This is a genomic window from Pseudomonas brassicacearum subsp. brassicacearum (assembly GCF_008801605.1).
Classification (GTDB): domain Bacteria; phylum Pseudomonadota; class Gammaproteobacteria; order Pseudomonadales; family Pseudomonadaceae; genus Aquipseudomonas; species Aquipseudomonas brassicacearum.
In genome coordinates, this window is the sequence record NZ_VZPJ01000002.1 from 1 (window position 1) to 54,956 (window position 54,956).

Here is a 54,956-nt window from a genome sequence, read left to right on the forward strand (position 1 = left end):
AAGTTTCCTTTGCAACTTCAACCACTTGCGCTTCCGATCTCTCGTTAGCGGGAGGCGAATTCTACAGCGTTACTCGCTGCTGTCAACACCTCTTTTTCACCGCTTTCGACCGAGAAGATCGAACCGCTGATAGAGCCAAACAACACCGCTCTATCTGCTCCTTCCGGGCTTCGATGAACTGAAGCCCAGCACCTTCGAAACCTACTTAACTCATTGAATCTCAAGGAGTTTTCCGTTTCGACTGCGCCGGAAGTGGGGCGAATTATAGACTTCCAGAATCTGCCGTCAACCCTTAATTTCGCTTTTCTATCAATAAGTTGCGCAACACGGGCAAACCCGCTGCTTTTGTCCTTAAGAACCTCCCTCTATATAGAAGAGAAGACTCAAAGAACCCCCGCCTCTCTGAACGCCGTCACCGCTGCTTGGTCCAGCCCCAACACTCGCTGCAGGACCTCCAGCGTATGCTCCCCTAATAAAGGGGGCGCATTGCGATATTCCACCGGCGTCTCGGAGAGTCGAATCGGACTCGCCACCTGAGGCACGCTACCAGCCAGTACGTGAGGCAATTCCATCGCCAATCCACGTGCCTGCACCTGAGGATCGGCAAACACCTGGGCAAGATCGTTGATTGGCCCACACGGCACACCCGCCTGCTCCAACTGAACCACCCACTCGGCTGTAGTCTTGAACACCGTCGCCTGACGAATCAACGGAATCAACACCGCCCGATTTGCCACCCGCAGCTTGTTTGTGGCAAAACGCGGGTCATCAGCCCACTGCGGTTGACCGGCAACCTCAGCGAATTTTCGGAACTGGCCGTCGTTACCCACCGTAAGGATGAAATCGCCATCGGCCGTAGGAAAATCCTGATAAGGCACGATGTTCGGATGTGCATTGCCCAGCCGTTTCGGCGCGTTGCCCGTGGTCAGGTAGTTCATCGCCTGATTGGCCAGGCAAGCCACTTGAACATCCAGCAAGGCCATATCGATGTGCTGCCCGCCGCCGGCATGATCACGATGCGCCAGCGCCGCCAAAATAGCAGCAGTCGAATACAGCCCCGTGAGGATATCCGTCAGCGCGACCCCCACCTTCACCGGCCCCGCACCCTCATCGCCCTCAGGGCGACCGGTCAGGCTCATCAAGCCCCCCAGCCCCTGAATCATGAAGTCATACCCGGCACGCTTGGCATAAGGGCCGGTCTGGCCAAACCCAGTGATTGAGCAGTAGATCAATTGCGGATTGATCGCCTTTAGCGACTCATAGTCCAGACCATAAGCCGCCAGCCCGCCAACCTTGAAGTTTTCGATCAGGATGTCGGACTTGGCCGCCAGCTCTCGCACCAGCCGCTGCCCCTCCGGACGCGTGAAATCGATGGTCACCGACTGCTTGTTGCGATTGGCCGACAGATAATAAGCAGCCTCGGTCGTGTTCTCGCCTCGGGCATCCTTCAGGAAAGGCGGCCCCCAGGCGCGGGTGTCGTCACCATTGCCGGGACGCTCGACCTTGATGACATCAGCCCCCAGGTCCGCCAGGATCTGTCCGGCCCACGGCCCGGCCAGGACCCTCGATAAATCCAATACCCGCAGATGCGAAAGCGCGCCCATGGACGTTCCCCTATTAATAGAACGCCTGGATACCGGTTTGCGCACGCCCCAGGATCAGCGCATGAACATCGTGGGTGCCTTCGTAGGTGTTTACGACTTCCAGGTTCACGAGATGACGAGCGACGCCAAACTCATCGGAAATACCGTTGCCACCCAGCATGTCCCTCGCCATGCGAGCGATATCCAGGGATTTGCCGCAGGAGTTGCGCTTCATGATCGAGGTGATCTCGACCGCCGCCGTGCCCTCATCTTTCATACGTCCAAGACGTAGGCATCCCTGCAGGGCCAGCGTGATTTCGGTCTGCATGTCGGCCAGCTTCTTCTGAATCAACTGATTGGCAGCCAGCGGACGCCCAAACTGTTGGCGGTCCAGCGTGTACTGGCGAGCGGTATGCCAGCAGAACTCAGCGGCCCCCAAGGCGCCCCAGGAGATGCCGTAGCGCGCCGAGTTCAGGCAAGTAAAAGGGCCCTTCAGGCCACGGACATCCGGGAAGATGTTCTCTTCTGGAACGAATACGTTGTCCATCACGATTTCGCCAGTGATCGAGGCGCGCAACCCGACCTTGCCGTGAATGGCCGGCGCACTCAGGCCCTTCCAGCCCTTCTCGAGCACGAAGCCGCGGATATCGCCGGCGTCGTCCTTACCCCAGACGACAAAGACGTCGGCGATCGGACTGTTGGTGATCCACATTTTGCTACCCGTCAGGCTGTAGCCGCCCTCCACTTTGCGCGCCCGGGTAATCATCGCGCCCGGGTCGGAACCATGGTTCGGCTCGGTCAGCCCAAAGCAACCGATCCATTCACCAGACGCCAGCTTCGGCAGATACTTCTGTTTTTGCGCCTCGGTACCGAATTCATTGATCGGCACCATGACCAGCGAGGACTGCACGCTCATCATCGAGCGATAACCGGAATCGACGCGCTCGACTTCACGAGCGATCAGGCCATAGCTGACGTAGTTCAGCCCACTGCCACCGTACTGCTCAGGAATGGTTGCCCCCAGCAGGCCGATCTCACCCATCTCGCGGAAAATCGCCGGGTCGGTCTTCTCATGACGAAACGCTTCCAGCACCCGCGGCGCGAGCTTCTGCTGGGCGAACTGCTCAGCAGTGTCGCGGATCATGCGTTCTTCTTCGGTGAGCTGCTGATCCAGCAACAATGGATCGATCCAGTTGAAGCTCGCTTTACCGGCCATGAAAGAGTCCTCGCCAATTAAATGAAAATCGTGGATTGATCCTAGGCGCGCTTTCCTACAAGGGCAAACGAGGATTGCGCACTATCTTGTGCTAATTTCTCACTCCGTAAACGCCATAAACCCCGTTTATGTCGATATTGAGTGAGGCTTGCGTACATGCGCCGTAAAATCCCCAGCACCACCGCCCTGATCAGTTTCGAGGCTGCCGCACGTCATGAGAGCTTCACCAAGGCTGCGCACGAGCTTTCTCTTACGCAGGGCGCGATCTGCCGACAAATCGCCAGCCTGGAAGACTTCCTCAGCGTGGAGCTTTTCCGACGCTCGCGTCGAGGCGTCAAACTGACCGAAGCCGGCCTTTCCTACAGCCGTCGAGTCGCCACCCAACTGGACGCCGTCGAGCGCGACGCTCTTTCAGTGATGGGACACACCGGTGCGAACGTGATCGAACTGGCCGTGGTTCCAACCTTCGGTACTCAATGGCTGCTACCACGCCTCAAGGATTTCCAGCAGCAGCATCCGGAAGTCACCGTCAACCTGACCAACCGCACAAGGCCCTTTCTCTTTGCGGACACAGAGTTTGACGCCGCCATCTATTTTGGTGATGCGGACTGGTCCGGTACCGAATCCCACAAACTGATGGGCGAAAATCCGATGCCGGTATGCAGCCCTACCTTACTGGGAGATCGGACGAGCCTGACACCAGAGGCCATCGCCGAATTGCCCTTGCTCCAACAGACCACTCGCCCGTATGCATGGCGCCAGTGGTTCAATGCCCAGAACCTGAACATTGCACGAGACCTGACAGGCCCGCGTTATGAACTATTCTCCATGCTTGCCCAAGCGGCCATGCACGACATGGGCATTGCGCTGATTCCACCCTTCTTGATCCAGCGCGAGCTGGCAGAGAAACGACTGGTCGTGGCCAACCGTAGCGCGCTATCGAGCATCAAGGCCTACTACCTGATGATTCCAGAGCGAAAGGTCGAATCCGCCTCTCTTCGAGCTTTTCGCGATTGGCTCGTGAAGCAGGCCACTAGCTATCTCCTTGATTAAAAAGAAAAAGCCTAAGACTTACTTAGGTAGTCAACTAACAAAGGTCGCTACAGATATAAGTTTATGTCGCATTCAGTCAATCTGTTATGAAGCCCGTGCAGTAGTCTCCAAAGCGTTTAAATACATGGCTTTGAGCCATATTGTGCAGCGCATCAGGGCCTATTCACCTGGCCGATGGGAAAAGTTGTCAATTTGAACCTGAATCCTTGGAAAGCACGGCCTACAAGGGATGCCGATCGATAATTGCGACATTCGGTCACAGGGTGACTTGTAGTTAATTTTCCGTCACCCGTCATAATCCCTTGAAGGGCTGAATTTTCGCCTGCAAAATGCCGCGCCCCGCCTGGTTTGGCGGGATCGTGCTGATCGGCCGCCCCAGCCGCACCATCCGAAGTGCCTGGGTTTACTCAATAAGATCACGCAGGAGATTTGACGTGCACATTGGTGTTCCCCTCGAAACCCAAACGGGTGAAACACGGGTTGCTGCTACCCCGGAAACCATCAAGAAGCTGATTGGCCAAGGCCATAAAGTCACTGTTCAAAGCGGCGCCGGCATCAAGGCCAGCGTTATCGACAGTGCCTATGAGGCGGCGGGCGCAACCATTGGCAGTGCCAGTGATGCATTCGGGGCCGAGCTGATTCTCAAGGTGGTTGCCCCCAGCGACAGCGAACTGACGCTGATCAAGAGCGGCACCGTTCTGGTGGGCATGCTCAATCCGTTCAACAACGAAACCATCGCCAAGCTGGCCGAATGCGGCATCACCGCTTTCGCCCTTGAGGCCGCGCCACGTACCTCCCGCGCCCAAAGCCTGGATGTGCTGTCGTCTCAAGCGAACATTGCCGGCTATAAAGCCGTACTGTTGGCCGCCCACCACTACCCGCGCTTCATGCCGATGCTGATGACCGCCGCAGGCACCGTGAAAGCGGCGCGCGTGCTGATTCTCGGCGCGGGCGTGGCCGGGTTGCAGGCGATTGCCACGGCCAAGCGTCTGGGCGCGGTGATCGAAGCCTCGGATGTGCGTCCGGCGGTCAAGGAACAAATCGAATCCCTCGGCGCCAAGTTCGTCGACGTGCCTTACGAAACCGACGAAGAACGTGAATGCGCCGTCGGCGTCGGTGGTTACGCCCGGCCGATGCCGGCCAGCTGGATGCAGCGCCAGGCCCAAGCGGTGCACGAGCGCGCCAAGCAGGCGGACATCGTCATCACCACCGCATTGATTCCGGGCCGCAAGGCACCGACGCTGCTGAGCGCCGAAACCGTCGCGCAGATGAAACCCGGCTCGGTGGTCATCGATCTCGCGGCAGCCCAGGGCGGTAACTGCCCGCTGACCGTGGCCGATCAGGTGGTTGTCGAGAATGGCGTGACCATTTGCGGTCCGACCAACCTGGCCGGTGAAGTCGCGGCTGACGCTTCGGCGCTGTACGCCCGCAACCTGCTGGACTTCCTGAAGCTGGTCTTCACCAAGGAAGGTCAGTTCGACGTGAACCTGGAAGACGACATCGTTGCCGCGTGCCTGATGTGCCGCGACGGCCAAGTCATCCGCAAAAACGCCTAAGCAGGGATTCAGACAATGGAAGAGCTTATCTCCCCCGGTATCTACAACCTGATCATCTTCGTGCTGGCGATTTATGTCGGTTATCACGTGGTCTGGAACGTAACACCCGCGCTGCACACGCCGTTGATGGCGGTAACCAACGCCATTTCGGCGATCGTGATCGTCGGCGCCATGCTCGCTGCCGCGCTGACCGTAACGCCTCTGGGCAAGACCATGGGCACCCTCGCCGTGGCCCTGGCCGCGGTCAACGTATTCGGTGGCTTCCTGGTGACGCGCCGCATGCTTGAGATGTTCAAGAAAAAAGCCCCGAAAGCCGCAAAAGAAGAGGCGCCCAAGTAATGAGCATGAACCTGGTAACGACGCTCTACCTGATCGCGTCGATCTGCTTCATCCAGGCCCTCAAAGGCCTGTCGCACCCCACCACGTCACGCCGAGGCAACCTGTTCGGCATGCTCGGCATGGCGCTGGCGGTGCTTACCACTGTGGGCCTCATCTATAAGCTGGGCGCTGAGCTAGCGACAGCCGGCATCGGCTACGTCATCGTCGGCCTGCTGATCGGCGGCACCGCTGGCTCGATCATGGCCAAGCGCGTCGAGATGACCAAGATGCCGGAGCTGGTGGCGTTCATGCACAGCATGATCGGCCTGGCGGCGGTGTTCATTGCTGTCGCAGCGGTCGTCGAGCCGCAATCCCTGGGCATCGTCAAGCAACTGGGTGATTCGATTCCGGCGGGTAACCGCCTGGAGCTGTTCCTCGGCGCAGCCATTGGTGCAATTACCTTCTCCGGTTCGGTGATCGCGTTCGGCAAGCTCTCGGGCAAGTACAAGTTCCGTCTGTTCCAGGGCGCACCGGTACAGTTTGGTGGTCAGCACAAGCTCAACCTGATCCTGGGCCTGGCAACGCTGGGCCTGGGCCTGACCTTTATGTTCACCGGTAACCTCGGCGCGTTCGCCTTGATGCTGGCCCTGGCGTTTGTCCTGGGCGTGCTGATCATCATCCCGATCGGCGGCGCGGACATGCCGGTGGTGGTCTCGATGCTCAACAGTTATTCCGGTTGGGCCGCAGCAGGTATCGGTTTCTCGCTGAATAACTCGATGCTGATCATTGCCGGTTCGTTGGTGGGTTCGAGCGGTGCGATCCTCTCGTACATCATGTGCAAGGCGATGAACCGTTCGTTCTTCAACGTGTTGCTCGGCGGTTTCGGCAACACAGCAGATGCTGCTGGCCCGGCCGGTTCGAAAGAAGCCCGCCCGGTGAAATCCGGTTCGGCTGACGACGCGACCTTCCTGCTGACCAACGCCGACACGGTGATCATCGTGCCGGGCTATGGCTTGGCGGTGGCACGAGCGCAGCACGCGCTGAAAGAGCTGACCGAGAAGCTGACCCACCACGGCGTGACCGTCAAATACGCGATCCACCCGGTGGCCGGTCGCATGCCCGGGCACATGAACGTCCTGCTGGCCGAGGCCGAAGTGCCTTACGACCAGGTGTTCGAGATGGAAGACATCAACTCCGAGTTCGGCCAGGCCGACGTGGTGCTGGTACTGGGCGCCAACGACGTGGTCAACCCGGCGGCGAAGAACGATCCGAAGTCGCCGATTGCCGGCATGCCGATCCTCGAGGCCTTCAAGGCCAAGACCATCATCGTCAACAAGCGCTCGATGGCCAGCGGCTATGCCGGCCTGGACAACGAGCTGTTCTATCTCGACAAGACCATGATGGTGTTCGGTGACGCCAAGAAGGTCATTGAAGACATGGTCAAAGCAGTGGAATAACACTCACGGCTTCGCCATCAACGCCCCGACTCGTCGGGGCGTTTTGATTTGTATCAAGGCCGAACGTTACCGATCCGGTAATAATGTTTTGCCTGAAACACCCGTAATAGAGGCCTTAAATGCGACCTTTGTAGCGGGTCGGGCACCGCGCGAATTCACTAGACTGCGCATCTTGCTTTCCAGCCCGAGATAACAACCTATGTACCGTGATCGCATCCGCTTGCCTTCGTTATTGAATAAAGTGATGAGCGCTGCCGAAGCAGCCTTGTTGATTCAGGACGGCATGACCGTCGGCATGAGCGGCTTTACCCGCGCCGGAGAAGCGAAAGCAGTGCCCCACGCCCTGGCTGAGCGCGCCAAGGTCACTCCGCTGAAAATCAGCCTGATGACGGGTGCGAGCCTGGGTAACGATCTCGACAAGGAACTCACCGAGGCCGGCGTGCTGGCGCGGCGTATGCCATTCCAGGTCGACAGCACGTTGCGCAAGGCGATCAACGCAGGCGAGGTGATGTTCATCGACCAGCATCTCTCGGAAACCGTTGAACAACTGCGCAACGGCCAGCTCAAGCTGCCCGACATTGCCGTGATCGAAGCGGTGGCCATCACCGAGCAAGGGCATATCGTACCGACCACATCGGTAGGTAACTCGGCCAGTTTCGCCATCTTCGCCCGGCAAGTGATCATCGAGATCAACATGGCCCACAACCCGAACCTGGAAGGGCTGCACGACATCTATATCCCGACTTATCGCCCGACCCGCACCCCAATCCCCCTGGTGAAAGTCGACGACCGTATTGGCAGCCCCGCTATCCCGATCCCGCCGGAAAAAATTGCCGCCATTGTCATCACCAACCAAGGGGACTCGCCTTCGACCGTCGCGTCACCGGACAGCGACACCCAGGCCATCGCCGATCATCTGATCGACTTCTTCAAGCAGGAAGTTGCGGCTGGGCGCATGACCAACAAGCTCGGGCCGTTGCAGGCCGGGATTGGCAACATCGCCAACGCCGTGATGTGCGGGCTGATCGATTCCCCCTTCGAAGACCTGACCATGTATTCCGAGGTCCTGCAGGACTCGACATTTGACTTGATCGACGCTGGCAAGCTGAGCTTCGCCTCCGGCAGCTCTATCACCCTGTCGAGCCGACGCAACGCCGATGTATTCGGAAATCTGGAAAGGTATAAGGACAAACTGGTCCTGCGCCCACAGGAGATCTCCAATCATCCCGAGGTCGTCCGCCGCCTGGGCATCATCGGTATCAATACCGCGCTGGAGTTCGACCTGTACGGCAACGTCAACTCCACCCATATCTGCGGCACTCGGATGATGAATGGCATTGGCGGTTCGGGGGATTTCGCCCGCAACGCCCACTTGGCGATTTTCGTTACCAAGTCGATTGCCAAGGGCGGTGCCATTTCCAGTGTCGTGCCGATGGTCAGCCATGTGGACCATACCGAGCACGATGTCGACATCCTGGTGACCGAGATCGGCCTGGCCGACCTGCGCGGCCTGGCGCCAAGGGAGCGGGCACGAGTGGTCATCGACAACTGCGTGCACCCGTCCTACCGCCAAGCTCTGAATGATTATTTCGAAGCAGCCTGCGCCCTGGGTGGACATACCCCGCACATCCTGCGCGATGCACTGAGTTGGCACGTCAACCTCGAAGAGACCGGGCGCATGTTGGCCGTCTGATACAGCTGGATCACCGCTATCGCAAATACAGTTTTGATTGAAGGCCGTCACCCGAGCCTGAATCGACAAAAACTGTACTGCTGTACCGGTGTTTTCTTACAGTCTTTTCCCACAAAACTTCTGTCAACCACCTAAATTGCACCATTACTGTGCAGATAGGTACAGTTGCCTCAATATTGACCAGTACACCGCTCTTTAACAGTTAACTGGTCTCTCACAATACAGGTGAACTGTATCTAGAGAGACTGGCCAAACGAGAGGATCATGGGCACCAGTTAAACCACTACCTAATCCCGCCACAAGCGGAAGGATGTCAACCATGGAACGTACACTCAGTTCCGAGCTGTTTTTCGAAGACAAAGCTGAAAAAAACCAGGCTTCCCTGCCTCTTCGCGTTATCGCTAACCTGATGTTGTGGCAGCGCCGCATCGCCAGCCGCCACCAACTGGCTCGTCTGGATTCGCGCCTGCTGGCTGACGCCGGTATCAGCGAAGCACAACGTTACGAAGAGCTGAGCAAGCCGTTCTGGCGCTAACTCAGCGTCGCTGGCCCTGACCCACCGGGTCCACCGCCAGCACCGAATTGAACAAACAAGACCCGTCGCGGGAAACCGCGACGGGTCTTGTCGTTTCCGGCCCTGTTTTTTGGAAGACCGGAGAGATATAACAGTTTCCAAGATCTTAACAACATACCAGTACAGTTCATCTTGAGCCGTAGCACCCAATGCGGGCATCATGCTGCCGATGACCGTCGCAAAGGCTGTCACCCAACGCGTTCTGTCCTAATATCGATGCGAACGTGGCGAAGCGAGTCGAGCATGCGTCTCCTCTTCCAGCTACACGCACCGGTATCCTCATCCTTCAAGGAGTTTTCTCATGATCCGTCTCCGCCTGCTCAGCGCAGTTGCCCTGCTGGCCGTAGCCGCCCACTCCAACGCCAGCAGCTTTATCGTCACCACTGACTCCATTGTCGGCGCACTCAAGGCCACGTCCGACGTGACCTCCGATGCAACCTCATCACTGCGGGACAACAAGATCGTTCAGGCCGCCCGTGATGATGCCGCCAGCTTCGTGGCCAGCGAAGGCGCCATCCGTGGTGTGAAACTGGAAAGTGCCCTGGATTACATCCGCCAGCAGGCACCGCAGCTCAACGCCACCGATGCGCAGCTTGCCCAGGCCATCCTGGTAATCTGATGCAACATGAAACATCGGGCACCCAATGGTGTTCCGATGTTTCAGCGCTGGCTCTGGCCCGCAGGTTTGCGCTAGCCTTCAGGCTCGCCATCAACCGTCGAGTCCCATGCGCTTTTACTCAGATCTGTTCATCGCGTCTTTCTTCGTAGTTTTTTGCTGGTCTGTTCCGGCCCATGCCTTCGATGTGTCCACCCAGCAAGTGGTGGTCAGCGTCTATGCCACGAGCATGGTGACCTCCGCGCCCTTCGACCATAAACTGATCGTCGCCGCTCACGATGACGCCGCGGCCTTCATTGCCAGCGACGGGCAGTTGCGAGGTGCACAGCTGGAATCGGCCTTGGATTACCTGCGCCGGACCCAGCCAAAACTTCACGTCAGCGACCTTGAACTGGCACAGGCAATTCTCGTCCAATAGTTATCCTTATTTCTCCGGAGTCGTTCCATGCGTAGCCCGCTGATTGCTGCCGCCCTAGGCCTGCTGGTGTTGGCCGATGTGGCCCAGGCACATACCCTGGTAGCCACCAGTAACATCATCGTTCGCGCTTCCCAGCGCACGATTGATTTCACTTCCGACACCACCACCTCCATCCGTGATTCGAAAATCGTCCGCGAAGCCCACGACGATGCAGCCAGTTTTGTCGCCAGCAATGGTGAAATTCGTGGCGCTCATCTCGAGGCCGCCTTCGACACCTTGCGCACCCGCGTGCCGGAAGCCCGCGACGCCAGTGACCAGGTTCTCGCCGAAGCCATCCTCGCATTGTGAGGCGGTTCGCCGCCTGGCTGGCGGCCGGGGTCTTGCTGCTCACGGGCAGCATGGCCCAGGCCGGCCTGCGACTGCACCTCAACGTCGAAGGACTGAGCCCGGCGCAACAGCAGGCCAGCCAGGCGCTGCTCGATGAAGCCATGCAGGCGCTGCCGCCGCGCTTCATCGAGCGGCTGGACCGACGCATCGATGTCGGCTGGACCGACCAGATGCCGGCCAACGCCTACGGCCAGGCCTCGCTGGTGTCGCAACTGGACCTCAATAGCAACCTGCTCGACAGCCTTGTCGACGGCAGTGCCGCGACGCAAAAGACCCATCGCCCCCATGGCACCGTGCGACGGGAAATGCTCGCCACCGTTTTGCACGAACTGACCCACATTTATGACCGCTCGCGTCTCTGGCCAGATCCCGAGCGGGCGCTGATCCAGCGTTGCACTCGACGCAACAGCAGCGCCGGGTTGATCGGTCTTCCCGATGAATGCCGGGGCCAGAACGACCGCCGCTTCACCCTCAGCGATGATCCGCGCTTGCTGGACCTCGCCGGCTGGCCGCAATACGTCGGCCGTCGCGGAGAGCGGGAACAGCACAACCGCCAGGTCGCCCGCAGCCCGGACCTCTATGAAACGAGCAGCCCCAAGGAGTTCGTCGCGGTCAATATGGAGTACTTTCTCCTCGACCCGAGCTACGCCTGCCGACGTCCCGCCCTGTATCGCTATTACCAGGAACACTTCGGCTGGGCACCCGCCGCCAAGGACACCTGCGCCAAATCGTTCGCGTTCCTCAATGCCGGCAACGACTTCGCCAAGACACCGCTGGGCAAGGTCGATCCAGAACGGGTCTATGCCATTGATTACCTGCTGGCCGAAGCCAACCAGAACTGGGTGAGCCGCTGGGGCCACAGCATGCTCCGGCTGGTGATCTGCGCACCAGGTCGCCCACGTGGCCCGGACTGCCGACTGGATCTGGACCAACACCTGGTGCTGTCGTACCGCGCCTTCGTCGGCGATGTGCAGCTATCGAGTTGGGACGGGCTGGTCGGCAAATACCCGTCGCGCCTGTTCGTATTGCCGTTGGCCCAGGTGATCGATGAATACACCAAGACCGAACTGCGCAGCCTGGCGTCGGTGCCGCTGAACCTGTCGCGCACCGAGATCGAGGAGACGGTCGAGCACGCCGCCGAAATGCATTGGAGCTACGACGGCAACTATTACTTCCTGTCCAACAACTGCGCCGTGGAAAGCTTGAAGCTGTTGCGCAGCGGCAGCAATAACGAGCAGCTCAAGGGCCTGGACAGCATCATGCCCAACGGCTTGCTGGAAGTCCTCAAGGGCCGGGGCCTGGCGGATACCAGCGTGCTGGATGATCCCAAGGAAGCCCTGCGCCTGGGCTACCGCTTCGACTCATTCCGCGAGCGATACCAGGCGATGTTCGATGTGCTGAAGAAGTATCTGCCGATCAAGCAACAAACGGTGGAGGACTGGCTGGCCCTGGACGCCGCCGAACGCCGCGTCTGGTTCGAACAGGCCGACCTGCGCACCAGCGCGGCGCTGTTGCTGTTGGAACAGGCCAGTTATCGTCGGCAACTGTTGTTGGCCCAGGATGAAGTCAAACAGCGTTATCTCGGAGCCCGTGAATTGCAGAATGGCGGCATGGAAAGGGCTAATGCAACGCTGCAGCAGATCCTCGCCAACAGCGGCTTCCTGAGCCGTCCGGCCGAACTGCTGGGCAGCAGCGGCTATGGCTTGCCGCAACCCAGCGAGTGGCAACGCTTGGAGTCGGAAAGCAGCTTGCGCCAGAAACAGCTTCAAACGCTGACAGGTGACCTGGACAAGGAAGTCCGGGCATTGCTTGAGCCGAGTCGCGCCGCTGAAATTGCTGCCAGCGAGGCCAATGTGAAAGCGATCGGCGAGCATTTGCGCAGACTGCACAAGGCCGGGGGCGGGTTGGAATTGCCCTGACGTGCACTGCTTGAAGCGATAACAAAAAGGGGTTCAGAACCAAGTTCTGAACCCCTTTTTTCATGCTGCAGGACGATCAACAATCAGCTGACACGCGCCTTGCGCACACCATCGGCCAGGGCGGCACACAAGCTCAACACGCCATCGATTGCCTGTTCCGACGTATCGGCATTGGCGATATGGTCGATCAGCGCCGAGCCAACCACCACACCATCAGCCAATCGTGCGATGGCCGCAGCCTGCTCCGGCGTACGGATACCGAAACCAATGCTGATCGGCAAATCGGTGTGGCGACGCAAGCGCGCCACGGCTTCTTCCACATGCTCCAGCGTCGCGGCACCGGCACCGGTCACACCCGCCACCGATACGTAATATACAAAGCCGGAACTACCATTGAGCACCGTTGGCAAACGCACGTCGTCGGTGGTTGGCGTGGTCAGGCGGATGAAGTCCAGGCCTGCTGCCTGGGCCGGTTCGCACAGTTCGCTGTTGTGCTCGGGCGGCATGTCCACAACGATCAGGCCATCCACACCAGATTCCAGCGCCTCGCCAATGAAACGCTGCACGCCATAACGGTGGATCGGGTTGAAGTAGCCCATCAGCACCAACGGCGTCTCGCTGTTGTCTTTGCGGAACTCACGAACCATCTGCAGGGTTTTCGCCAGGTTCTGCTGGGCGCCCAAGGCACGAATGTTCGCCAACTGGATCGCCGGACCGTCGGCCATCGGGTCGGTGAACGGCATGCCCAGCTCGATGACATCGGCACCGGCCGCTGGCAGGCCCTTGAGGATTGCCAGCGAGGTGTCGTAGTCCGGGTCGCCAGCCGTGACGAAAGTCACCAGGGCGGCGCGGTTCTGTTCCTTGAGTTCGGCAAAACGGGTTTGCAGGCGGCTCATCAGTGTTTCTCCTGCTGGGACTGTTCCATGTGGTGCATCACGGTTTGCATGTCTTTGTCGCCACGGCCGGACAGGTTGACCACCATCAGGTGATCCTTCGGCAGGTTCGGTGCGCGTTTGAACACTTCCGCCAGGGCATGGGCGCTTTCCAATGCAGGAATGATCCCTTCCAGTCGGCAGCATTTGTGAAAGGCTTCCAGAGCTTCGGCGTCGGTCACCGAGGTGTACTGGACGCGACCAATGTCGTGCAACCAGGCGTGTTCCGGACCGATGCCGGGGTAGTCGAGACCGGCGGAAATCGAATGGGCGTCGATGATCTGACCATCGTCGTCCTGCAACAGGAAGGTGCGGTTGCCGTGCAGTACACCGGGGACGCCGCCGTTCAGGCTCGCCGCATGCTTACCGGTCTCGATGCCATAACCGGCGGCTTCGACGCCGATGATCTCGACGCTCTTGTCGTCCAGGAACGGGTGGAACAGGCCCATGGCGTTGGAGCCACCGCCGATGCACGCCACCAGGCTGTCCGGCAGGCGACCTTCCTGGGCTTGCAACTGCTCGCGGGTTTCCTTGCCGATCACAGCCTGGAAGTCACGCACCATCGCCGGATACGGATGCGGGCCAGCCACGGTACCGATCAGGTAGAACGTGCTGTCGACGTTGGTGACCCAGTCGCGCAGGGCCTCGTTCATTGCATCTTTCAGGGTACCGGTGCCAGCGACCACTGGGATCACTTCAGCGCCCAGCAGCTTCATGCGAAACACGTTGGCCTGCTGGCGCTCGATGTCGGTGGTGCCCATGTAGATCACGCAATCGAGGCCAAAACGCGCGGCCACCGTGGCGGTGGCCACACCGTGCATGCCGGCGCCGGTCTCGGCGATGATGCGTTTCTTGCCCATGCGCCGCGCCAGCAGGATCTGGCCGATGCAGTTGTTGATCTTGTGCGCGCCGGTGTGGTTCAGCTCCTCACGCTTGAGATAGATCTTGGCACCGCCGCAGTATTCGGTCAGGCGCTCGGCGAAGTAGAGCGGGCTCGGACGTCCGACGTAGTCGCGCTGGAAGTAGGCCAATTCTTCGAGGAACGCCGGATCTTCCTTCGCCACTTCGTATTCGCGGGCCAGATCAAGGATCAGCGGCATCAGGGTTTCGGCCACATAGCGGCCACCGAACGCACCGAACAGGCCGTTGGCATCGGGACCGCTGCGCAGGTTGAAAGGGGTCGTAGGCTGGGTCATCGGGCGCTCCAAGCAAATGCGTTGAAAGACAATGAGGCTCACTCTACCCCTGACATCCGCCACTGAAAACCGATAAGATCGCCACAACCTGTCAGAAAAACTCACAGATAACATGAGCCACGACCTTCCCCCCCTCAACGCCTTGCGCGCCTTCGAGGCCACCGCCCGCTTGAACAGCGTAAGCCAGGCGGCCGAACAACTGCACGTCACCCATGGCGCTGTAAGTCGACAGCTGAAGGTGCTGGAAGAGCATTTAGGTGTCAGCCTGTTCATCAAGGATGGACGCGGCTTGAAACTCACAGATGCCGGCATGCGTCTGCGCGATGCCAGCACTGACGCGTTCGAGCGGTTACGCAGCGTGTGCGCGGAACTGACGCAAAGCACGGCCGATGCCCCGTTTGTCCTGGGCTGCTCGGGAAGCTTGCTGGCACGCTGGTTTATTCCCCGCCTGGGCAGGCTCAATGCCGACCTGCCTGACTTGCGCCTGCACCTGTCCGCCGGCGAGGGCGACCTGGACCCCCGGCGACCGGGACTGGACGCCTTGCTGGTATTCGCCGAACCACCCTGGCCGGCCGACATGCAGGTGTATGAACTGGTGAGCGAGCGGATCGGCCCCGTGATGAGCCCGCACTACGTCGGATTCGCCCGCTTGCAGGCCGCACCGACCAGCGCATTGCTGGACGAATCGTTGCTGCACACCACCTCCCGCCCACAGGCCTGGCCGACCTGGGCACAGCAAAACGACCTTGATCCCCGGGCATTGAAATTCGGGCAAGGATTCGAGCATCTGTATTATTTGCTGGAGGCCGCCGTAGCGGGGCTTGGCGTGGCGATCGCGCCCGAGCCGCTGGTGGCCGAGGACGTGCGTGCCGGTCGCCTGGTCGCGCCGTGGGGTTTCGATGAAACGGCGGCGCGACTGGCGTTGTGGCTACCCAAGCGAGCCGCAGATGGACGCGCTCGGCAATTGGCCCAGTGGCTCAGGCATGAGCTGAGCCAACCGACTCAGTCTCCGCGTTTGCACAGCAAGTAAGCAGCCAGCAAACCAAGCGCACCGACCGCGACGCCGGCCGTGGTCCATGGATGTTCCTGCGCGTAGTCGCGTGTGGCGATCCCGGTTTCACGGGTTTTCACCTTGACCTCTTCATACGCGTCGCTGAGCAGATGGCGAGAATGTTTCAGGGCGTTCTCAGCATTGGCCTTGAGCGACTTGAGGGTCTTACGCGACTCGTCCGAAGCGTCGTCCTTCAGGCTTTCCAACGACTTGAGCAGACTCTCGATCTCCGCTTCCATGCTTTGCAACGAGGCTTTGCGTAACGAATTGCTGGCCATGGTGGCTCTCTCCTGCAGTGGTTGAGTGGCGTGTGTGAATTGGGACTGCGGCCGTTTCTGAAAGTGCAGTAAATCTGAACTTCAGCGCGTAAACGGCGACACACGTATGACGAAAAATCGCTGCTAGGCTGTTAAAAACAACCAAGGAGAACCTCATGAGTGATCATCACACTTACAAAAAAGTCGAGCTGGTCGGTTCGTCTCCCACCAGCATTGAAGACGCCATCAATAATGCCCTGGCCGAGGCCAGCAAAAGCCTCAAGCACTTGGAGTGGTTCGAAGTCACGGAAACCCGCGGACACATTGAAAACGGCCGGGCCGCGCACTTTCAGGTCACCCTCAAAGTCGGGTTCCGGATTGTGAATAGCTGAGGAGCGATGAACTTGCACGCTGGCGGAGTGCCATAGGGAATGGCGATGCGCTATGGTATGCGCATTCTGTTTTGCCAATACCTGCCCTATTTGATCCGACCATGGAGTGCGAGCGATGAAAAAGTTGATGGTAGCCCTGGGTTTGCTGAGCCTTGCCGGTGGCGCGTTTGCGGCCGGCAAGCCCTGCGAAGAGCTGAAAAGCGAAATCGCAGCGAAGCTGGATGGCAAGGGCGTGTCAGGTTATTCGCTGGAAATCGTCGATAAGGGCGCAGCGGCTGACGGACAAAAAGTCGTCGGCACCTGTGAGGGCGGCACGAAAGAAATCGTCTATAAAAAATGATTCTTTTCGAACGTCAAAGCCGACGCAGTGCGTCGGCTTTTTTATGCGCGTCATTCAGCCTTTCATGACCTGCGCCAGCAACTCGTATGAGTGCAAACGATCGGCATGCTCATACAGGTCACTGGTGAAAATCAGCTCATCGGCCTGGGTTTGCTCAATCAGCACCTCGAGCTTGGCGCGAATCTTCTGCGGACCGCCGACCATGGCCAGCCCCAAGAAATCGCCAACCGCTTCTTTCTCATGGGGCAACCAGAGGCCGTTCATGGTTTCGACCGGCGGACGCTGCACCAGGCTCTGGCCGCGCATCAGCGCCAGGATCCGCTGGTATACCGACGTCGCCAGGTAATCGGCCCGTTCATCCGTATCCGCCGCTACCAGCGGCACGCCGAGCATCACATAAGGCTTGTCGAGCACCGCCGACGGCTTGAAGTGGTTGCGGTAGATGCGAATTGCCTCGTGCATGTAACGCGGTGCGAAATGGGAGGCGAATGCGTAGGGCAAACCGCGTTCACCGGCCAATTGCGCACTGAACAGGCTCGACCCCAGCAACCATACCGGCACATTGGTCCCGGTGCCGGGCATGGCGATGATGCGTTGGTCCGGGGTGCGCGGGCCGAGGTAGCGCATCAGCTCGGCCACGTCTTCAGGGAAATCGTCCGCGCTGCCGGAGCGCTCGCGACGCAGCGCCCGGGCAGTCATCTGGTCGGAACCGGGCGCACGCCCCAACCCCAGGTCGATTCGACCCGGGTAGAGGCTTTCCAGCGTGCCGAACTGTTCGGCGATGATCAACGGCGCGTGATTGGGCAACATGACGCCGCCGGAGCCGACACGAATGGTCGAAGTCCCCCCCGCCAGATACCCCAGCAGCACCGCAGTCGCGGAGCTGGCGATACCATCCATGTTGTGGTGTTCGGCTACCCAGAAACGGGTATAACCGTATTTTTCCACGTGCTGTGCCAGGTCCAGCGAGTTGCGCAAGGACTGGGCGGCATTGCCATCGGCGCGGACAGGCACCAGATCGAGGGTTGAGAATTTCACTTCGGACAGCTGTTTCATGGGCCGGGATCTCCAACGGCGTTCCGGGCTTTTCCCGAGGGCAAAAGCCTGCCGTTTCTAAAGGTGTGTTCCATGCAATGTGGGCATATACCCGAGTTTCAATCCCTGCGAAGAATTTTCCTACTAAATTCGTCGGCTAATCGACAAGGTGAACTTTTCCGGGCGGTCTATCCTCACAACCCAGACAGTTAAAAAAATACCCAGGCGCGTCTCTCGCGCCGGATCTTCAGGAGGCAGACATGGCTATCATCAAGAAAGCATCGGCTCATTGGGAAGGTGACCTGAAAACCGGTATCGGCTCCATTTCCACGGAAACCGGTGTGCTGCGCGAAGCGCCCTATGGCTTCAAGGCGCGCTTTGAAGGCGGCAAGGGCACCAACCCAGAGGAATTGATCGGCGCAGCCCATGCCGGCTGCTTTTCCATGGCCTTTTCGATGATCCTCGGCGATGCCGGGCTCAAGGCCGACAGCATCGACACCAACGCTGAAGTGACCCTGGACCAGGTCGATGGCGGTTTCGCGATCACGGCAGTCAAGCTGGTACTCAAGGCGAAAATCCCCGGTGCCAGCCAGGCGCAATTCGACGAACTGAGCAAGAAGGCCAAGGAAGGGTGCCCGGTTTCCAAGGTACTGAACGCCCAGATCACCCTGGATGCGACGCTGGTGAACTGACGCATGAAAGGGTCGCAGCCTTCGCAGGCGCTGCCGAAGGCTGCGATTTCTTGAATACGGTCGAGCTGTTTACCCTGGCGCAATTATGATCGAATGAAGCCTGCAGTTTCAGCGCACAGGCAGTGCGCGCTGCCATGAGGAATTCGAACATGAAACGATCAGCCCTGGTGGTCATCGGTTGCGCATTCGCTGCCTCAGCCCTTGCAGCCCCCAAATCCTGCGAAGAGCTGAAAGCGGAAATCGAAGCGAAGATCCAGGCCAATAACGTGTCGTCCTACACGTTGGAAATCGTCACCAACGACGAAGTCCACGACCAGAACATGGTGGTGGGCACTTGCGAAAACGGCACGAAGAAAATCATCTACCAGAAGAACGACCGCTAGGACGCCCTACGGAACGCAATTGACTTGTCGCTCTTCGGCCACGATTTGACGCTTGGCATCATAGAGCCGAGCGCTGGGCGTGAACGCCAGGTTGCGAGCTTCCAATCGATAGCGCTGGCCGGCCTCGAAATGGTCATAACGCACGAGCATGTAGCACAGCCGCTCCTGCGGTTCGGCTTGCATACCCAGCCCACCGCCGCTAAACACCTCGAAGTCGAAGCGCACTTTCAGTTCGTGGCTGCCCGGCGAAACCTGAAAGAACCGTCCGTCTCGCAGTCGCTGGCCATCCAGGCCCTCAGCCATCAGCATTTTGCCGCCCGGCATGGGGGTAGCGAAATCGATCCACGCCATGTTCGAATCGACCTGGGGCAGCGGGCTCGTTGCACAACCGCTCATGGAGACCAGGGCCAGTAACAGCAGACGTAAGCGCATGGTGAGTTTCCTGACAATCAGGCATTGAGCATAGCGCCAATCAAGTTTGTTGGCAGCCCGCCGGTGTACCTTGCCCCACCACCTTGCGTTGCCGATCGTAAAGCTTGGCCCATGGCCGGAAACCGATGCTGCCGGCTTGCAACTGGTAACGTTGGCCCGCGTTGAAGTCCTTGAATTTCACGTTCAACCGGCAATCACGCCACAGCGGCTCGGCATCCGGGCCGATGTTGCCGGGCTCGACGGCAAATTGATAACGCACCGTCAGTTCATGGCTGCCGGGTTGCACTTCGAAATAGCGCCGGTCAATGGACGTCTTGTCATCGACCTTTAGCGCTTGCAGCGCGGTGTCCTGCTGGTTTCCCAGGTCGATCCACGCTTGGGATGGATCAGGATCAGGCAAACCGGCACAACCGGTCAGCAGCAACAGGCCGCTCGTCAGCATCAACACGCGCATAGCGAAGCTCCAGGCAAGCGAGATAGTCTTGTGGGCAGACTTCCCAGGGTGATTCCAATTGATCAGGCCGCATTCAAGCCATCGGTTACTCGACCGTGTTTTCCGGATTTTGTTTCCAGGCCTCCTGCTTTTGTTACTGAACGGTTGCACAAGCGCCGGTTATTACAGCCAGCTCGTCGGTGGGCAACTGCGGTTGTTGCAGGCCCGGGAGCCTATCGACCAGGTCATTGCCGACCCTGCTCGCGATGCCCAACTGAAGGCGCACCTGGCCCAGGCGCGTGAGGCACGGACGTTCGCCAGTGATCATCTGCATTTGCCGAACAATAAAAGCTATCGCCTGTATGCAGACATTGGCCGACCGTTCGTAGTCTGGAATGTCTTCACCACGCCAGAGTTTTCCCTGGCGCCGCAAAATCATTGTTTCCCCATTGCCGGTTGCGTGGCTTATCGCGGTTACTACAGCCAGGGAGCCGCCCGTGGCGAGGCCGCATTGCAGCGCTTGCAGGGCATGGACGTGTCGATCGGTGGTGTAGAGGCCTACTCGACGCTGGGCTGGTTCAACGATCCGATCCTGAGTTCGATGATGCATTGGGGCGACGAACGCCTGGCGACGCTGATCTTCCATGAACTGGCGCACCAGCGCTTTTATGTAAAGGACGACACCGAATTCAATGAGTCCTTCGCCACCTTCGTCGAGCAGGAAGGCAGCCGGCAATGGCGAGCCAGTCGAGGGCTGGCGCCGGATAACGGCAAACAGGTGCGCCAGCGCGACCAATTCATCCAATTGATCCTCGACACCCGCCAGCGCCTGGAAAAGCTCTACACCCAACCCCTGCCAACCGAACAGATGCGCCAACGCAAGGCACAGGCATTCGAACGCCTGCGCACCGACTATGAGCAGTTGCGCGACACTCAATGGAGCGGCGACAAACGCTACGATGCCTGGGTCTATGCCCCACTGAACAATGCGCGGTTGCTGCCGTTCGGGCTGTATGACCAGTGGGTGCCGGCGTTTGCGGCGCTGTTCAGACGGGAGGGCGGGGACTGGGTCGGGTTTTATGCGGCGGTGGAAAAGCTCGGCAAATTGCCGATCAATGAGCGCAAGGCGGCCTTGAAAGCGTTGGCAGCGCCGAAGACTTCCGCGGATTAGGCGGACATCATCGCGAGCAGGCTCGTTCCCACATTGGATGCCTCGCCATGGCCAGCCCAGCACAAAAAAGGGCATACCGATTCATCGGTATGCCCTTTTGATTGCCGCTTTCTTCCCCCTGGCTGAGGTACTTGCAGCAATTACGGGTTGACGCTGTCTTTCAGGAACTTGCCTGGTTTGAAGGCAACGGTGTTGCTGGCCTTGATCTTCACCGGCTCACCGGTCTGTGGGTTCTTGCCAGTGCGGGCGCCGCGGTGGCGTTGCAGGAAAGTGCCGAAGCCCACCAGGGTGACGCTGTCCTTGCGGTGCAGGGCGCCGGTGATTTCTTCGAGGACGGCGTTGAGGACGCGGTTGGCTTGTTCTTTGGTGAGGTCTGCTTTTTCCGCGATGGCGGCGGCGAGTTCTGGTTTACGCATGAATGAAGCCCCTTTGACGGTTTTTTTGTTGTTATGTCCGTGCCGTTCTCTTTGGAACGGCCCCTAAGGCGCCGCAGGCTCTACTCTGCGGCAGACGGGAGTGAGGATGGCACGCTGCCGAAAACGGCGCCAGTGGCCGGGCGACCTTTGTGGGACCAAAAGTAGGGTTTTTGCGACAGAACGACCAGTATTTACGCCAGCAGGGGTGGAAGTTCCTTGTTCAGAGCCAGTTTCTCCATCACCGCCGTGCCTGTCAGGGCGTAGCCCAGCAGGTTGCCTTGCGCGTCGCGGCACAGCGCCTTGATATCCGCGCCCTGCCCTTCGACGCTCCACACGCCCTCGCTGCCTCGCGGTGGTGGCGATACCACCAGTGGGCACACCGGGGTTTTTACCGTAATCGGCATGGCGCCGTAGCTGACGGCCGTCGGGTTGCCGGCCAGGGTCTGCGCCAGGGCCCGGGCGCAGCTCATCAGCGGCATGACATACAGCAGATTCAAGCCATCGACCTCGGCGCAGTCGCCCAGGGCGTAGATGTTGGCGTGTGAGGTTTTCAGGTGACGGTCGACCACGATGCCGCGGTTGATCACCAGGCCCGCCGCGGCTGCCAGATCGATGCGTGGGCGCAGGCCGATGGCCGAGACCACCAGGTCACAGGCAATCACCTGGCCGTCGGACAGGTGCGCCTCCAGCCCGTCGGCGACCTTCTGCAAGCGGTTGAGCACCGGGCCCAGGTGGAAACGCGCGCCAAGGCTTTCCAACCCGGCCTGGACCGCTGCGGCAGCGGCCGGGTGCAACAGCGTCGGCATCACTTGCTCGCACGGCGCCACCAGTTGCACTTCGTAGCCGCCCAGGCTCAAGTCATTGGCAAACTCGCAACCAATCAGGCCGGCGCCAAGCAACAACACCCGACGCTTGCCAGCGGCCGCGGCCCTGAAGCGTGCGTAGTCTTCCAGGTCGTTGATCGGAAAAATCAGCTCCGCCGCATCGCCCTGCACCGGCACGCGCACGGTTTCGGCGCCCCAGGCCAGGATCAGGTCACGGTAGCTCACCGCCTCTTCGCCGATCCACAGCCGCTTGTGGCCCGGATCGATGCCGCTGATACGGGTGTGGGTGCGAACTTCGGCCTTGAGTTGCTCGGCCATGGCCCCCGGTTCGGCCATGCTCAGGCCGTCGGCATCCTTGTTTTTACCAAAGCCTGTGGAGAGCATAGGTTTGGAGTACGAGCGACCGTCATCCGCGGTGATCAGCAGCAGCGGGGTTTCGCTATCGAGCTTGCGAAACTCCCGGGCCAGGTTGTAACCGGCCAGCCCAGTACCGACGATAACGACAGGTGCACTCATGTTGCTCTCCATTTGATGAAACGATCAGTTGATTTCGATCATTTCGAAATCCATTTTGCCGACGCCGCAGTCCGGGCACAGCCAGTCTGCCGGTACGTCCTCCCAGCGAGTGCCGGGCGCGATGCCATCGTCAGGCCAGCCGTCAGCTTCGTTGTAGATCAGGCCGCAGACGATACATTGCCACTTCTTCATTCCAGTACTTCCTCAAGATGTCAGGCCTTGGCCGGTATTTTCCGGCTCAGGGCGTTTTGTACTGATCGGTTGCGACAGATGCAAGCACGATCAGCAGGGCAGCCGGCCGGGCCAGTCAAAATCACCGACCGACATGGTAAGCTCGCGCCCTCATTTGCTGCCATTCAAGACCTCTGTGCCGCATACAAATTCGATATTTCCAACACTCCAATGGCTGCCCCAGCCCCTGCTGTCGCCTCGCCCCGATGTGGGTGTCCTCGACTGGCTGTTCGACGAAGGCTCCCTGACCCGGCGCCTCACGCGCCTGTCGGACGGCCATTTCAGCGTGACGCCGCTGTTCGAAGGCTGGCAGCCATTGCGCGCCGACGAATGCGCCGCCCTGGACCTGGCCGAGGGCAGCGAGGGCTGGGTTCGTGAGGTGTATCTGCGCGGCCACGACCAGCCTTGGGTGTTCGCCCGCAGCGTGGCGGCGCGCAGCGCCTTGCAGGGTGACGGCTTGCAGATGGACGAACTGGGCAGCCGTTCCCTGGGGGAGTTACTGTTTTGCGACCAGGCGTTCCAGCGCCGAGCCATCGAAGTTTGCCATTACCCCGACGCCGGGTTGCCGGAAGAAGTGCGCGCCAGCGGGCTGTGGGGTCGCCGCTCACGTTTCGATCGCGGTGCGTTGAGCGTGCTGGTGGCGGAAATTTTCCTGCCGCGCCTGTGGACCGTCGCCCGTGCCTATTCGGAGAATTGCTGATGTACGTGCAACTGCTCAAATCGTTGAACCGCCTGAACCCGCGGGCCTGGGACTTCGTGCAACTGACCCGCATGGACAAGCCCATCGGCATCTACCTGCTGCTGTGGCCGACGTTGTGGGCGCTGTGGATTGCCGGTGAAGGCTCACCGTCCATCGCCAACGTGGTGATTTTCGTCCTCGGCGTGGTGCTGACCCGCGCCGGCGGCTGTGTGATCAATGACTGGGCCGACCGCAAGGTGGACGGTCACGTCAAGCGCACCGAGCAGCGCCCACTGGTGAGCGGCAAGATCAGTTCAAAAGAGGCACTGGTGTTCTTCGCCGTGCTGATGAGCGTGAGTTTCCTGCTGGTGCTTTGCACCAACACCCCGACCATCCTGCTCTCCCTCGGTGGCCTGGCGCTGGCGTTCAGCTACCCGTTCATGAAGCGCTATACCTACTACCCGCAAGTGGTCCTGGGCGCGGCGTTCTCCTGGGGCATGCCGATGGCGTTCACCGCCGAAACCGGTCATCTGCCGGCCGCCGCCTGGTTGCTGTACATCGCCAACCTGCTGTGGACGGTGGGCTACGACACCTATTACGCGATGACCGACCGGGACGATGACCTGCGCATCGGCGTGAAGTCCACCGCGATCCTGTTTGGCGATGCCGACCGGGTGATCATCCTGTCATTGCAAGGCCTGGCCCTGGGCTGCCTGCTGTTGGCCGGAGCGAAATTCCAACTGGGCGGCTGGTTCCACCTGGGGCTGGTGGCCGCTGCCGCGTGCTTCGCCTGGGAGTTCTGGTACACCCGTGACCGGGACCGGATGCGCTGCTTCAAGGCGTTCCTGCACAACCACTGGGCCGGGTTGGCGATTTTTGTGGGGATCGTGCTGGATTACGCTCTAAGGTGATTCTCAAACCTGTGGGAGCGAGCCTGCTCGCGAAAGCGGTAAGTCATTCAAGGATGATGTCGGCTGACAGACGCCTTCGCGAGCAGGCTCGCTCCCACACGGGTTTAGCGATTACTTGGCCTTGGCAACTTTCCAGGCGCCATCCATTTTACCGTCGCCGGTCATGTCTCCAGCCTTCTTGTCCATCACGAAGGTGTACAGCGGCATGCCCTGATAGGCCCACTGCATTGAGCCATCTTCACGCTTGATCACGGTCCAGTCACCCATGGATTTATCACCCGCCTCAGCCATCAACGGTGGCCAATTGGCGGCACACTTGTCATTGCACGCCGACTTGCCGGCCGAGTCCTTGGCGAAGGTGTAAAGCGTCATGCCCTTATGGTCGGTGAACATGCCGTCCTTCTCCATAGCAGGATCGGCTGCCATCGCCAATCCAGGCAACGTCAGGGCAGCAGCCATCAGCAGGGCTTTGAAAGAAACAGTCATTTGTTTCATGGAAACCTTCCTTTGTAGTTGTCAGGATTCGGACTGAAAAGCTTAGTCCAGGATCCCTTTCACCGCCGCACCCTGAAATAACTGTCACACGACTGCAATAATTCCGTTATCTAATGCGGCGCAAGACAGTTAAATGACAAGAGGATTACCCCATGGTTGGCAGGAGCATTCTGATCGTCGACGACGAAGCGCCCATCCGCGAGATGATCGCCGTTGCGTTGGAGATGGCCGGCTATGACTGCATGGAAGCAGAAAACTCCCAACAGGCCCACGCCATCATCGTCGACCGCAAGCCCGACCTGATCCTGCTGGACTGGATGCTGCCCGGCACGTCTGGCATCGAACTGGCACGGCGTCTCAAGCGCGACGAGCTGACCGGTGATATTCCAATCATCATGCTCACCGCCAAGGGCGAAGAGGACAACAAGATCCAGGGCCTGGAAGTCGGCGCCGACGACTACATCACCAAGCCGTTTTCCCCACGGGAGTTGGTGGCGCGCCTCAAGGCCGTGCTGCGACGCGCCGGGCCGACCGATGGCGAAGCCCCCATCGAAGTCGGTGGCTTGCTGCTCGACCCGATCAGCCACCGCGTGACCATCGACGGCAAACCCGCCGAAATGGGCCCGACCGAATACCGCCTGCTGCAATTCTTCATGACTCACCAGGAACGCGCCTACACCCGCGGCCAACTGCTGGACCAGGTCTGGGGCGGCAACGTCTATGTCGAGGAGCGCACCGTTGACGTGCACATCCGACGCCTGCGCAAGGCCCTCGGCGATGCCTATGAAAATCTGGTACAAACCGTGCGCGGCACCGGATATCGTTTTTCGACCAAGGCCTGATCCGAGCCCTTACCGCCCGACAAAGCTGACAAGGACGCGCGTCACGTGAACCAAAACTGGCATGGCACCCTGATTCGCCACATGTTGTTGCTGGTGACCGGCTGTTTGCTGATCGGCCTGATCAGTGGTTATTACGGTTGGAGCCTGGCCGCGGGCCTGGGGCTTTACCTGGCCTGGACACTCAAGCAATTGCTGCGCCTGCATGAATGGCTGCGCCTGCACCAACCCGACGAAGCACCGCCCGACGGCTATGGCCTGTGGGGTGAGGTGTTCGACAGCATCTACCACCTGCAACGGCGCGACCAGCGCGTTCGCGGGCGCCTGCAGGCGGTGATCGACCGGGTCCAGGAGTCCACCGCCGCGCTGAAAGACGCGGTGATCATGCTCGACAGCGACGGCAACCTGGAGTGGTGGAACCGCGCCGCCGAGACCCTGCTGGGCCTCAAGACGCCACAGGACAGCGGCCAGCCGGTGACCAACCTGGTACGTCATCCGCGCTTCAAGGAATATTTCGAGCAGGCCAATTACGCCGAGCCGCTGGAGATTCCTTCGCCCACCAATGATCGGCTACGCATCCAGCTGTACATCACCCGCTATGGCAACAATGAGCACTTGATGCTGGTGCGCGACGTCACGCGCATTCATCAGCTGGAACAGATGCGCAAGGACTTCATCGCCAACGTCTCCCATGAACTGCGCACGCCGTTGACGGTGATCTGCGGCTACCTGGAAACCCTGCTCGACAACGTCGAAGAGGTGAACCCGCGCTGGAGCCGGGCCTTGCAGCAGATGCACCAGCAAAGCGGGCGCATGCAGACCCTGCTCAACGACTTGTTGCTGCTGGCGAAGCTGGAAGCCACCGATTACCCGTCGGACAACCAGCCAGTGCCCATCGACGACCTGCTGCAAACCATTGTCGAAGATGCGCAGGAACTGTCCGGTGCCAAGCAGCAGACCATCACCCTGGAAGCCGACGCGGCCGTGCAGCTCAAAGGCAGCGAGGCGGAACTGCGCAGTGCGTTTTCCAACCTGGTGTTCAACGCGGTCAAATACACGCCGGAGCAAGGCCGGATCCATGTGCGCTGGTGGGGCGATGAGCAAGGTGCGCACCTGAGCGTGCGCGATTCGGGCATTGGCATCGACAGCAAACACCTGCCGCGCCTGACCGAACGTTTCTACCGTGTCGACTCCAGCCGCAACTCCAATACCGGCGGCACCGGGCTGGGCCTGGCCATCGTCAAACACGTCCTGCTGCGCCATCGCGCCCGCATGGAAATCAGCAGCGTACCCGGCCATGGCAGCACCTTTACCTGCCATTTCGCCCCGGCCCAGGTGGTTCGCGCACGCCTCGCCCGCCCCGCTGATTGAGCACGCCCCCTAGGCAATCGCCGAGTCAGCCGCTACATTGACTGACTTGCGCCTGCCTTTTCAGGCGCTCATTTTCAATTCCTACGACTATACGGAACCCGCAAAACTCCATCATGGACCCTTCCCCTGGCTTGTCCCTCGTCACACTCTTCGCCGAATTCGGCATGATTCTTTTTGCTCTGATCCTGGTTTTGCTCAACGGTTTTTTCGTTGCGGCCGAATTCGCCATGGTCAAGCTGCGCTCGACCCGGGTCGAGGCCATTGCCGAGCAGAACGGCTGGCGCGGGCACATCCTGCGCACCGTCCATAGCCAGCTCGACGCTTACCTGTCGGCGTGCCAGTTGGGTATCACCCTGGCCTCCCTGGGCCTGGGCTGGGTCGGCGAGCCGGCGTTCGCCCACATCCTCGAGCCGTTGCTGGGCGCGGTCGGCGTGCAGGCGCCGGAAGTGATCAAGGGCGTATCGTTCTTCACCGCGTTCTTCATCATTTCGTACCTGCACATCGTGGTCGGTGAACTGGCGCCCAAATCCTGGGCCATTCGCAAACCCGAGCTGCTGTCGCTGTGGACCGCCGTGCCGCTGTACCTGTTCTACTGGGCCATGTACCCGGCGATCTACCTGCTCAACGCCAGCGCCAACGCCATTCTTCGCATCGCCGGCCAAGGCGAACCCGGCCCGCATCACGAACACCATTACAGCCGCGAAGAACTGAAGCTGATCCTGCACTCCAGCCGTGGCCAGGACCCGAGCGACCAAGGCATGCGCGTGCTGGCATCGGCCGTGGAAATGGGCGAGCTGGAAGTGGTGGACTGGGCCAACTCCCGGGAAGACCTGGTGACGCTGGAGTTCAATGCGCCGCTCAAGGAAATCCTGGCGATGTTCCGTCGCCACAAGTTCAGCCGCTATCCGGTGTATGACAGCGAGCGCCAGGAGTTCGTCGGCCTGCTGCACATCAAGGACCTGCTGCTGGAACTGGCGGCCCTGGATCACATCCCCGAGTCGTTCAACCTGGCCGAACTGACCCGGCCGCTGGAGCGCGTGTCGCGGCACATGCCGCTGTCGCAATTGCTGGAGCAGTTCCGCAAGGGCGGCTCGCACTTCGCCCTGGTCGAGGAAGCCGACGGCAATATCATCGGCTACCTGACCATGGAAGACGTGCTGGAAGTGCTGGTGGGTGACATCCAGGACGAACATCGCAAGGCCGAACGCGGCATCCTGGCCTACCAGCCGGGCAAGCTGCTGGTACGCGGCGACACGCCGCTGTTCAAGGTCGAGCGCCTGCTGGGGATCGACCTGGACCACATCGAAGCCGAAACCCTGGCCGGGTTGGTCTATGAAACCCTCAAGCGCGTACCGGAAGAGGAAGAAGTGCTGGAAGTCGAAGGCCTGCGGATCATCATCAAGAAGATGAAAGGGCCGAAGATCATTCTGGCGAAGGTGTTGATGCTCGATTGAGTGTCAGCCCGCTTTCCGGCGAGCCTGTGGCAAAGCCGTGGGAGCAAAGCTTGCTCGCGATACAGGCGACTCGATCGCTGAAAAACCGCATCGCCTTCGTCGCGGGCAAGCCTTGCTCCCACAGATAAATCCCTCCACCACAAAAGCACCTGCGTCACGCCTCGGCGCTATTGCTTGCCCAACGCAAAGTTGGGCAAGTCACCCACCGGTTGATTGAACTGGTAGGGAATCGACACCAGCCCCAGTCCGGTATTGCGCTGCACCACGAAATGCAGGTGCGGGCCGGAGCTGTTGCCGGTATTGCCCGACAACGCCAACGGCGTGCCCACACCGACCCTCTGCCCTTCCCGTACGCTCACCGAACCTTTCTGCAAGTGCAGGTAGACGCCCATGGTCCCGTCATCGTGCAGCACCCGCACGAAGTTGCCCGAAGGATCGTCACCGCGGCCGGTCTGCTCGTTTTCGGTCTTGATGACCACGCCGCCCCGCGCCGCGATGATCGGCGTGCCGACGGGCATGGCAATGTCCATGGCGTAGCGGTTCTTCGGGCCGTAATGACTGTACTGGCCGTTGGCACCCTGACTCAGCCGGAACGGCCCGCCACGCCACGGCAACGGGTACTGATAGGCCTGTGCCGCGCCTGCGGGGTCGCCCAGGGAGTATTCGAACCTTGGGGTATACACCAACGGCCTGCCCGGCTGCGTGGCCGTGAGCAGCGCCAGGCGCAGGTTGCTGCGCGCCGGCAGCACCCGCCGAATCGGCCGGCTCGGTGCCCCGCTCACATTACGCAGTCCGGCGAAACTCAACTCGATCTCCACTGGCGCATACAGGTCGTTGCGCACGAACACCGCATCCGCGCCGTTCTGTTTCTTGATATCGAGGAATACCTGTCGCTCCAGGCGCTCGACCATGCGGTCGCGGAACACGAACACCTGCGCGCCCTTGCTGGGGCGGTCGCTATAGGACACCACGCCATTGGCATCGGTGGATTTGTAGATCGTCATGGCCACGGCCGAGGTGGAGGCCAGGACAAGACCACAGGCAAACAGCAGGGGAGCGAGCATGGGTAAGGGTTCTGTCGAAAAATGAAGGCCTGCACAGCAGCCTAGCAGCTGGGATGGACCAGCGTAGTCGACGGATGTTTCAAAATTGGATCAGCGATCGGTGTTGGATCTTATGGCCCCAACGAGAGCAAACTCCTGCACAGGCCGTCGGAAGATCAAGCGTCAATGCGCAGACGCAGGCGCAAGTCTGGAGAGCCCACCGCTCCGCCAGTCAGACGATCGAGCAGACTCCAAGCTCTGGCACCGCCCCCTAATGATAGTAACGGAGCCGGTACTCCATACCTTATTTGACCCGCCTCGATGTCGGACGTCTTCACCAGATGCCGCAACACGAACTCGGAGTCCTGTCGATCACCGACGAAAATCAGTATCGCCACATCCCCCGCGACCATCCCTTGAGTCTTGAGCAACATTGGAATGCCGCCACCTTCGTCGATTGGCAGGAGTTCGGCCCCGAAACATTGCTCGCCTCCCACTTGATAGACCGCCTCAGGCACAACCAGATCACCCGCGACACCAAGCTCAAGAAGAGGCGATGTTCGGGTACCCGTCGTCGATTGCACCGTATAGATAACCTTAACGTCGCCGTATTTGATCGGCATCAGATAAGTCGACTCGACCGGCACGACCAGATCTTCAACCGGGTCCGGGCCGATGGTCAGGTGTTTGACAAAACAGGCAGCCGCGCTAGACCCCCACCAATAGACAGAAACGAGCGCGCCCGGCGTGAGCGACGACGCCGCTCTGATTCTGAGGTTTACGCCTTGCGACAGCACTGACTGGGGGATAACGCCATCCACGGCTTCATCCACGATCGGCTTGTAGATCTGCCCCTCGATCGACAACGGTGTGCGCGGTGAATCCGACGGTTCGAATTCCAGATAAAAATAGTACAGGAGCACTTCCTGCCCTTTTAAGTCCAGCGCCCGGTCAGCCGGCACCGGCACGACGATGTCCCGGTTCTCCTCCCGGACTGCTCCAGAGCTGCCGAATAGGGCATCCCCTTCCAGTGATTCTTCGATCACGACGAGATAAGTGCCTCCTACTCGCATTCCCTCGACAAAGGGAAAACGAATGGTCAACCCTTTCTCCAAGTTGGCATATGAAATCTTCCCATCCACGGCTTCATCGATCGAAGCCGGAAGCAGAGGCGCCTGGTCCCGGCGCAATGCGTCGGCAATCCGGTTTCTTTGCTTCAGGGTGATGAACGTGTTCATCGTCAGCTCCTGTTTGTCACGTACTCACGAAAAGTGAGCGCCCATGACAATCTAGAAGTCCCTTCCGGAAAATTGACCTGTAGGAAATAACAGTTCAGACCGGCGGATGGGCCGCAAGCGGATGTTAAGGAGCTTTACCGAGAGGGATGACGCCATCGCGAGCAAGCTCGCTCCCACAGGGAGATTTGCCTAGGCACAAAACTGTGGCCTACACAAATCACTGTGGGAGCGAGCTTGCTCGCGATAGCGGACTCAGGGCGCCGCCGAATCAGGCGCCTGGTACGAAGTGCTTCTGGGCGGTGCCGCGGGCGATCAGGCGGGAGATATAGTCGAGTTTCTGCGGGTCTTTGTCGACGAAGCGGAACGTCAGTTGCAGCCATTCGCTGTCGGGCGTCTGCTCATGGGCGACGATGGCGTGCAGGTAGCCGTTGAGGCGAGCGGTTTCAGCGTTGTCGCCCTGCTCCATGTCCAGCACGGCGCTTTCGAGCACTTGTGGCAGGGTGTCGGTGCGCTTGACCACCAGCAATGCTTCCTTGAGGCTCAGAGCCTTGATCACGCATTGCTGGGTGCCGCTGGACAGGCGCAACTGGCCCTGGCCACGGTTGGTCCCCGAAGCAGCGGCTACCGGTGCCTTGACGGGAGGGCTGTTGAGCAAGCCACGGGCCGGAGCCACAGCCGCGGCGGGAGCAGCGACCGGCTTGGCAAAAGGATTCGCGGCAGGGGCCGAAGCAACAGCAGCAACCGGAGCCTTGCCGCCCGTCAGGGCGCTGAGCGAATCATTGCCGAACGCCGAGTTCATCTTGGTCGGGGCGCTGTTCATCAGCGTGTCGAGCTTGCCGACCTTGTGCAGGGCCTGCTTGACCTTGGTCAGTAGCTGCTCGTTGGTGAACGGCTTGCTGACGTAGCCGGAAACGCCGGCCTGGATCGCCTGGACCACGTTTTCCTTGTCGCCGCGGCTGGTGACCATCACGAACGGCATGCCCTTGAGGTTGTCCTGCTGGCGGCACCAGGTCAGCAATTCCAGGCCGGACATTTCCGGCATTTCCCAATCGCACAACACCAGGTCGAACGCTTCGCGAGCCAGCAGGGCTTGGGCTTTCTTGCCATTCACCGCGTCTTCGATGCGCACGCCCGGGAAGTAGTTGCGCAGGCACTTCTTCACCAGGTCACGAATGAACGAAGCATCGTCCACGACCAACACACTGACCTTACTCATCCAGATACACCTCTAAAAAATCCCGGCAAGCATACCGCTTTTACTGATGGCACATTGCCAAAAACCTTCAGTCACGCCGGGACTTTTCGTTCGCGGGGTGCTGCTTTCGATTAAAAAAAACTCAAAAAAAAGCCCGACCAGAAGGCCGGGCGCTTTTCTTGGCAATCTTACTTATCGTCCGTTTCGCCCGGAACATTAGCGGTTTCGGACGGGGTGCCCTCAACTTCTTGCTTCATCCGCTTGAGCCCCAAATGCCGCACATCGGTGCCGCGCACCAGGTAGATGACAAGTTCCGAGATGTTGCGTGCATGATCGCCGATACGCTCCAGAGAACGCAGCACCCAGATGATGCTCAACACTCGGGAGATGGAGCGTGGGTCTTCCATCATGTAAGTCGCCAGCTCGCGCAGGGCGGTCTTGTATTCGCGGTCGATGATCTTGTCGTACTGGGCCACCGACAACGCCAGGTCGGCGTCGAAGCGGGCAAAGGCGTCCAGGGCATCGCGAACCATGTTGCGCACCTGGTCGCCAATGTGGCGAACCTCGACATAACCGCGCGGCGCTTCGCCTTCTTCGCACAACTGAATGGCACGACGAGCAATCTTGGTGGCTTCGTCGCCGATCCGCTCAAGGTCGATCACCGACTTGGAGATGCTGATGATCAGGCGCAGGTCCGAAGCCGCCGGCTGACGACGGGCCAGGATACGCAGGCACTCCTCGTCGATGTTGCGCTCCATCTGGTTGATCTGGTCATCGATTTCGCGTACCTGCTGGGCCAGGCCGGAGTCGGCCTCGATCAGCGCGGTCACCGCATCGTTGACCTGCTTTTCCACCAGCCCGCCCATGGCCAGCAAGTGACTGCGCACTTCCTCAAGCTCAGCGTTGAACTGTGCGGAAATGTGGTGAGTAAGGCCTTCCTTCGAAATCATCTTGTTCGCTCCGCGAAAGTTGCAAGCTTCAAGCTGCAAGCTTCAAGCAGTTAAATGTTGATCCTGATAGCGCAGTGCGCCTATGCAGCAGCCTCGACTAGCCGTAACGACCGGTGATGTAGTCTTCGGTCTGTTTCTTGGCCGGATTGGTGAACAGGGTGTCGGTGTCGCCGAACTCCACCAGTTTGCCCATGTACATGAACGCCGTGTAGTCGGAAACCCGCGCCGCCTGTTGCATGTTGTGGGTCACGATGACGATGGTGAACTTGGACTTGAGCTCGTAGATCAGTTCTTCGACTTTCAGCGTCGAGATCGGATCCAGGGCCGAGCAAGGCTCGTCGAGCAGCAGCACTTCCGGTTCCACGGCGATGGTGCGCGCGATCACCAGGCGTTGCTGTTGACCGCCAGACAGGCCCAGGGCCGAATCATGCAGGCGGTCCTTGACCTCATCCCACAACGCCGCGCCCTTGAGCGCCCATTCCACGGCTTCGTCGAGGATGCGCTTCTTGTTGATGCCCTGGATGCGCAAGCCGTAGACCACGTTCTCGTAGATGGTTTTCGGGAACGGGTTGGGCTTCTGGAACACCATGCCCACACGACGACGCAGCTCGGCCACGTCTTCGCCCTTGCGGTAGATGTTGTTGCCGTAGAGGTTGATTTCCCCTTCGACACGGCAGCCGTCCACCAGGTCGTTCATGCGGTTGAAGGTACGCAGCAAGGTTGACTTGCCGCAGCCCGACGGGCCGATGAACGCGGTGACGCGCTGTTTCGGGATGTTCAGGCTGACGTCATACAGCGCCTGCTTGTCGCCGTAGAACAGACTCAGGCCGGGCACTTCGATGGCGACGGTTTCCTGGGCCAGGTCCAGGCTCTGCTTGTCGCGGCCCAGGGCCGACATGTTGATGCCGTGTGTATGTGCTTCGTGTTGCATGGGAGGCTCCCTGTGCTAACAAATTCGGTTCGGTTGGCCACTGAGCGGCCATGCCAATCTGTGTATGTGTCTGTGTGGGAGCGAGCCTGCTCGCGATTCAGGCGACTCGGTCTGGCTTTGAACCGAGGTGACGCCATCGCGAGCAGGCTCGCTCCCACAGAAAATCAATGTGTAATCAGCTATCCAGTGCTTTGTACTTCTCGCGCAGGTGGTTACGGATCCACACCGCCGACAGGTTGAGCGTGGCGATCACCAGCACCAGCAACAGCGCCGTGGCGTACACCAGCGGTCGTGCCGCTTCGACGTTCGGGCTCTGGAAGCCCACGTCATAGATATGGAAGCCCAGGTGCATGATCTTCTGGTCCAGGTGCAGGTACGGGTAGTTGCCGTCCAACGGCAGCGACGGCGCCAGTTTCACCACGCCCACCAGCATCAACGGCGCCACTTCACCGGCGGCACGGGCCACGGCGAGAATCATCCCGGTCATCATCGCCGGGCTCGCCATGGGCAGGACGATTTTCCACAGGGTCTCGGCCTTGGTCGCACCGAGGGCCAGGGAGCCTTCGCGCACGGTACGCGGGATCCGCGCCAGGCCTTCCTCGGTGGCCACGATCACCACCGGCACCGCCAGCAGCGCCAGGGTCAGGGATGCCCAGAGCAGGCCTGGGGTGCCGAAGGTCGGCGCCGGCAAGGCCTCGGGGAAGAACAGCCGGTCGACCGAACCACCCAGCACGTAGACGAAGAAGCCCAAGCCAAACACACCGTAGACGATGGCTGGAACGCCGGCCAGGTTGTTCACCGCGATGCGGATCAGGCGGGTCATCGGGCCCTGGCGGGCGTATTCACGCAAATAAACCGCCGCCAGTACGCCGAACGGCGTCACGATCATCGCCATGATCAGGGTCATCATCACGGTGCCGAAAATCGCCGGGAAGATGCCGCCTTCGGTGTTGGCCTCACGAGGGTCGTCGCTGAGGAATTCCCAGACCTTGCTGAAATAGAAACCGAGCTTGGTAAACGTGCCCATGCCGTTCGGTTGATAGGCATGTACCACCTTGCCGATGCCGATCTCCACTTCCTTGCCGTTGGCATCGCGGGCAGTCAGGCTGTCGCGGTTGAATTGTGCATGCAGGTCGGACAGGCGCGCTTCGATGTCCTTGTAACGGGCATTGAGTTCGGCGCGCTCACTTTCCAGGTCGGCTTGGGCGGCGGCATCGAGCTTGCCGTCCAGCTCCAGCTTGCGACCGTGCAGGCGGATGCGCTCCAGGCCAGCGTTGATTGCACCGATGTCGACTTTTTCCAAGGTCTTGAGCTCGGCGGCCAACTGGTTGACCCGCTGTACGCGAGCCTGCAGTTGCGGCCAGGCGGCCTCGCCTTCGGCGATGACCTTGCCGTCTTCCTTGACGTTGACCAGGTAGCCGTAGAAGTTGCCCCACTCACGGCGCTCGATCGCCATCAGTTCCGGCGGCGTGGTCTGGTTGGTCAGCCACTCGCCGACGATCCAGGTGAAGTCAGTACCGTTCAGGTCCCGGTTACCCACCTTGATCAGTTCGCGGGTCATGAACTCGGGGCCTTCGTCCGGCACCGGCAGGCCGGCGCTTTTCAGGCGCTCGCGCGGCACTTCTTCTTTCTGCACGACTTCGCCGACCACCAGGTGCTCAGGCATGCCCGGCACGTTGTAGTTGGCGTGGACCAGGTCCGCCGGCCAGAAGTGACCCAGGCCGCGTACAGTGATCACCGCCAGCAGGCCAATGGTCATGATGACCGCGATGGATACCGCGCCACCGCTGATCCAGACGCCGGGGGCGCCGCTCTTGAACCATCCTTTCAGGGAGTTCTGTTTCACAGACTTCTACCTTTCTTAAAGCGACGAATATTTCTTGCGCAGACGCTGACGGATCAGCTCGGCGAGGGTGTTCATGACAAAGGTGAACAACAGCAGCACCAGTGCCGACAGGAACAGCACGCGGTAATGGCTACCGCCGACTTCCGACTCGGGCATCTCCACCGCCACGTTGGCCGCCAGGGTGCGCAGGCCTTCGAACAGGTTCATTTCCATGACCGGCGTGTTACCCGTGGCCATCAGCACGATCATGGTCTCGCCCACCGCACGGCCCATGCCGATCATCAGCGCCGAGAAGATACCGGGGCTGGCGGTGAGGATGACCACGCGGGTCATGGTCTGCCACGGCGTCGCACCAAGGGCCAGGGAGCCCAGGGTCAGGCCGCGCGGCACGCTGAACACGGCGTCTTCGGCGATGGAGTAGATGTTCGGGATGACCGCGAAACCCATTGCCAGGCCGACCACCAGGGCGTTGCGCTGGTCGTAGGTGATGCCCAGGTCATGGGAGATCCACATGCGCATGTCACCGCCGAAGAACCAGGCTTCCATGTACGGGCTCATGTACAGCGAGAGCCAGCCCACGAACAGGATCACCGGGATCAGCAGGGCACTTTCCCAGCCGTCCGGCACTCTCAGGCGAATGGATTCCGGCAGGCGGCTGAAGACGAAACCGGCGACCAGGATGCCGATTGGCACCAACATCAGCAGGCTGAAAATACCTGGCAGGTGCCCTTCGACGTACGGCGCCAGGAACAGGCCGGCGAAGAACCCGAGGATCACCGTCGGCATGGCTTCCATCAGTTCGATCACCGGCTTGACCTTGCGGCGCATGCCCGGGGCCATGAAGTAGGCAGTATAGATCGCCGCGGCAACCGCCAGTGGCGCCGCCAGCAGCATCGCGTAGAACGCGGCTTTCAGGGTGCCGAAGGTCAGCGGCGAAAGGCTCAGCTTGGGTTCGAAGTCGGTGTTGGCGGCGGTCGATTGCCAGACGTACTTGGGTTCGTCGTAGTTTTCGTACCAGACCTTGCTCCACAACGCGCTCCACGAGACTTCCGGGTGCGGGTTGTCCAGCGTCAGCGGTTGCAGCTTGCCGCCCTGCTCCACGATCAGGCGGTTGGCCCGTGGCGACATGCCGAACAGGCCTTGGCCGTCGACCACCTGGTCCACCAACAAGGTGCGGTGGGCGGTGCTGTGGAATACGCCGAGCTTGCCGGCCGCGTCCAGCGCTACGAAGCCTTTGCGACGCTCTTCGGCGGTGATTTCAACAATCGGCGTGGTGCCCATCTGGAACGTACGAATCTGTTTGAAGCGCAGCTCGCCGTCCGGATCGCGGGCCATGAACCACTGCGCCAGGCCGCCCTTGGAGTCGCCGATGATCAGCGAGATTCCGCCCACCAGCTGGGTGGCGGCGGTGACTTGGGCGTCGGCGTTCTCGAGCAGTTTGTAGCGACCGTTGAGGCTCTTGTCCCGCAGGCTGAACACATCGGCCTGGGCGCGCCCGTTGACCACATACAGCCATTGCTGGCGCGGGTCGACGAAGATGTTCTTCACCGGCTCGGTCATCTGTGGCAGATCGATGCGGGTCTGCTCGCTGGTGACCTCGCCGGTCATCATGTTTTCTTCGCTGGTGATCGACAGCACTTGCAGTTGGGCACCGCTGGAACCGGCCAGCAGCAGGGTCGAATCGGTGGCGTTGAGGCTGACATGCTCCAGGGCCGCGCCCTGCTCGTTCAACACGATCGGCGTCTCGCCATAAGGGTATTCGACGGCAGGCGAGATGGTTTTCTTGCCGTCCGGGTAGCTGACCTTATAGGTGTGACGGAATACCAGGGCCTGGCCGTTGGACAGACCGATCACCACCAATGGGCTGCCAGGCTGGTCTTCGCCAATGGCGGTCACGCTGGCACCGGCCGGAATCGGCAGGTCGATACGGCGCAGTTCGGCACCACTGGTGATATCGAAAAACAGCGCCTGGCCCTTGTCGGAAACCCGCATGGCGACTTGGTTCTGCTCTTCGATGGAGATCATCAGGGGTTTGCCGGCATCTTGCATCCAGGCCGGGGTGATCGAGTCCTTGGCGGTCAGGTCCGCGCCCTGGAACAGGGGCAGCACCACATAGGCCAGGAAGAAGAAGATCAACGTAATGGCGGCCAGGACGGCGAGGCCGCCGACCAGCACGTACCAGCGGGTCAGGCGATCCTTGAGCGCGCGAATGCGGCGCTTGCGTTGCAACTCAGGCGTATTGAAGTCAATGCGCTTGGGAGGGGAAGTCGTAGTCATTGTGGAATTGGCCAGATCATTCATGCGCACACCCTAGCGATCCTGTATGACAGAAAGATGACAATGCAGTGACGCAACAAATCCGCCGCCGAGGAAACCGGCAGCGGACAGGAATTTGGGGTTGTGGGACAGCTTGCTCGCAAAGTCAGTCAACATCCCTGTTGAATGCACTGACCTCTTCGCGAGCAAGCCCGCTCCCACAGGAGTCCGGACTTCGGCCCGGGCTCAGGTATTACTTCTTGGCGACGCTGCCGCCTTCCGACAGACCCAGGTCAGCCAGTGCCTTGGCGGCGACTTTGGCTGGCAGCGGGATGTAACCGTCCTTGACTACAACTTCCTGGCCTTGCTTGGACAGGACCAGCTTCACGAACTCGGCTTCCAGCGGGGCCAGAGGCTTGTTCGGTGCCTTGTTGACGTAAACGTAGAGGAAGCGCGACAGCGGGTACTTGCCGTTCAGGGCGTTTTCTTCGCTGTCTTCGATGAACTCAGTGCTGCCTTTCTTGGCCAGGGCCACGGTCTTCACGCTGGCGGTCTTGTAGCCGATGCCCGAGTAACCAACGCCGTTCAGCGAAGAGCTGATCGACTGCACGACCGAAGCCGAGCCTGGTTGTTCATTGACGTTTGGCTTGTAGTCGCCTTTGCACAGGGCTTCTTCCTTGAAGTAGCCGTAGGTGCCGGATACCGAGTTACGACCGAACAGTTGCACTGGCTTGTTGGCCAGGTCGCCGGTCACACCCAGGTCGCCCCAGGTTTTCACGTCGGCTTTAGCGCCGCACAGGCGAGTCGACGAGAAGATCGCATCGACCTGTTCCATGGTCAGGTGCTGGATCGGGTTGTCCTTGTGCACGAATACCGCCAGGGCGTCCACGGCAACCGGGATGGCGGTAGGCTTGTAACCGTATTTGGTTTCGAAAGCCTGCAGCTCGTTGTCCTTCATCTTGCGGCTCATCGGGCCCAGGTTGGAGGTGCCTTCGGTGAGCGCAGGTGGCGCGGTGGAGGAACCGGCGGCCTGAATCTGGATGTTTACGTTCGGGTATTCTTTCTTGTAGTTCTCGGCCCACAAGGTCATCAGGTTAGCCAGGGTATCGGAGCCGACGCTGGACAGGTTGCCCGATACACCAGTGGTCTTGGTGTAAGACGGAATTGCCAGGTCAACACCAGCGGCAACCGCGCTGGCGGTCGCAACGCCAGCAGCGACAAACGTCATTGCCGCCATCAAACGCTTCAGTTTCATGCCTTACTCCTAGCAGATAGGGTGTGTTAAGTCGGCCAAGTATCGGTAAGCCGTGTGAACACTCTATGGCTGAAATATGACAATTGGATGAAAGGCCAGTATCGAGTTTTACAAGATGATTCATGCGGCCCCAATCGCGAGCAAGCTCGCTCCCACAGGGGATTTGCGGTGAACGCAGAACCCTTGTGGGAGCGAGCTTGCTCGCGATGAGGCCAGTACAGTCAGTGAAAGATTCGGGCTAGCGCCCCTTCTTCCAGAGATAACCGCCCACCACAATCCCGATCCCACAGATGGCCGCCACGTAATACGCCGGCCCCATCGAGCTCTCTTTCAACAGCAGGGTCACGATCATCGGCGTCAACCCGCCGAAGATTGCGTAGGCCAGGTTGTAGGAGAACGACAAGCCGCTGAAACGCACCACGGCCGGGAAGGCATTGACCATGACATAAGGCACCGCGCCGATGGTACCTACCAGCAAGCCACTCAAGGCATACAGCGGAAACAGCCACTCGGGGTGGTCGAACAGGCAGTGGTAGAAGGTCCAGAACGTGATCAGCAGCAAACCGCTACCGAAGACAAATACCCGGCCAGCACCAAAACGGTCGGCCAGCACACCCGCACCGATGCAACCTAGACTCAGGAACACGATCGCCAGGCTGTTGGCCTGCAACGCGGTGGTCGGACTGAAGTGGTACACCGTCTGCAGCACGGTCGGTGTCATCAGGATGACCACAATGACGCCGGCCGACAGCAGCCAGGTCAACAGCATGGAAATGGCGATGGCGCCGCGATGATCACGCAACACGGCCCGCAGCGGCACTTCCTCGGCCAGGGCCTTGCGCAGTTGCAGCTCGGCGAACACCGGAGTTTCGTGCAACCAGCGGCGCAGATACACCGAAAACAGCCCGAACACGCCACCCAGCAGGAACGGGATCCGCCAGGCGTAATCGGCCACCTCCACCGGTGTATAGATGCTGTTGATCGCCGTAGCGACCAGCGAACCCAACAAAATCCCCGCCGTCAGGCCGCAAGTCAGCGTGCCGCAGGCATAGCCGATGTGGCGCGCCGGAACGTGTTCGGAAACGAATACCCAGGCACCCGGCACTTCCCCGCCGATGGCCGCGCCCTGAATCACGCGCATCAGCAACAGCAGGATCGGCGCCCACATGCCGATCTGTGCATAAGTGGGCAGCAGGCCCATGATCAAGGTCGGCACGGCCATCATGAAAATGCTCAGGGTGAACATCTTCTTGCGCCCCAGCAGGTCGCCGAAGTGGGCCATGACGATCCCGCCCAGCGGCCGGGCCAGGTAACCGGCGGCAAAAATGCCGAACGTCTGCATCAAGCGCAGCCACTCGGGCATTTCGGCAGGGAAGAACAATTTGCCGACCACGGTGGCAAAGAACACGAAAATGATGAAATCGTAGAACTCCAGCGCACCGCCCAAGGCAGAAAGCGACAGGGTCTTGTAATCGTTGCGGGTCAATGGACGTGCGGGTTGTGCGGGCGTCGCCGTGCTCGAAGGCGCAGTGGTCATGGCAAGGGCTTCTCTTATAGTCGGTTCTGCAACCCTGGTAACACGGGTTGGGGGCCTGGGCAGGTCCGGCACGATAGCAAATTGTTCGAAAAAGCACATAGAGGTGCGTATTTGATAGTCAAAATCAGAACCGAGTGGTCGTCTCGACGTCTATCGCCCGATATACTCGCAACCTTGCAGTACTCTGTAAGGGGTTGCTGTGCGAAAACGTCGTTGGTGGTGTAGTACCAGAACCAGCCGGTTTCGCAGAGTTTCCCTTTGGCACGCCTTTACGAAAAACGTGACGAACGCAGTATGTTCGGGCTGAATCGTTTTTTACAAAGACGGCTATTCACCTGAAGTACAAGACAGCGTTACGGGTCAGAGGCACCCCCGGCATGATAGAGCTCGAACAAGAAGATCCAATCCCGCAAGGCGACCTGGCCCTGCAAATCACCGCGCTCCCTCGCGAGACCAACGGCTTCGGCGATATTTTCGGCGGCTGGCTGGTGTCCCAGATGGACCTGGCCGGCACCGCCATGGCCAGCAAAGTGGCGGGCGGGCGCGTGGCCACCGTGGCGATCGATCGCATGGCGTTCCTCGTGCCGGTGGCAGTGGGGGCGCAGCTTTCCTTTTACACCCAGGCGCTGGAAATCGGCCGCAGTTCGATCCAGATGATGGTCGAAGTCTGGAGCGACGACCCGCTATCCAGTGAATGGCGCAAGGTGACCGAGGCGGTGTTTGTCTTCGTCGCCATCGACGGCAGCGGTCGCACCCGCTCGGTTCCGCCGCGCGCCCGTTAAACACGGCGGCCGTTTTGCGGTCCATTGCAGTCCCTGTTCCCGAGCGAGATTTGCAACATGCCTACGCCCAACGTCGAAGCCGTCAAACTGGATGAACTGAACGCCTGGCGCATCCGCCACGGTCAGGCCGAGTTGCTGGTGGCCCAACAAGGCGCGCATATCCTCAGTTATCAAGTGGACGGCCAGCCGCCGCTGATCTGGCTCAACGACCAGGCCACGTTCAAGGCCGGCAAGAGCATCCGCGCGGGCGTGCCGGTGTGCTGGCCGTGGTTCGGCAACCTGACGCTCAACCCCGACAGCGTCCAGGCCATGCGCGTGAGCAACGACCCAGCCACCGCCCACGGCCTGGTGCGGACGATGGATTGGGAGTTGAAGGGCATCGAAGCCGAAGGCGAAAGCCTCAAGGTGGAGTTCGTGCTGCCCTACCCCGAGAACGGCCTTTCAGGCTGGCCTCACCAGGTCGACCTGACGCTGGCCATCGTGATGGACGAGCAACTGCATATCCGCCTCACCAGTCATAACCGTGGCCGCGAAACCGTTAGCCTCAGCCAGGCGCTGCACAGCTACTTTGCCGTGAGCGACGTGCGCAACGTGCAGGTCGAAGGGGTCGATGGCTTGAGCTACATCGAGACCCTGGACGACTGGAAAACCGTCACCCAGGCCGGCGATCTGCACTTTGCTGGCGAGACCGACCGCATCTACCTCGACACCCCGCCAAAGCTGAGCATCATTGACCCGCAGTGGGAACGCCGGATCGAGCTGACCAGCAGCGGCTCGCGCTCGGCGGTGATCTGGAACCCCTGGACCGAACGCGCCAAGGCCTTCAGCGACATGGCCGACGACGGCTGGCAGCGCATGCTGTGCATCGAGACGGCGAACGTGATGGACGATGTGGTGACGCTGTTGCCGCAGGCCAGCCATACCCTGGGTGTGAGCATCGGCAGCAAGCCGCTCTAAGCCACACCACAAACCCCACTGTGGGAGCGAGCCTGCTCGCTCCCACAGTGGACTCGTACCAGACCTACAAATCCGCCTCCTGCACCACCCGCACCTTCTCCGCCTCCAGCGCATACGCCGCACTCGCCAGGTCGTTGTCGACCTTTTCGATCTTCAGCGTGCCGGTCACCCACAGCGGTGTATAGATGTCGTCCAGCTTCAGGCCCTTGGGATAACGCACCAGCACCAACTGATTAGGCGGCGGTGGCGGGACGTGGATGCAGGCGCCGGGGTATGGCACCAGGAAAAACAGCGTACTGCGGCCCTTGGCGTCGGTTTCCAGCGGCACCGGGTAACCGCCGATGCGAATGTGCTTGTCGTTCATCGCCGCCACGGTCTTGGTCGAATACATCACCGCCGGCAAGCCTTTGCTTTGCTTCAGGCCACCTTTTTCGGTGAAGGTGCCGTTGGCTTCGGGGGAGTTGTGGTCAATTTCGGGCATGGCCTCGAGGGCTTTCTGGTCCGACTTGGGCATCAGTTCGAGCCAGTCGGTTTCCGGCAGCTCGGCAGCATGGGCCAGGCCACTGCCCAGCAAAAGAAGGGTCAACACTAGACGGCGCATGAATGGGCTCGGCAATGGGTAGGAAGTGCAACGCCGGGCATTCTAGCCCCCTCTGCGCGCCAGGCAGAGAGGGCTTTGTCGCATTTGGATCAGTTTCTTTTGATCAGGCCGTAGATCACCAGCAATACCACCGCGCCCACCAGGGCCCCGATGAAACCAGCACCTTGGCCGGCCTGGTAGATGCCCAGGGCCTGGCCGCCGTAAGTGGCTGCCAACGAACCGCCGATACCGAGCAGGATGGTCATGATCCAGCCCATGCTGTCATCGCCCGGTTTCAGGAAGCGTGCCAGCAGGCCAACGATCAAGCCGATAAAAATGGTTCCGATGATTCCCATGGCATTGCCCTCTGATTGGATAGCGATGCCAAAGCCCGATCAGGCTTTGGCACTTAGCCATGAGAGAGGTTAGCCGACGAATGGTTCCACCGATGTTGCGGATTATTGCTCGGCGATCAGCGTCTCGACCTTGATGATCTGCTGCGCCAAAGTCGCCCGGTCCGCGCAGCGCAGGTTGGCGTGACCGACCTTGCGCCCGGCCTTGAACGCCTTGCCATAGTGATGCAAATGGCAGTCAGCGATCGACAGAACTTTCTCGCTGTCCGGCACCTTGCCGATGAAGTTGAGCATCGCGCTCTCACCGACCTTGGCGGTCGACCCCAGCGGCAACCCAGCGACCGCCCGCAGGTGGTTTTCGAACTGGCTGCACTCGGCGCCTTCGGTGGTCCAGTGCCCGGAGTTGTGTACCCGAGGGGCGATTTCGTTGGCCTTGAGGCCGCCGTCCACTTCAAAGAACTCGAACGCCATCACGCCGACATAATCGAGCTGCTTGAGTACCCGGCTGGAATAGTCCTCGGCCAGGGCCTGCAACGGATGGTCGGTGCTGGCGACGGACAGCTTGAGGATGCCGTCCTTGTGAGTGTTGTGCACCAGCGGGTAGAAACGGATTTCACCGTCACGGGCACGCACGGCGATCAGCGAGACTTCGCCGGTGAACGGCACGAAGCCTTCCAGCAGGCAGGCCACGCTGCCGAGTTCGGCGAACGTACCGACCACGTCTTCAGGTTTGCGCAGGACTTTCTGGCCCTTGCCGTCGTAACCCAGGGTACGGGTCTTGAGCACGGCGGGCAGGCCGATGGCAGCGACGGCGGCGTCGAGGTCGGCCTGGGACTGGATGTCGGCAAAAGCCGGCGTGGGGATGCCCAGGTCCTTGAACATGTTCTTTTCGAACCAGCGGTCACGGGCGATCCGCAAGGCTTCGGCGCTCGGGTAGACCGGAACGAACTGGGACAGGAAGGCCACGGTTTCGGCCGGGACGCTTTCGAATTCGAAGGTCACCAGGTCGACTTCATCGGCCAATTGGCGCAGGTGATCCTGGTCGCCGTAGTCGGCCCGCAGGTGTTCACCCAACGCCGCGGCACAAGCGTCCGGCGCAGGGTCCAGGAAAGCGAAGTTCATCCCCAGCGGTGTACCTGCCAGGGCCAACATGCGACCCAACTGGCCGCCACCGATTACACCGATCTTCATTCGTCAACAACCTCAGGCAATGCGTGGGTCTGGATTGTCCAGGACGCTGTCTGTCTGCTCAGCGCGGAATTTTTTCAGCACGGTATGAAATTGTGGGTGCTTGGCGCCCAGGATGCTCGCCGACAGCAGGGCCGCGTTGATCGCGCCGGCCTTCCCGATGGCCAGGGTCGCGACCGGGATGCCGGCTGGCATCTGCACGATCGACAGCAACGAATCGACGCCCGAGAGCATCGAAGACTGGACCGGCACGCCCAGCACCGGCAGGTGGGTCTTGGCCGCACACATGCCTGGCAAATGGGCGGCGCCACCGGCACCGGCGATGATCACCTCGATGCCACGCGCCTCGGCCTCTTCGGCGTACTGGAACAGCAGGTCCGGGGTACGGTGGGCGGAGACCACTTTCACCTCGTAAGGGATGCCGAGCTTTTCCAGCATATCGGCGGTGTGGCTAAGGGTGGACCAATCGGACTTGGAGCCCATGATCACGCCAACCAGTGCACTCATCGTCGTGCCTCTTCTCTCTGGGCGCCCGCAGGCGCGTCAAAAAACAACAAGCCACGCAGGAAACCGGCGTGGCTTGTTGTACGAATTATGGCCGGGCAAGCCGACCGAAGGCCGGGCAGTATACCGAAAATGGTGCGTTAAACGCACTTTCGCCGACCATCTGTCATTTGCGGTGAAGTGGCGGTTTTATTGACCTCAAAGTCAGTCTTGAGGCAACGCTCCCACAGGGTTTGCAGTGCTATCAAGATCCCGCGGCACCCTGCGCCACGCCACCTTCAAGCTTGCGCCACAACAACCGCACATTGGCCTTGCGCACCAGGGCGCAGCGGTACAGGCGGATCTCCAACGGCACGTGCCATTGCGGGCCGCCGCAGATCACCAGTTCGCCCCGGGCCAGTTCGGCGCGTACGCTCAGGTGCGGCACCCAGGCGATGCCCAGGCCTTCCAGGGCCATGCTCTTGAGGCTGTCGGCCATGGCCGTCTCGTAGATCGTGGTGAACCGCAGCGCCCGCTGGCGCAACAACTGGTTGACCGAACGCCCGAGGAACGCCCCGGCGCTGTAGGCCAGCAGCGGCACGCTGGCCTCGCCCTCAAGGTCGAACAGCGGCTTGCCATCGGCATCGGCCGCGCACACCGGCAGCATTTCGGTCTGGCCCAAGTGCAGCGACGGGAAGATCTCCGGGTCCATCTGCATGGCCGAGTCCGGATCGTAGAAGGCCAGCATCAGGTCGCAGCCCCCTTCACGCAAGGCGTGGACGGCATCGCCGACGTTGGTCGCCACCAGCCGCGTGGCGATGTTCATCCCGTCGTTGCGCAGCTGGGCGATCCAGCGCGGAAAGAAGCCCAGCGCCAGGGAGTGGGCAGCGGCCACTTGTATGACTTCGCCCTGCCCGCCCTCCAGGTGATGCAAATGGCGCAACACTTCACCCAGTTGCTCGACAACCGTGCGCGCCGTCACCAGGAACAACTGCCCCGCGGCCGTCAGCTCGACGGGCGTACGCGAACGGTTGACCAGGGTCAGCCCCAGCGCCGCCTCGAGGCTGCGGATTCGCCGGCTGAAGGCCGGTTGCGTCACGAAGCGCCGCTCGGCCGCCTGGGAGAAACTGCGGGTCGCGGCCAGGGCACTGAAGTCCTCAAGCCATTTGCTTTCAAGATTCATCACGTCCTCCCTTACACGCACCAAAACAGGTCACACGTTCGTCGCACCGCCGACGTCACACCGACATTATGCCGAATATGCATAGGCCAGTGCTTAACAGCATTGGCCCTATTTTTTTTGAGAGCCTAGGATTCGCAGCGTTCCGGCTCAGACCGGGTCCTTATCGAGATGATTTCTATCATGTCCTCCGCTGCATCATTCCGCACAGAAAAAGACCTGCTTGGCGTACTCGAAGTACCAGCGCAAGCGTATTACGGCATCCAGACCCTACGAGCGGTAAACAACTTCCGTCTCTCCGGCGTCCCGATCTCGCATTACCCTAAGCTGGTGGTCGGTCTGGCAATGGTCAAACAGGCCGCCGCTGACGCCAACCGCGAACTGGGTCAGCTCAGCGAAGCCAAGCACGCAGCCATCAGTGAAGCCTGTGCACGATTGATCCGCGGCGATTTCCACGAAGAATTCGTGGTGGACATGATCCAGGGCGGCGCTGGCACGTCGACCAACATGAATGCCAACGAAGTCATCGCCAACATCGCGCTGGAGGCCATGGGCCACCAGAAAGGCGAGTACCAGTACCTGCACCCCAACAACGACGTGAACATGGCGCAGTCCACCAACGACGCCTACCCGACCGCGATCCGCCTGGGTCTGCTGCTGGGCCACGACGCGTTGCTGGCCAGCCTCGACAGCCTGATCCAGGCGTTCGCGGCCAAAGGTGAAGAATTCAGCCACGTCCTGAAAATGGGCCGCACCCAGCTGCAAGACGCCGTGCCGATGACCCTCGGCCAGGAATTCCGCGCCTTCGCCACCACCCTGAGCGAAGACCTGGCGCGCCTGAAAACCCTGGCGCCTGAACTGCTCACTGAAGTGAACCTGGGCGGCACAGCCATCGGCACCGGCATCAACGCCGACCCGCGCTACCAGGCCCTGGCCGTACAGCGCCTGGCGACCATCAGCGGCCAGCCGCTGGTTCCGGCCGCCGACCTGATCGAAGCCACCTCCGACATGGGCGCCTTTGTGCTGTTCTCCGGCATGCTCAAGCGCACCGCGGTCAAGCTGTCGAAGATCTGCAACGACCTGCGCCTGCTGTCCAGCGGCCCACGCACTGGCATCAACGAAATCAATCTGCCAGCCCGCCAGCCAGGCAGCTCGATCATGCCCGGCAAGGTCAACCCGGTGATCCCGGAGGCGGTCAACCAGGTGGCATTCCAGATCATCGGCAACGACCTGGCCCTGACCATCGCGGCCGAAGGCGGCCAACTGCAACTGAACGTGATGGAACCGCTGATCGCCTTCAAGATCTTCGACTCGATCCGCCTGCTGCAACGGGCCATGGACATGCTGCGCGAGCACTGCATCGTCGGCATCACCGCCAACGAAGCGCGCTGCCGTGAACTGGTCGAGCACTCGATCGGCCTGGTCACCGCCCTGAACCCGTACATCGGCTATGAAAACGCCACCCGCATCGCCCGTGTTGCCCTGGAAAGTGGCCGCGGCGTGCTGGAACTGGTGCGCGAAGAAGGCTTGCTCGACGACGCCATGCTCGACGACATCCTGCGCCCGGAAAACATGATTGCTCCGCGTCTGGTCCCGCTCAAAGCGTGATCGACACGAACACCGCTCACCAGGTCGAGGGACTAGACACCTCTCACCTTTTGAGGGCTTGGGGATCTTCCCCAAGCCCTTTTTTTAATTGATAGCAGCAAAGGATGACTGAACCTGTGGGAAGGAACCTGCTCGCGATAAACGACGACGCGCTGCCCGTTGTAAACCGCGTCGCCAGCCAACGCGAGCAGGCTCGCCCCCACAATAACCTGACCGAAAGGCCAGGTGTTTCAAAGGTTTCGTTTCGTCGGACGCACCACAACTGTGCAGACGGGCACCGCACTGATAGGTATAGTGCCGCCCCTCTTCGCATGAGTGGTCGTCTGCAGCGAGACCCTTAAACATGCGAAAACCGAACTAATAACAACCCGCGAAAATGGACCGGGACGAAACATCGCCTCACCTGTTGGGCCGCGCACCAACCGATGTAACGCGATATTTCCAAATGGCCAGCATTTGCTTAAACAAAAAACAGCGAGGAATACTCATGCTTGAAGTCATCAACGACTTCCTCTCAGGGAAAGTGCTGATCGTGCTCATTGTCGGGCTCGGGAGCTATTTCACGATCCGCTCGCGTTTCGTCCAGTTCCGTCATTTCTTTCATATGTTCGCGGTGTTCCGTGACAGCCTGAAGAGCAGTGCTGGCCAGCTCAGCTCGTTCCAGGCCTTGATGCTCAGCCTGGCCGGTCGTGTCGGCGCGGGCAACATCGCCGGTGTCGGCATCGCCGTGACCCTCGGTGGTCCTGGTGCGGTGTTCTGGATGTGGGTGACCGCGTTGGTCGGCATGTCCAGCAGCTTCTTCGAGTGCTCCCTCGGCCAGCTCTACAAGCGCTGCGACTCCGAAGGCCAGTTCCGTGGCGGCCCGTCCTACTACATCCAGCACGGCCTGCAGAAGCGCTGGTTGGGCATGATCATGGCGGTCCTGTTGCTGGTCACCTTCGGCTTCGCCTTCAACGGCCTGCAAGCCCACGCCGTCACCCACTCCCTGAACAACGCCTTCGGCTTCGACACCACCTACACCGGCCTGGGCCTGGCGGTGCTGCTGGGCCTGGTGTTCATCGGCGGGATCAAGCGCATCGCCAAGGTGGCTGACCTGCTGGTACCGGTCAAGACCCTGGCGTACATCGCCGTGACCATCTACGTGATCGTGCTGCAGTTCGAACATGTACCGGGCATGCTGGCGACCATCGTCAAGAGCGCCTTTGGTCTGGACCAGGCCTTCGGCGGCCTGATCGGCAGCGCCATCGTCATGGGCGTCAAGCGTGGCGTGTTCGCCAACGAAGCCGGCCTGGGCAGTGCGCCTAACGTCGCTGCTGTCGCGTCGGTCGAGCACCCGGTAGCCCAAGGCGTGGTACAGGCATTCAGCGTGTTCCTGGACACGTTCGTGATCTGCACCTGCACCGCGCTGCTGATCCTGCTGTCGGGCTTCTACACCCCGGGCTTCGAAGGCGACGGCATTGCCCTGACCCAGAACTCCCTGGCGGCCGTCGTGGGTGACTGGGGCCGGGTATTCATCTCCGTGGCCTTGTCCTTGTTTGTGTTCACCTCGATCCTCTACAACTACTACCTGGGCGAGAACAACCTGCGCTTCATGCTGGGTGAGAACCGCAAGGCCCTGATCGCCTACCGTGCACTGGTCCTGGTCCTGATTTTCTGGGGCGCCATCGAAAACCTCAGCACCGTGTTCGCCTTCGCCGACATCACCATGACCCTGCTGGCGTTCGTGAACCTGATCGCGCTGTTCCTGCTGTTCAAGGTCGGCATGCGCATCCTGCGTGACTACGATGACCAACGTTCGGCCGGCATCAGGACCCCTGTCTTCGATTCCAGCAAGTTCCCGGACCTGGATCTGGACCGCAAGGCTTGGCCTGCCAACCCATCGGCGTCGGTTGCCAATCCTGACACCGCTGTTGCTGGCGCGACCGCAGCGCAACGCTGATCGGTACAAGCTGTTTGGAAAAAACCGGGCGCATCCCCTGCGCCCGGCGTGACACAGCCTAAGGTCGGCGTCATGCTCGGCCTTATGTTGTGGCAGCTAACCCAAGCTGCCGTTTTCGTCCTCGGAGAACAACCCCATGAATGGCTCGACCTACCCTGCCGCCCAGCACGTCATGGTGCTCTACACCGGCGGCACCATCGGCATGCAGGCCAGCGCCCACGGCCTGGCTCCGGCATCCGGTTTCGAAGCGCGTATGCGTGATTACCTGCACAGCCAACCCGAACTCGTCGTCCCGCAATGGCGCTTCCGGGAAATGTCGCCGCTGATCGACAGCGCCAACATGACCCCGGCCTACTGGCAGCAACTGCGCGAAGCGGTGGTCGATGCCGTGGATGTGCAGGGCTGCGACAGCGTACTGATCCTGCACGGCACCGACACCCTGGCCTACAGCGCTGCAGCGATGAGCTTCCAGCTGCTGGGGCTGCATGCGCGGGTCTGCTTCACCGGCTCGATGCTGCCCGCCGGCGTGACCGACAGCGACGCCTGGGAAAACCTCAGCGGCGCGCTGGTCGCTCTTGGCCAGGGCCTGGCGCCGGGCGTGCACCTGTACTTCCACGGTGAGCTGCTGGCGCCAACCCGTTGCGCGAAAGTGCGCAGCTTTGGTCGTCACCCGTTCAAGCGCCTGGAACGCCAGGGCGGCGGCGTCAAAGCCTCCTCGCTGCCGGCGCAGTTGAATTACAACCAGCCCAAGCAACTGGCAAACATCGCAGTGTTGCCGCTGTTTCCCGGCATCAGCGCGCAGGTCCTCGATGGCCTGCTGGGCAGCGGTGTCCAGGGCCTGGTGCTGGAATGCTACGGCAGCGGCACCGGGCCGAGCGACAACCCGGCCTTCCTCGCCAGCCTGGAGCGGGCGCGGGACAGCGGCGTGGTCGTCGTGGCGGTGACCCAATGCCATGAAGGTGGCGTCGAGCTGGACGTGTATGAAGCTGGCAGCCGCTTGCGTGGCGTTGGCGTGCTGTCCGGCGGCGGCATGACCCGCGAAGCCGCGTTCGGCAAGTTGCAGGCCTTGATTGGCGCCGGGCTGCCAGTGGAAGAGGTTCGGCGGCTGGTAGAGCTGGACCTGTGTGGCGAGCTGAGCTGAGCTTAGACGCTGCAAAACCTGTGGGAGGGGACACTTGTGGGAGCAAAGCTTGCTCGCGATGCAGGCGACACAGATCAACTGTAAGGTCGCGTCATCGTTCTTCGCGAGCAAGCTTTGCTCCCACAGGTCTACTCCCACATTAGAGGTTGTGTTGAACCTTCGATTTTCATCCGGCATATAACTTGCTCCGTTTCCAGCCTTCCCCAGGCTGGAAACGGACATGCTTCATTCCCACCTCACCACCCTCAACGCCGTCTCCCTGGTACTGAGCGCCTTCAAGAACCAAGGGCTGTCCAGTGAGGCATTGCTGGCCGGCAGCGGCATCAGCGCGGCGGACCTGAGCCGGGCCGATACGCGCATCACCACCAACCAGGAGATGCAGGTCTGCGCCAACGCCGTGGCCCTCAAGCGCGACATCGGCCTGGAGCTGGGCCTGCGCATGCACGTTTCGTCCTACGGCATGCTCGGCTATGCGCTGCTCACCAGTGCCACCTTAGGTGACGCCTTGCGCCTGGCGCTGCGCTATCCGGCGCTATTGGGAACACTCTTCGAACTGAACCTGGACGATGACGGCCAGCACATCTGGTTCAGCGCCAGCGATTATCGGGAGAACCCGGCCCTGGCGGTGTTCAATGCCGAGTTCTGCATGGTTTCGCTGAAGGTCATCTGTAACGACCTCCTTGGTCATGCACTACCCTTGCGTGCGGCACGCTTCGAACATCCGGCGCCCGATTACCAGGCGCGCTACGCCGCGCTCTTCGATTGCCCGGTGCGCTTCGACAGCGTCGATAACGCGTTCGCCTTCGAGCGCCACTGGCTCGACCAACCCTTGCCCCTGGCCGACCCCATCACCCATCACGCCATGGCCGAACGTTGCCGCCGGCAGAATACCGAGTTCACCGGACGCCAGGCCTGGCTGGGGCGGATCCGCCAGTTGCTCGACGCCCAACTGAACGCCGCCCCCGGGCTGGAAGGCCTGGCCGAACAGATGAACTGCTCGGCGCGCACCCTGCGCCGCCACCTCAAGGACCTGGGCTGCAGCTACCAGGAACTGCTGGACGAACTGCGCTTCGAACGGGCCAAGCAGATGCTCTGCGAGGACCAATTGCCGATCTATCGAATCGCCGAACGACTGGGCTTCAGCGAAACCGCCAGCTTCCGCCACGCCTTCGTGCGCTGGAGCGGCGTGGCGCCAAGCCAGTTCAGGGCCTGATTCCCTGTGGGAGCAAGGCTTGCCCGCGATGGCGTCAGCCCAGACACATCCTGCTCCAACATTCCAAGTCGGATCCGCTTCTGCTGTCCTAGCCTTGAAATAAAGGACAGATCAAGGAGGATCACTTGTGACAACACTGCCTCATTCCCAACAGTTGCGTTTCGGACGTTATTCGCAGTCTGGACAAGTCTATTTACTGACCGTGAATACGCGCGGCCGCGAGCCGTTTTTTGGCCGCTTCGAGACAGGACGCTTGGTGGTTGACGCCTTCCGAAAGGCTCAGGAAGAACAATTTGCCCATTCGTTGGCCTGGGTGGTGATGCCAGACCATTTTCACTGGCTGATCGAATTGCAGGGTATAGAACTCTCCAAGCTGATTGCGCGAACAAAGTCTCGGACCACGGTTGTCTTCAATCGATTGACGCAGCGGGAAGGATCGCTTTGGCAGGAGGGATTTCATGACCGAGCCATTCGCAAGGAGGAAGATCTGCAAACAGTCGCTCGATATGTCGTGGCAAACCCGCTGCGAGCCGGTTTAGTTAAGAAAATTGGGGTCTACCCATTGTGGGACGCGATATGGGTCTGATTCGATTTAAGCTGCGTCCATGATGGCCTCATCGCGGGCAAGCCTTGCTCCCACAGGTATTCCAAATGCTGCTTTTTGGGGGAGCAAACCTGCTTCCACAGGTATTCCAAATGCTGCTTTTGGGGGGAGAAAACCTGCTCCCACAGGCATTCCAAATGCTGCTTTTGGGGGGAGAAAACCTGCTCCCACAGGCATTCCAAATGCTGCCTTTTGGGGGAGCAAACCTGCTTCCACAGGCATTCCAAATGCTGCCTTTGGGGGGAGCAAACCTGCTTCCACAGGCATTCCAAATGCTGCCTTTGGGGGGAGCAAACCTGCTTCCACAGGCATTCCAAATGCTGCTTTTGGGGGGAGCAAACCTGCTTCCACAGGCATTCCAAATGCTGCCTTTTGGGGGAGCAAACCTGCTTCCACAGGCATTCCAGATGCTGCCTTTTGGGGGAGCAAACCTGCTTCCACAGGCATTCCAGATGCTGCTTTTTGGCGGGGCAAGCCTTGCCCCCATAGCATTCAAGGCGCTGCCCTGTGGGAGCAAGGCTTGCCCGCGATGGCAATATGACTAACCCCGCAAAAACGCCTGATGCAACGCATCCACCGTCTCGAAGTGATACGCCGGGCCCTCGGCGCTGAGTTCTTCATGGCTGCCAAACCCATACCCCACCGCCGCTGCATCCAGGCCGTTGCTGCGGGCGCCGATCAGGTCGTGCTTGCGATCGCCGATCATCAGGGTGCTGGTCGGGTCGAGGCCTTCTTCGGCTAGCAGGTGGGCAATCAACTCGACCTTGTTGGTGCGGGTGCCGTCCAGTTCGCTGCCGTAGATCACCTTGAAGTGCCGGGCGAAGTCGAAGTGGCGGGCGATTTCCCGGGCGAAGACCCAGGGTTTGGACGTGGCGATGTACAACTGGCGCCCTTGGCCGCCCAAGGTTTCCAGCAGTGGCATCACGCCGTCGAAGACGCGATTTTCGTATAGGCCGGTGACCTTGAAGCGTTCGCGATAGAAATTCACCGCCTCCCAGGCCTTCGCTTCATCGAAGTCGTAAAACTGCATGAACGCCTGTAGCAGCGGCGGGCCGATGAAATGCTCGAGGCGGGTCAGGTCGGGTTCGTCGATGCCCAGCTTGCTCAAGGCGAACTGGATCGAACGGGTGATGCCCTCGCGGGGGTCGGTGAGGGTGCCGTCGAGGTCGAAGAGTACAGTCTGGTAATGCATTGCAGTTCCTGGAAGTCATGGGGCTGCTGCGCAGCCCAGCGGGAGCAAGCTCCCTCGCCACGATGAATAGAGGTGGCAGGCGAACCCGTCAGGGCTGGTCGTAGCCTTCGGCCAGGTGCAGGTCCTTGAGCTTCACGTAGTTCGCCGCGCTGTAGGTGAAGAAGGCGCGCTCCTTGTCCGTCAACGGCCGGGCCTGTTTCACCGGGCTGCCCACATATAAAAAGCCGCTTTCCAGGCGTTTGCCCGGCGGTACCAGGCTGCCGGCACCGATGATCACATCATCTTCGACCACCGCGCCGTCCATGACGATGCTGCCCATGCCGATCAGGACCCGGCTGCCCACGGAGCAGCCATGGAGCATGACCTTGTGGGCGATGGTCACGTCGTCGCCGATCAGCAACGGGAAGCCCTCGGGATTGAACGGACCGGCGTGGGTGATGTGCAGCACGCAACCATCCTGGACGCTGGTACGCGCACCGATACGGATGCGGTGCATGTCGCCGCGTATGACCGTCAGCGGCCAGACGGAGCTGTCTTCGCCGATTTCGACGTCGCCGATCACCACCGCGGTGCTGTCGACAAAAGCGCCACGGGCTAGCCGCGGGCTGTGGTTCTGGTACGTGCGAAGGGTCACGATAGGCTCTC

Annotated in this window: 57 protein-coding genes; 29 read left to right on the forward strand and 28 right to left on the reverse strand. The window is 60.5% G+C overall.

What is annotated here, in order from left to right:
* Positions 1-383: 383 nt before the first annotated feature.
* The gene (locus F7R20_RS05730) at positions 384-1,604 is read right to left on the reverse strand and encodes a CaiB/BaiF CoA transferase family protein (RefSeq protein WP_003196454.1); all 1,221 of its coding nucleotides are present in this window, start codon (positions 1,602-1,604) and stop codon (positions 384-386) included.
* Between the two features lie 13 nt (positions 1,605-1,617).
* Positions 1,618-2,799: an acyl-CoA dehydrogenase gene (locus F7R20_RS05735; RefSeq protein ID WP_003196452.1), complete on the reverse strand. Its 1,182-nt coding sequence runs from the start codon at positions 2,797-2,799 to the stop codon at positions 1,618-1,620.
* 156 nt (positions 2,800-2,955) lie between these two features.
* Between F7R20_RS05735 and F7R20_RS05740 the strand changes: the two genes are divergently transcribed.
* From F7R20_RS05740 to F7R20_RS05790, 10 genes are all read left to right on the forward strand, one after another.
* A complete protein-coding gene (locus F7R20_RS05740; protein ID WP_003196450.1) occupies positions 2,956-3,852 on the forward strand; it encodes a LysR family transcriptional regulator in 897 nt (298 codons plus the stop codon).
* Positions 3,853-4,286: 434 nt separating this feature from the next.
* Positions 4,287-5,408, forward strand: coding sequence for a Re/Si-specific NAD(P)(+) transhydrogenase subunit alpha (locus F7R20_RS05745; RefSeq protein ID WP_003196448.1), 1,122 nt, complete (start codon positions 4,287-4,289; stop codon positions 5,406-5,408).
* Between the two features lie 15 nt (positions 5,409-5,423).
* Positions 5,424-5,747 (forward strand): NAD(P) transhydrogenase subunit alpha, encoded by a 324-nt coding sequence (locus F7R20_RS05750; RefSeq protein ID WP_003196446.1) that lies wholly within the window; start codon positions 5,424-5,426, stop codon positions 5,745-5,747.
* A complete protein-coding gene (locus F7R20_RS05755) occupies positions 5,747-7,183 on the forward strand; it encodes an NAD(P)(+) transhydrogenase (Re/Si-specific) subunit beta (protein WP_003196445.1) in 1,437 nt (478 codons plus the stop codon). Before F7R20_RS05750 ends, F7R20_RS05755 begins: the two co-directional genes overlap by 1 nt.
* Before the next feature lie 199 nt (positions 7,184-7,382).
* Positions 7,383-8,876, forward strand: coding sequence for an acetyl-CoA hydrolase/transferase family protein (locus F7R20_RS05765; RefSeq protein ID WP_003196443.1), 1,494 nt, complete (start codon positions 7,383-7,385; stop codon positions 8,874-8,876).
* Between the two features lie 319 nt (positions 8,877-9,195).
* Positions 9,196-9,411, forward strand: coding sequence for a DUF1127 domain-containing protein (locus tag F7R20_RS05770; protein ID WP_003187014.1), 216 nt, complete (start codon positions 9,196-9,198; stop codon positions 9,409-9,411).
* A gap of 340 nt (positions 9,412-9,751) precedes the next feature.
* Positions 9,752-10,069, forward strand: a complete 318-nt coding sequence (locus F7R20_RS05775) for a DUF2388 domain-containing protein (RefSeq protein WP_003196441.1) — start codon at positions 9,752-9,754, stop codon at positions 10,067-10,069.
* A 106-nt stretch (positions 10,070-10,175) separates the two neighbouring features.
* Complete coding sequence (locus tag F7R20_RS05780) at positions 10,176-10,484, forward strand: DUF2388 domain-containing protein (RefSeq protein ID WP_003196438.1); 309 nt, start codon at positions 10,176-10,178, stop codon at positions 10,482-10,484.
* Positions 10,485-10,511: 27 nt separating this feature from the next.
* Positions 10,512-10,832, forward strand: a complete 321-nt coding sequence (locus tag F7R20_RS05785) for a DUF2388 domain-containing protein (RefSeq protein WP_003187020.1) — start codon at positions 10,512-10,514, stop codon at positions 10,830-10,832.
* Positions 10,829-12,790, forward strand: coding sequence for a DUF7844 domain-containing protein (locus tag F7R20_RS05790; protein ID WP_003196436.1), 1,962 nt, complete (start codon positions 10,829-10,831; stop codon positions 12,788-12,790). The genes F7R20_RS05785 and F7R20_RS05790 overlap by 4 nt, the downstream gene beginning before the upstream one ends.
* A gap of 83 nt (positions 12,791-12,873) precedes the next feature.
* On the opposite strand, the gene trpA is transcribed toward F7R20_RS05790, so the two are convergent.
* Together trpA and trpB are read right to left on the reverse strand one after the other, a co-directional pair.
* A complete protein-coding gene (gene trpA, locus F7R20_RS05795; RefSeq protein WP_003196433.1) occupies positions 12,874-13,686 on the reverse strand; it encodes a tryptophan synthase subunit alpha in 813 nt (270 codons plus the stop codon).
* Positions 13,686-14,918: a tryptophan synthase subunit beta gene (trpB, locus tag F7R20_RS05800; protein WP_003196431.1), complete on the reverse strand. Its 1,233-nt coding sequence runs from the start codon at positions 14,916-14,918 to the stop codon at positions 13,686-13,688. Before trpB ends, trpA begins: the two co-directional genes overlap by 1 nt.
* A gap of 112 nt (positions 14,919-15,030) precedes the next feature.
* Between trpB and F7R20_RS05805 the strand changes: the two genes are divergently transcribed.
* On the forward strand, positions 15,031-15,948 hold the full coding sequence (locus F7R20_RS05805; protein WP_003196429.1) for a LysR family transcriptional regulator: 918 nt from the start codon (positions 15,031-15,033) through the stop codon (positions 15,946-15,948).
* Here the strand turns inward: F7R20_RS05805 and F7R20_RS05810 are convergent.
* Positions 15,921-16,247 carry a DUF883 family protein gene (locus F7R20_RS05810; protein ID WP_003196426.1) on the reverse strand — a complete coding sequence of 109 codons (327 nt, stop codon included), beginning with the start codon at positions 16,245-16,247 and terminating at the stop codon, positions 15,921-15,923. The two genes, F7R20_RS05805 and F7R20_RS05810, sit on opposite strands and share 28 nt — an antisense overlap.
* A gap of 155 nt (positions 16,248-16,402) precedes the next feature.
* Between F7R20_RS05810 and F7R20_RS05815 the strand changes: the two genes are divergently transcribed.
* Positions 16,403-16,618, forward strand: coding sequence for a dodecin (locus F7R20_RS05815; protein WP_003196424.1), 216 nt, complete (start codon positions 16,403-16,405; stop codon positions 16,616-16,618).
* A gap of 115 nt (positions 16,619-16,733) precedes the next feature.
* A complete protein-coding gene (locus F7R20_RS05820) occupies positions 16,734-16,958 on the forward strand; it encodes a DUF1161 domain-containing protein (RefSeq protein WP_003196422.1) in 225 nt (74 codons plus the stop codon).
* Positions 16,959-17,012: 54 nt separating this feature from the next.
* Here F7R20_RS05820 and F7R20_RS05825 read toward each other — a convergent pair whose 3' ends face one another.
* A complete protein-coding gene (locus F7R20_RS05825) occupies positions 17,013-18,014 on the reverse strand; it encodes an LLM class flavin-dependent oxidoreductase (protein ID WP_003196421.1) in 1,002 nt (333 codons plus the stop codon).
* A 239-nt stretch (positions 18,015-18,253) separates the two neighbouring features.
* Between F7R20_RS05825 and F7R20_RS05830 the strand changes: the two genes are divergently transcribed.
* Positions 18,254-18,685, forward strand: coding sequence for an OsmC family protein (locus F7R20_RS05830; RefSeq protein WP_003196419.1), 432 nt, complete (start codon positions 18,254-18,256; stop codon positions 18,683-18,685).
* A 149-nt stretch (positions 18,686-18,834) separates the two neighbouring features.
* Positions 18,835-19,068: a DUF1161 domain-containing protein gene (locus tag F7R20_RS05835; RefSeq protein WP_003196417.1), complete on the forward strand. Its 234-nt coding sequence runs from the start codon at positions 18,835-18,837 to the stop codon at positions 19,066-19,068.
* A 6-nt stretch (positions 19,069-19,074) separates the two neighbouring features.
* Here the strand turns inward: F7R20_RS05835 and F7R20_RS05840 are convergent, their stop codons facing one another.
* The gene (locus tag F7R20_RS05840; RefSeq protein WP_003196415.1) at positions 19,075-19,500 is read right to left on the reverse strand and encodes a PA0061/PA0062 family lipoprotein; all 426 of its coding nucleotides are present in this window, start codon (positions 19,498-19,500) and stop codon (positions 19,075-19,077) included.
* A 40-nt stretch (positions 19,501-19,540) separates the two neighbouring features.
* On the reverse strand, positions 19,541-19,954 hold the full coding sequence (locus F7R20_RS05845; protein ID WP_003196412.1) for a PA0061/PA0062 family lipoprotein: 414 nt from the start codon (positions 19,952-19,954) through the stop codon (positions 19,541-19,543).
* Between the two features lie 58 nt (positions 19,955-20,012).
* Between F7R20_RS05845 and F7R20_RS05850 the strand changes: the two genes are divergently transcribed.
* Positions 20,013-21,104 carry an aminopeptidase gene (locus F7R20_RS05850; RefSeq protein ID WP_003196410.1) on the forward strand — a complete coding sequence of 364 codons (1,092 nt, stop codon included), beginning with the start codon at positions 20,013-20,015 and terminating at the stop codon, positions 21,102-21,104.
* A 140-nt stretch (positions 21,105-21,244) separates the two neighbouring features.
* Here the strand turns inward: F7R20_RS05850 and F7R20_RS05855 are convergent, their stop codons facing one another.
* From F7R20_RS05855 to F7R20_RS05865, 3 genes are all read right to left on the reverse strand, one after another.
* Entirely contained in the window at positions 21,245-21,520 is a 276-nt protein-coding gene (locus tag F7R20_RS05855; RefSeq protein ID WP_003177201.1) for an HU family DNA-binding protein, read from the reverse strand.
* 191 nt (positions 21,521-21,711) lie between these two features.
* Positions 21,712-22,860 (reverse strand): NAD(P)/FAD-dependent oxidoreductase, encoded by a 1,149-nt coding sequence (locus F7R20_RS05860; RefSeq protein WP_003196408.1) that lies wholly within the window; start codon positions 22,858-22,860, stop codon positions 21,712-21,714.
* Between the two features lie 24 nt (positions 22,861-22,884).
* Complete coding sequence (locus F7R20_RS05865; protein ID WP_003177199.1) at positions 22,885-23,052, reverse strand: rubredoxin; 168 nt, start codon at positions 23,050-23,052, stop codon at positions 22,885-22,887.
* 175 nt (positions 23,053-23,227) lie between these two features.
* On the opposite strand from F7R20_RS05865, the gene F7R20_RS05870 reads away from it, so the two are divergent.
* Together F7R20_RS05870 and ubiA are read left to right on the forward strand one after the other, a co-directional pair.
* Positions 23,228-23,791 (forward strand): chorismate--pyruvate lyase family protein, encoded by a 564-nt coding sequence (locus F7R20_RS05870; protein WP_003196403.1) that lies wholly within the window; start codon positions 23,228-23,230, stop codon positions 23,789-23,791.
* Complete coding sequence (ubiA, locus tag F7R20_RS05875) at positions 23,791-24,681, forward strand: 4-hydroxybenzoate octaprenyltransferase (RefSeq protein WP_003196401.1); 891 nt, start codon at positions 23,791-23,793, stop codon at positions 24,679-24,681. The genes F7R20_RS05870 and ubiA overlap by 1 nt, the downstream gene beginning before the upstream one ends.
* A gap of 111 nt (positions 24,682-24,792) precedes the next feature.
* On the opposite strand, the gene F7R20_RS05880 is transcribed toward ubiA, so the two are convergent.
* The gene (locus tag F7R20_RS05880; RefSeq protein WP_003196399.1) at positions 24,793-25,176 is read right to left on the reverse strand and encodes a COG4315 family predicted lipoprotein; all 384 of its coding nucleotides are present in this window, start codon (positions 25,174-25,176) and stop codon (positions 24,793-24,795) included.
* Between the two features lie 152 nt (positions 25,177-25,328).
* Between F7R20_RS05880 and phoB the strand changes: the two genes are divergently transcribed.
* The 3 genes from phoB to F7R20_RS05895 all read left to right on the forward strand — a co-directional run bounded on the left by phoB (position 25,329) and on the right by F7R20_RS05895 (position 28,840).
* Positions 25,329-26,018 (forward strand): phosphate regulon transcriptional regulator PhoB, encoded by a 690-nt coding sequence (gene phoB / locus F7R20_RS05885; RefSeq protein ID WP_003177195.1) that lies wholly within the window; start codon positions 25,329-25,331, stop codon positions 26,016-26,018.
* Between the two features lie 81 nt (positions 26,019-26,099).
* Positions 26,100-27,386, forward strand: a complete 1,287-nt coding sequence (gene phoR / locus F7R20_RS05890; RefSeq protein WP_209311595.1) for a phosphate regulon sensor histidine kinase PhoR — start codon at positions 26,100-26,102, stop codon at positions 27,384-27,386.
* Between the two features lie 113 nt (positions 27,387-27,499).
* Positions 27,500-28,840, forward strand: coding sequence for a hemolysin family protein (locus tag F7R20_RS05895; RefSeq protein ID WP_003196395.1), 1,341 nt, complete (start codon positions 27,500-27,502; stop codon positions 28,838-28,840).
* A gap of 167 nt (positions 28,841-29,007) precedes the next feature.
* On the opposite strand, the gene F7R20_RS05900 is transcribed toward F7R20_RS05895, so the two are convergent.
* From F7R20_RS05900 to F7R20_RS05940, 9 genes are all read right to left on the reverse strand, one after another.
* The gene (locus F7R20_RS05900; protein WP_003196393.1) at positions 29,008-29,904 is read right to left on the reverse strand and encodes a peptidoglycan DD-metalloendopeptidase family protein; all 897 of its coding nucleotides are present in this window, start codon (positions 29,902-29,904) and stop codon (positions 29,008-29,010) included.
* Between the two features lie 155 nt (positions 29,905-30,059).
* Positions 30,060-31,121, reverse strand: a complete 1,062-nt coding sequence (locus F7R20_RS05905) for a hypothetical protein (protein ID WP_003196392.1) — start codon at positions 31,119-31,121, stop codon at positions 30,060-30,062.
* 268 nt (positions 31,122-31,389) lie between these two features.
* Positions 31,390-32,337, reverse strand: a complete 948-nt coding sequence (locus F7R20_RS05910) for a response regulator (RefSeq protein ID WP_003196390.1) — start codon at positions 32,335-32,337, stop codon at positions 31,390-31,392.
* A 167-nt stretch (positions 32,338-32,504) separates the two neighbouring features.
* A complete protein-coding gene (gene phoU, locus F7R20_RS05915) occupies positions 32,505-33,266 on the reverse strand; it encodes a phosphate signaling complex protein PhoU (protein ID WP_003196388.1) in 762 nt (253 codons plus the stop codon).
* A gap of 97 nt (positions 33,267-33,363) precedes the next feature.
* Positions 33,364-34,197, reverse strand: a complete 834-nt coding sequence (gene pstB / locus F7R20_RS05920; protein ID WP_003196386.1) for a phosphate ABC transporter ATP-binding protein PstB — start codon at positions 34,195-34,197, stop codon at positions 33,364-33,366.
* 175 nt (positions 34,198-34,372) lie between these two features.
* The gene (gene pstA, locus F7R20_RS05925) at positions 34,373-36,043 is read right to left on the reverse strand and encodes a phosphate ABC transporter permease PstA (RefSeq protein ID WP_003196384.1); all 1,671 of its coding nucleotides are present in this window, start codon (positions 36,041-36,043) and stop codon (positions 34,373-34,375) included.
* Positions 36,044-36,058: 15 nt separating this feature from the next.
* Entirely contained in the window at positions 36,059-38,344 is a 2,286-nt protein-coding gene (locus tag F7R20_RS05930; protein ID WP_003196382.1) for an ABC transporter permease subunit, read from the reverse strand.
* A gap of 208 nt (positions 38,345-38,552) precedes the next feature.
* Complete coding sequence (locus tag F7R20_RS05935; protein ID WP_081352597.1) at positions 38,553-39,554, reverse strand: phosphate ABC transporter substrate-binding protein PstS; 1,002 nt, start codon at positions 39,552-39,554, stop codon at positions 38,553-38,555.
* A gap of 238 nt (positions 39,555-39,792) precedes the next feature.
* Entirely contained in the window at positions 39,793-41,091 is a 1,299-nt protein-coding gene (locus F7R20_RS05940; protein WP_003196378.1) for an MFS transporter, read from the reverse strand.
* Between the two features lie 377 nt (positions 41,092-41,468).
* Here F7R20_RS05940 and F7R20_RS05945 point away from each other — a divergent pair, with 377 nt between their 5' ends.
* Both F7R20_RS05945 and F7R20_RS05950 read left to right on the forward strand, forming a co-directional pair.
* On the forward strand, positions 41,469-41,873 hold the full coding sequence (locus F7R20_RS05945; RefSeq protein ID WP_003177184.1) for an acyl-CoA thioesterase: 405 nt from the start codon (positions 41,469-41,471) through the stop codon (positions 41,871-41,873).
* A gap of 57 nt (positions 41,874-41,930) precedes the next feature.
* A complete protein-coding gene (locus tag F7R20_RS05950) occupies positions 41,931-42,830 on the forward strand; it encodes a D-hexose-6-phosphate mutarotase (protein WP_003196376.1) in 900 nt (299 codons plus the stop codon).
* Between the two features lie 64 nt (positions 42,831-42,894).
* Here the strand turns inward: F7R20_RS05950 and F7R20_RS05955 are convergent, their stop codons facing one another.
* The 5 genes from F7R20_RS05955 to F7R20_RS05975 all read right to left on the reverse strand — a co-directional run bounded on the left by F7R20_RS05955 (position 42,895) and on the right by F7R20_RS05975 (position 46,617).
* Positions 42,895-43,431 carry a DUF3299 domain-containing protein gene (locus tag F7R20_RS05955; RefSeq protein WP_013691991.1) on the reverse strand — a complete coding sequence of 179 codons (537 nt, stop codon included), beginning with the start codon at positions 43,429-43,431 and terminating at the stop codon, positions 42,895-42,897.
* A gap of 89 nt (positions 43,432-43,520) precedes the next feature.
* Positions 43,521-43,766, reverse strand: coding sequence for a GlsB/YeaQ/YmgE family stress response membrane protein (locus tag F7R20_RS05960; protein ID WP_003196372.1), 246 nt, complete (start codon positions 43,764-43,766; stop codon positions 43,521-43,523).
* 102 nt (positions 43,767-43,868) lie between these two features.
* Complete coding sequence (locus tag F7R20_RS05965; protein ID WP_003196370.1) at positions 43,869-44,954, reverse strand: 5-(carboxyamino)imidazole ribonucleotide synthase; 1,086 nt, start codon at positions 44,952-44,954, stop codon at positions 43,869-43,871.
* 12 nt (positions 44,955-44,966) lie between these two features.
* A complete protein-coding gene (purE, locus tag F7R20_RS05970) occupies positions 44,967-45,458 on the reverse strand; it encodes a 5-(carboxyamino)imidazole ribonucleotide mutase (RefSeq protein WP_003196369.1) in 492 nt (163 codons plus the stop codon).
* Between the two features lie 241 nt (positions 45,459-45,699).
* On the reverse strand, positions 45,700-46,617 hold the full coding sequence (locus F7R20_RS05975) for a LysR substrate-binding domain-containing protein (protein ID WP_003196365.1): 918 nt from the start codon (positions 46,615-46,617) through the stop codon (positions 45,700-45,702).
* 180 nt (positions 46,618-46,797) lie between these two features.
* Between F7R20_RS05975 and aspA the strand changes: the two genes are divergently transcribed.
* The 6 genes from aspA (at position 46,798) to F7R20_RS06005 (ending at position 53,664) form a co-directional block, all read left to right on the forward strand.
* The gene (gene aspA / locus F7R20_RS05980) at positions 46,798-48,222 is read left to right on the forward strand and encodes an aspartate ammonia-lyase (RefSeq protein ID WP_003196363.1); all 1,425 of its coding nucleotides are present in this window, start codon (positions 46,798-46,800) and stop codon (positions 48,220-48,222) included.
* A gap of 487 nt (positions 48,223-48,709) precedes the next feature.
* Positions 48,710-50,161: an alanine/glycine:cation symporter family protein gene (locus F7R20_RS05985; protein ID WP_003196361.1), complete on the forward strand. Its 1,452-nt coding sequence runs from the start codon at positions 48,710-48,712 to the stop codon at positions 50,159-50,161.
* A gap of 136 nt (positions 50,162-50,297) precedes the next feature.
* Positions 50,298-51,302: an asparaginase gene (locus F7R20_RS05990; protein WP_003196359.1), complete on the forward strand. Its 1,005-nt coding sequence runs from the start codon at positions 50,298-50,300 to the stop codon at positions 51,300-51,302.
* Positions 51,303-51,522: 220 nt separating this feature from the next.
* Positions 51,523-52,515, forward strand: coding sequence for an AraC family transcriptional regulator (locus F7R20_RS05995; RefSeq protein WP_003196356.1), 993 nt, complete (start codon positions 51,523-51,525; stop codon positions 52,513-52,515).
* Positions 52,516-52,642: 127 nt separating this feature from the next.
* On the forward strand, positions 52,643-53,101 hold the full coding sequence (locus tag F7R20_RS06000) for an REP-associated tyrosine transposase (RefSeq protein WP_033028041.1): 459 nt from the start codon (positions 52,643-52,645) through the stop codon (positions 53,099-53,101).
* 65 nt (positions 53,102-53,166) lie between these two features.
* Entirely contained in the window at positions 53,167-53,664 is a 498-nt protein-coding gene (locus tag F7R20_RS06005) for a hypothetical protein (RefSeq protein ID WP_033028040.1), read from the forward strand.
* Here the strand turns inward: F7R20_RS06005 and F7R20_RS06010 are convergent.
* Positions 53,661-54,311, reverse strand: a complete 651-nt coding sequence (locus F7R20_RS06010) for an HAD family hydrolase (RefSeq protein ID WP_003196353.1) — start codon at positions 54,309-54,311, stop codon at positions 53,661-53,663. The genes F7R20_RS06005 and F7R20_RS06010 overlap by 4 nt on opposite strands.
* Positions 54,312-54,399: 88 nt before the next feature.
* A complete protein-coding gene (locus F7R20_RS06015) occupies positions 54,400-54,945 on the reverse strand; it encodes a gamma carbonic anhydrase family protein (RefSeq protein WP_003196351.1) in 546 nt (181 codons plus the stop codon).
* Positions 54,946-54,956: the final 11 nt, after the last annotated feature.

Excerpts from the sequence above, each read along its gene's own strand:
- F7R20_RS06010 (WP_003196353.1), bottom strand. The coding sequence starts at position 54,311 with ATGCATTACCAGACTGTACTCTTCGACCTCGACGGCACCCTCACCGAC.
- F7R20_RS05990 (WP_003196359.1), top strand. The coding sequence starts at position 50,298 with ATGAATGGCTCGACCTACCCTGCCGCCCAGCACGTCATGGTGCTCTAC.
- pstB (WP_003196386.1), bottom strand. The coding sequence starts at position 34,197 with ATGCAACACGAAGCACATACACACGGCATCAACATGTCGGCCCTGGGC.
- F7R20_RS05740 (WP_003196450.1), top strand. The coding sequence starts at position 2,956 with ATGCGCCGTAAAATCCCCAGCACCACCGCCCTGATCAGTTTCGAGGCT.
- F7R20_RS06005 (WP_033028040.1), top strand. The coding sequence starts at position 53,167 with ATGCTGCTTTTTGGGGGAGCAAACCTGCTTCCACAGGTATTCCAAATG.
- F7R20_RS05985 (WP_003196361.1), top strand. The coding sequence starts at position 48,710 with ATGCTTGAAGTCATCAACGACTTCCTCTCAGGGAAAGTGCTGATCGTG.
- F7R20_RS05935 (WP_081352597.1), bottom strand. The coding sequence starts at position 39,554 with ATGAAACTGAAGCGTTTGATGGCGGCAATGACGTTTGTCGCTGCTGGC.
- trpB (WP_003196431.1), bottom strand. The coding sequence starts at position 14,918 with ATGACCCAGCCTACGACCCCTTTCAACCTGCGCAGCGGTCCCGATGCC.
- F7R20_RS05805 (WP_003196429.1), top strand. The coding sequence starts at position 15,031 with ATGAGCCACGACCTTCCCCCCCTCAACGCCTTGCGCGCCTTCGAGGCC.
- F7R20_RS05765 (WP_003196443.1), top strand. The coding sequence starts at position 7,383 with ATGTACCGTGATCGCATCCGCTTGCCTTCGTTATTGAATAAAGTGATG.
- phoU (WP_003196388.1), bottom strand. The coding sequence starts at position 33,266 with ATGATTTCGAAGGAAGGCCTTACTCACCACATTTCCGCACAGTTCAAC.
- F7R20_RS05940 (WP_003196378.1), bottom strand. The coding sequence starts at position 41,091 with ATGACCACTGCGCCTTCGAGCACGGCGACGCCCGCACAACCCGCACGT.
- aspA (WP_003196363.1), top strand. The coding sequence starts at position 46,798 with ATGTCCTCCGCTGCATCATTCCGCACAGAAAAAGACCTGCTTGGCGTA.
- F7R20_RS05775 (WP_003196441.1), top strand. The coding sequence starts at position 9,752 with ATGATCCGTCTCCGCCTGCTCAGCGCAGTTGCCCTGCTGGCCGTAGCC.
- F7R20_RS05770 (WP_003187014.1), top strand. The coding sequence starts at position 9,196 with ATGGAACGTACACTCAGTTCCGAGCTGTTTTTCGAAGACAAAGCTGAA.
- F7R20_RS05930 (WP_003196382.1), bottom strand. The coding sequence starts at position 38,344 with ATGAATGATCTGGCCAATTCCACAATGACTACGACTTCCCCTCCCAAG.
- F7R20_RS05965 (WP_003196370.1), bottom strand. The coding sequence starts at position 44,954 with ATGAAGATCGGTGTAATCGGTGGCGGCCAGTTGGGTCGCATGTTGGCC.
- F7R20_RS05865 (WP_003177199.1), bottom strand. The coding sequence starts at position 23,052 with ATGAAGAAGTGGCAATGTATCGTCTGCGGCCTGATCTACAACGAAGCT.
- purE (WP_003196369.1), bottom strand. The coding sequence starts at position 45,458 with ATGAGTGCACTGGTTGGCGTGATCATGGGCTCCAAGTCCGATTGGTCC.
- ubiA (WP_003196401.1), top strand. The coding sequence starts at position 23,791 with ATGTACGTGCAACTGCTCAAATCGTTGAACCGCCTGAACCCGCGGGCC.
- trpA (WP_003196433.1), bottom strand. The coding sequence starts at position 13,686 with ATGAGCCGCCTGCAAACCCGTTTTGCCGAACTCAAGGAACAGAACCGC.
- F7R20_RS05855 (WP_003177201.1), bottom strand. The coding sequence starts at position 21,520 with ATGCGTAAACCAGAACTCGCCGCCGCCATCGCGGAAAAAGCAGACCTC.
- F7R20_RS05860 (WP_003196408.1), bottom strand. The coding sequence starts at position 22,860 with ATGAGTGCACCTGTCGTTATCGTCGGTACTGGGCTGGCCGGTTACAAC.
- phoR (WP_209311595.1), top strand. The coding sequence starts at position 26,100 with ATGTTGTTGCTGGTGACCGGCTGTTTGCTGATCGGCCTGATCAGTGGT.
- F7R20_RS05780 (WP_003196438.1), top strand. The coding sequence starts at position 10,176 with ATGCGCTTTTACTCAGATCTGTTCATCGCGTCTTTCTTCGTAGTTTTT.
- F7R20_RS05730 (WP_003196454.1), bottom strand. The coding sequence starts at position 1,604 with ATGGGCGCGCTTTCGCATCTGCGGGTATTGGATTTATCGAGGGTCCTG.
- F7R20_RS05830 (WP_003196419.1), top strand. The coding sequence starts at position 18,254 with ATGGCTATCATCAAGAAAGCATCGGCTCATTGGGAAGGTGACCTGAAA.
- F7R20_RS05995 (WP_003196356.1), top strand. The coding sequence starts at position 51,523 with ATGCTTCATTCCCACCTCACCACCCTCAACGCCGTCTCCCTGGTACTG.
- F7R20_RS05955 (WP_013691991.1), bottom strand. The coding sequence starts at position 43,431 with ATGCGCCGTCTAGTGTTGACCCTTCTTTTGCTGGGCAGTGGCCTGGCC.
- F7R20_RS05755 (WP_003196445.1), top strand. The coding sequence starts at position 5,747 with ATGAGCATGAACCTGGTAACGACGCTCTACCTGATCGCGTCGATCTGC.
- F7R20_RS05750 (WP_003196446.1), top strand. The coding sequence starts at position 5,424 with ATGGAAGAGCTTATCTCCCCCGGTATCTACAACCTGATCATCTTCGTG.
- F7R20_RS05735 (WP_003196452.1), bottom strand. The coding sequence starts at position 2,799 with ATGGCCGGTAAAGCGAGCTTCAACTGGATCGATCCATTGTTGCTGGAT.
- F7R20_RS05810 (WP_003196426.1), bottom strand. The coding sequence starts at position 16,247 with ATGGCCAGCAATTCGTTACGCAAAGCCTCGTTGCAAAGCATGGAAGCG.
- F7R20_RS05880 (WP_003196399.1), bottom strand. The coding sequence starts at position 25,176 with ATGAAACAAATGACTGTTTCTTTCAAAGCCCTGCTGATGGCTGCTGCC.
- F7R20_RS05845 (WP_003196412.1), bottom strand. The coding sequence starts at position 19,954 with ATGCGCGTGTTGATGCTGACGAGCGGCCTGTTGCTGCTGACCGGTTGT.
- F7R20_RS05975 (WP_003196365.1), bottom strand. The coding sequence starts at position 46,617 with ATGAATCTTGAAAGCAAATGGCTTGAGGACTTCAGTGCCCTGGCCGCG.
- F7R20_RS05820 (WP_003196422.1), top strand. The coding sequence starts at position 16,734 with ATGAAAAAGTTGATGGTAGCCCTGGGTTTGCTGAGCCTTGCCGGTGGC.
- F7R20_RS05815 (WP_003196424.1), top strand. The coding sequence starts at position 16,403 with ATGAGTGATCATCACACTTACAAAAAAGTCGAGCTGGTCGGTTCGTCT.
- F7R20_RS05840 (WP_003196415.1), bottom strand. The coding sequence starts at position 19,500 with ATGCGCTTACGTCTGCTGTTACTGGCCCTGGTCTCCATGAGCGGTTGT.
- F7R20_RS05910 (WP_003196390.1), bottom strand. The coding sequence starts at position 32,337 with ATGAGTAAGGTCAGTGTGTTGGTCGTGGACGATGCTTCGTTCATTCGT.
- F7R20_RS05895 (WP_003196395.1), top strand. The coding sequence starts at position 27,500 with ATGGACCCTTCCCCTGGCTTGTCCCTCGTCACACTCTTCGCCGAATTC.
- F7R20_RS05835 (WP_003196417.1), top strand. The coding sequence starts at position 18,835 with ATGAAACGATCAGCCCTGGTGGTCATCGGTTGCGCATTCGCTGCCTCA.
- F7R20_RS05785 (WP_003187020.1), top strand. The coding sequence starts at position 10,512 with ATGCGTAGCCCGCTGATTGCTGCCGCCCTAGGCCTGCTGGTGTTGGCC.
- phoB (WP_003177195.1), top strand. The coding sequence starts at position 25,329 with ATGGTTGGCAGGAGCATTCTGATCGTCGACGACGAAGCGCCCATCCGC.
- F7R20_RS05825 (WP_003196421.1), bottom strand. The coding sequence starts at position 18,014 with ATGAAACAGCTGTCCGAAGTGAAATTCTCAACCCTCGATCTGGTGCCT.
- F7R20_RS05900 (WP_003196393.1), bottom strand. The coding sequence starts at position 29,904 with ATGCTCGCTCCCCTGCTGTTTGCCTGTGGTCTTGTCCTGGCCTCCACC.
- F7R20_RS05905 (WP_003196392.1), bottom strand. The coding sequence starts at position 31,121 with ATGAACACGTTCATCACCCTGAAGCAAAGAAACCGGATTGCCGACGCA.
- F7R20_RS05960 (WP_003196372.1), bottom strand. The coding sequence starts at position 43,766 with ATGGGAATCATCGGAACCATTTTTATCGGCTTGATCGTTGGCCTGCTG.
- F7R20_RS05950 (WP_003196376.1), top strand. The coding sequence starts at position 41,931 with ATGCCTACGCCCAACGTCGAAGCCGTCAAACTGGATGAACTGAACGCC.
- F7R20_RS05945 (WP_003177184.1), top strand. The coding sequence starts at position 41,469 with ATGATAGAGCTCGAACAAGAAGATCCAATCCCGCAAGGCGACCTGGCC.